The sequence below is a fragment of the Polynucleobacter kasalickyi genome, from assembly GCF_900176405.1.
Classification (GTDB): Bacteria; Pseudomonadota; Gammaproteobacteria; order Burkholderiales; family Burkholderiaceae; genus Polynucleobacter; species Polynucleobacter kasalickyi.
In genome coordinates this window covers 57,672-115,342 of the sequence record NZ_FWXJ01000001.1, presented here as the reverse complement: position 1 = coordinate 115,342, position 57,671 = coordinate 57,672, and the positions used below count along the sequence as shown (strand labels likewise).

General features: G+C 42.6%; 54 protein-coding genes (2 of these 54 cut by a window edge). 16 read left to right on the top strand and 38 right to left on the bottom strand.

Features of this window, described 5'->3' with window-relative positions; translation table 11 throughout:
- From B8983_RS00545 to B8983_RS00505, 9 genes are all read right to left on the bottom strand, one after another.
- Positions 1-594: the 5' portion of a Bug family tripartite tricarboxylate transporter substrate binding protein gene (locus tag B8983_RS00545; protein ID WP_084281909.1), read on the bottom strand. It extends 417 nt beyond the left edge of the window; only the first 594 of its 1,011 coding nucleotides appear in the window; its start codon is at positions 592-594; its stop codon lies off the left edge, out of view.
- A gap of 69 nt (positions 595-663) precedes the next feature.
- Positions 664-1,836, bottom strand: a complete 1,173-nt coding sequence (locus B8983_RS00540) for an alpha/beta hydrolase family protein (protein WP_084281908.1) — start codon at positions 1,834-1,836, stop codon at positions 664-666.
- Positions 1,837-1,861: 25 nt separating this feature from the next.
- Complete coding sequence (locus B8983_RS00535; protein WP_084281907.1) at positions 1,862-2,959, bottom strand: Bug family tripartite tricarboxylate transporter substrate binding protein; 1,098 nt, start codon at positions 2,957-2,959, stop codon at positions 1,862-1,864.
- 23 nt (positions 2,960-2,982) lie between these two features.
- Positions 2,983-3,963 (bottom strand): Bug family tripartite tricarboxylate transporter substrate binding protein, encoded by a 981-nt coding sequence (locus tag B8983_RS00530; RefSeq protein ID WP_084281906.1) that lies wholly within the window; start codon positions 3,961-3,963, stop codon positions 2,983-2,985.
- Between the two features lie 39 nt (positions 3,964-4,002).
- Positions 4,003-5,688, bottom strand: a complete 1,686-nt coding sequence (locus B8983_RS00525) for a CocE/NonD family hydrolase (protein WP_084281905.1) — start codon at positions 5,686-5,688, stop codon at positions 4,003-4,005.
- A 7-nt stretch (positions 5,689-5,695) separates the two neighbouring features.
- Entirely contained in the window at positions 5,696-7,438 is a 1,743-nt protein-coding gene (locus B8983_RS00520; protein ID WP_234986830.1) for a CocE/NonD family hydrolase, read from the bottom strand.
- A gap of 43 nt (positions 7,439-7,481) precedes the next feature.
- Positions 7,482-8,489, bottom strand: a complete 1,008-nt coding sequence (locus tag B8983_RS00515; protein ID WP_084281904.1) for a Bug family tripartite tricarboxylate transporter substrate binding protein — start codon at positions 8,487-8,489, stop codon at positions 7,482-7,484.
- Positions 8,489-9,550 (bottom strand): Bug family tripartite tricarboxylate transporter substrate binding protein, encoded by a 1,062-nt coding sequence (locus B8983_RS00510; RefSeq protein WP_084281903.1) that lies wholly within the window; start codon positions 9,548-9,550, stop codon positions 8,489-8,491. Before B8983_RS00510 ends, B8983_RS00515 begins: the two co-directional genes overlap by 1 nt.
- A 73-nt stretch (positions 9,551-9,623) precedes the next feature.
- Positions 9,624-10,853 (bottom strand): alpha/beta hydrolase family protein, encoded by a 1,230-nt coding sequence (locus B8983_RS00505; RefSeq protein WP_084281902.1) that lies wholly within the window; start codon positions 10,851-10,853, stop codon positions 9,624-9,626.
- A 97-nt stretch (positions 10,854-10,950) separates the two neighbouring features.
- Here B8983_RS00505 and B8983_RS00500 point away from each other — a divergent pair, with 97 nt between their 5' ends.
- From B8983_RS00500 to B8983_RS00485, 4 genes are all read left to right on the top strand, one after another.
- Entirely contained in the window at positions 10,951-11,976 is a 1,026-nt protein-coding gene (locus B8983_RS00500; RefSeq protein WP_084281901.1) for a Bug family tripartite tricarboxylate transporter substrate binding protein, read from the top strand.
- A gap of 8 nt (positions 11,977-11,984) precedes the next feature.
- Complete coding sequence (locus tag B8983_RS00495) at positions 11,985-12,611, top strand: nuclear transport factor 2 family protein (RefSeq protein ID WP_084281900.1); 627 nt, start codon at positions 11,985-11,987, stop codon at positions 12,609-12,611.
- Positions 12,565-13,596 (top strand): Bug family tripartite tricarboxylate transporter substrate binding protein, encoded by a 1,032-nt coding sequence (locus B8983_RS00490; protein WP_143736050.1) that lies wholly within the window; start codon positions 12,565-12,567, stop codon positions 13,594-13,596. Before B8983_RS00495 ends, B8983_RS00490 begins: the two co-directional genes overlap by 47 nt.
- Before the next feature lie 153 nt (positions 13,597-13,749).
- On the top strand, positions 13,750-14,970 hold the full coding sequence (locus tag B8983_RS00485) for a CaiB/BaiF CoA transferase family protein (RefSeq protein ID WP_084281898.1): 1,221 nt from the start codon (positions 13,750-13,752) through the stop codon (positions 14,968-14,970).
- 66 nt (positions 14,971-15,036) lie between these two features.
- Here B8983_RS00485 and B8983_RS00480 read toward each other — a convergent pair whose 3' ends face one another.
- The 11 genes from B8983_RS00480 to B8983_RS00430 all read right to left on the bottom strand — a co-directional run bounded on the left by B8983_RS00480 (position 15,037) and on the right by B8983_RS00430 (position 27,161).
- Positions 15,037-15,978, bottom strand: coding sequence for a nucleotidyl transferase AbiEii/AbiGii toxin family protein (locus B8983_RS00480; RefSeq protein WP_234986828.1), 942 nt, complete (start codon positions 15,976-15,978; stop codon positions 15,037-15,039).
- A gap of 10 nt (positions 15,979-15,988) precedes the next feature.
- Complete coding sequence (locus B8983_RS00475; RefSeq protein WP_084281896.1) at positions 15,989-16,588, bottom strand: DUF6088 family protein; 600 nt, start codon at positions 16,586-16,588, stop codon at positions 15,989-15,991.
- A gap of 170 nt (positions 16,589-16,758) precedes the next feature.
- The gene (locus B8983_RS00470; RefSeq protein WP_084281895.1) at positions 16,759-17,655 is read right to left on the bottom strand and encodes an amidohydrolase family protein; all 897 of its coding nucleotides are present in this window, start codon (positions 17,653-17,655) and stop codon (positions 16,759-16,761) included.
- 2 nt (positions 17,656-17,657) lie between these two features.
- Positions 17,658-18,677, bottom strand: coding sequence for a tripartite tricarboxylate transporter substrate binding protein (locus tag B8983_RS00465; RefSeq protein ID WP_084281894.1), 1,020 nt, complete (start codon positions 18,675-18,677; stop codon positions 17,658-17,660).
- Between the two features lie 82 nt (positions 18,678-18,759).
- Positions 18,760-19,554, bottom strand: a complete 795-nt coding sequence (locus B8983_RS00460; protein ID WP_084281893.1) for a class II aldolase/adducin family protein — start codon at positions 19,552-19,554, stop codon at positions 18,760-18,762.
- Between the two features lie 55 nt (positions 19,555-19,609).
- Positions 19,610-21,712, bottom strand: a complete 2,103-nt coding sequence (locus tag B8983_RS00455; RefSeq protein WP_369405833.1) for an acetate--CoA ligase family protein — start codon at positions 21,710-21,712, stop codon at positions 19,610-19,612.
- Between the two features lie 54 nt (positions 21,713-21,766).
- Positions 21,767-22,588, bottom strand: a complete 822-nt coding sequence (locus B8983_RS00450; protein WP_084281891.1) for an enoyl-CoA hydratase/isomerase family protein — start codon at positions 22,586-22,588, stop codon at positions 21,767-21,769.
- Between the two features lie 13 nt (positions 22,589-22,601).
- A complete protein-coding gene (locus B8983_RS00445) occupies positions 22,602-23,573 on the bottom strand; it encodes a tripartite tricarboxylate transporter substrate binding protein (RefSeq protein ID WP_084281890.1) in 972 nt (323 codons plus the stop codon).
- Positions 23,570-24,928: an MmgE/PrpD family protein gene (locus B8983_RS00440; RefSeq protein WP_084281889.1), complete on the bottom strand. Its 1,359-nt coding sequence runs from the start codon at positions 24,926-24,928 to the stop codon at positions 23,570-23,572. The genes B8983_RS00445 and B8983_RS00440 overlap by 4 nt, the downstream gene beginning before the upstream one ends.
- A gap of 31 nt (positions 24,929-24,959) precedes the next feature.
- The gene (locus B8983_RS00435; protein WP_234986826.1) at positions 24,960-25,958 is read right to left on the bottom strand and encodes a Bug family tripartite tricarboxylate transporter substrate binding protein; all 999 of its coding nucleotides are present in this window, start codon (positions 25,956-25,958) and stop codon (positions 24,960-24,962) included.
- 42 nt (positions 25,959-26,000) lie between these two features.
- A complete protein-coding gene (locus B8983_RS00430) occupies positions 26,001-27,161 on the bottom strand; it encodes an acyl-CoA dehydrogenase family protein (protein ID WP_084281888.1) in 1,161 nt (386 codons plus the stop codon).
- 149 nt (positions 27,162-27,310) lie between these two features.
- Between B8983_RS00430 and B8983_RS00425 the strand changes: the two genes are divergently transcribed.
- Both B8983_RS00425 and B8983_RS00420 read left to right on the top strand, forming a co-directional pair.
- Positions 27,311-28,279 (top strand): D-2-hydroxyacid dehydrogenase family protein, encoded by a 969-nt coding sequence (locus B8983_RS00425; RefSeq protein WP_084281887.1) that lies wholly within the window; start codon positions 27,311-27,313, stop codon positions 28,277-28,279.
- Between the two features lie 273 nt (positions 28,280-28,552).
- A complete protein-coding gene (locus B8983_RS00420) occupies positions 28,553-29,755 on the top strand; it encodes an ammonium transporter (RefSeq protein WP_084281886.1) in 1,203 nt (400 codons plus the stop codon).
- Between the two features lie 129 nt (positions 29,756-29,884).
- Here the strand turns inward: B8983_RS00420 and B8983_RS00415 are convergent, their stop codons facing one another.
- From B8983_RS00415 to B8983_RS00390, 6 genes are all read right to left on the bottom strand, one after another.
- Positions 29,885-30,811, bottom strand: coding sequence for a nucleotidyl transferase AbiEii/AbiGii toxin family protein (locus B8983_RS00415; protein WP_084281885.1), 927 nt, complete (start codon positions 30,809-30,811; stop codon positions 29,885-29,887).
- The gene (locus B8983_RS00410; RefSeq protein ID WP_084281884.1) at positions 30,808-31,548 is read right to left on the bottom strand and encodes a type IV toxin-antitoxin system AbiEi family antitoxin domain-containing protein; all 741 of its coding nucleotides are present in this window, start codon (positions 31,546-31,548) and stop codon (positions 30,808-30,810) included. The genes B8983_RS00415 and B8983_RS00410 overlap by 4 nt, the downstream gene beginning before the upstream one ends.
- A 264-nt stretch (positions 31,549-31,812) precedes the next feature.
- A complete protein-coding gene (gene tcuB, locus B8983_RS00405; RefSeq protein WP_143736049.1) occupies positions 31,813-32,991 on the bottom strand; it encodes a tricarballylate utilization 4Fe-4S protein TcuB in 1,179 nt (392 codons plus the stop codon).
- Positions 32,975-34,393: an FAD-dependent tricarballylate dehydrogenase TcuA gene (gene tcuA, locus B8983_RS00400; RefSeq protein WP_084281882.1), complete on the bottom strand. Its 1,419-nt coding sequence runs from the start codon at positions 34,391-34,393 to the stop codon at positions 32,975-32,977. Before tcuA ends, tcuB begins: the two co-directional genes overlap by 17 nt.
- A 144-nt stretch (positions 34,394-34,537) precedes the next feature.
- Entirely contained in the window at positions 34,538-35,062 is a 525-nt protein-coding gene (locus tag B8983_RS00395) for a cupin domain-containing protein (protein ID WP_084281881.1), read from the bottom strand.
- A 66-nt stretch (positions 35,063-35,128) separates the two neighbouring features.
- Entirely contained in the window at positions 35,129-37,207 is a 2,079-nt protein-coding gene (locus tag B8983_RS00390; protein ID WP_084281880.1) for an acyltransferase family protein, read from the bottom strand.
- Between the two features lie 325 nt (positions 37,208-37,532).
- Between B8983_RS00390 and B8983_RS00385 the strand changes: the two genes are divergently transcribed.
- Positions 37,533-38,519 carry a Bug family tripartite tricarboxylate transporter substrate binding protein gene (locus tag B8983_RS00385; RefSeq protein ID WP_159460770.1) on the top strand — a complete coding sequence of 329 codons (987 nt, stop codon included), beginning with the start codon at positions 37,533-37,535 and terminating at the stop codon, positions 38,517-38,519.
- 102 nt (positions 38,520-38,621) lie between these two features.
- Positions 38,622-39,908 (top strand): MFS transporter, encoded by a 1,287-nt coding sequence (locus B8983_RS00380; RefSeq protein ID WP_084281878.1) that lies wholly within the window; start codon positions 38,622-38,624, stop codon positions 39,906-39,908.
- A 9-nt stretch (positions 39,909-39,917) separates the two neighbouring features.
- On the opposite strand, the gene B8983_RS00375 is transcribed toward B8983_RS00380, so the two are convergent.
- On the bottom strand, positions 39,918-41,366 hold the full coding sequence (locus B8983_RS00375) for an amidase (protein ID WP_084281877.1): 1,449 nt from the start codon (positions 41,364-41,366) through the stop codon (positions 39,918-39,920).
- 103 nt (positions 41,367-41,469) lie between these two features.
- Here B8983_RS00375 and B8983_RS00370 point away from each other — a divergent pair, with 103 nt between their 5' ends.
- The gene (locus tag B8983_RS00370) at positions 41,470-43,086 is read left to right on the top strand and encodes an MFS transporter (protein WP_234986824.1); all 1,617 of its coding nucleotides are present in this window, start codon (positions 41,470-41,472) and stop codon (positions 43,084-43,086) included.
- Positions 43,087-43,101: 15 nt separating this feature from the next.
- On the opposite strand, the gene B8983_RS00365 is transcribed toward B8983_RS00370, so the two are convergent.
- The 7 genes from B8983_RS00365 to xerD form a co-directional block, all read right to left on the bottom strand.
- Positions 43,102-43,785, bottom strand: coding sequence for an FMN-binding negative transcriptional regulator (locus B8983_RS00365; protein WP_084281875.1), 684 nt, complete (start codon positions 43,783-43,785; stop codon positions 43,102-43,104).
- Between the two features lie 9 nt (positions 43,786-43,794).
- Positions 43,795-44,358: a carboxymuconolactone decarboxylase family protein gene (locus B8983_RS00360; protein ID WP_234986822.1), complete on the bottom strand. Its 564-nt coding sequence runs from the start codon at positions 44,356-44,358 to the stop codon at positions 43,795-43,797.
- A 107-nt stretch (positions 44,359-44,465) separates the two neighbouring features.
- Positions 44,466-45,440, bottom strand: a complete 975-nt coding sequence (locus B8983_RS00355) for a magnesium and cobalt transport protein CorA (protein ID WP_084281873.1) — start codon at positions 45,438-45,440, stop codon at positions 44,466-44,468.
- Between the two features lie 196 nt (positions 45,441-45,636).
- Positions 45,637-45,945 (bottom strand): high-potential iron-sulfur protein, encoded by a 309-nt coding sequence (locus B8983_RS00350; protein ID WP_084281872.1) that lies wholly within the window; start codon positions 45,943-45,945, stop codon positions 45,637-45,639.
- 178 nt (positions 45,946-46,123) lie between these two features.
- The gene (gene folE / locus B8983_RS00345; protein WP_084281871.1) at positions 46,124-46,894 is read right to left on the bottom strand and encodes a GTP cyclohydrolase I; all 771 of its coding nucleotides are present in this window, start codon (positions 46,892-46,894) and stop codon (positions 46,124-46,126) included.
- Between the two features lie 140 nt (positions 46,895-47,034).
- Positions 47,035-47,658, bottom strand: a complete 624-nt coding sequence (gene plsY, locus B8983_RS00340) for a glycerol-3-phosphate 1-O-acyltransferase PlsY (RefSeq protein ID WP_084282180.1) — start codon at positions 47,656-47,658, stop codon at positions 47,035-47,037.
- Between the two features lie 18 nt (positions 47,659-47,676).
- Entirely contained in the window at positions 47,677-48,630 is a 954-nt protein-coding gene (gene xerD / locus B8983_RS00335; RefSeq protein ID WP_084281870.1) for a site-specific tyrosine recombinase XerD, read from the bottom strand.
- Positions 48,631-48,755: 125 nt separating this feature from the next.
- Here xerD and B8983_RS00330 point away from each other — a divergent pair, with 125 nt between their 5' ends.
- Positions 48,756-49,655 carry an AEC family transporter gene (locus B8983_RS00330; protein ID WP_084281869.1) on the top strand — a complete coding sequence of 300 codons (900 nt, stop codon included), beginning with the start codon at positions 48,756-48,758 and terminating at the stop codon, positions 49,653-49,655.
- Positions 49,656-49,679: 24 nt separating this feature from the next.
- Here the strand turns inward: B8983_RS00330 and B8983_RS00325 are convergent, their stop codons facing one another.
- The gene (locus tag B8983_RS00325; RefSeq protein WP_084281868.1) at positions 49,680-50,165 is read right to left on the bottom strand and encodes a YajQ family cyclic di-GMP-binding protein; all 486 of its coding nucleotides are present in this window, start codon (positions 50,163-50,165) and stop codon (positions 49,680-49,682) included.
- Between the two features lie 43 nt (positions 50,166-50,208).
- On the opposite strand from B8983_RS00325, the gene murB reads away from it, so the two are divergent.
- Positions 50,209-51,288 (top strand): UDP-N-acetylmuramate dehydrogenase, encoded by a 1,080-nt coding sequence (gene murB, locus B8983_RS00320; RefSeq protein WP_084281867.1) that lies wholly within the window; start codon positions 50,209-50,211, stop codon positions 51,286-51,288.
- A 378-nt stretch (positions 51,289-51,666) separates the two neighbouring features.
- Here the strand turns inward: murB and B8983_RS00315 are convergent, their stop codons facing one another.
- The 3 genes from B8983_RS00315 to xseA all read right to left on the bottom strand — a co-directional run bounded on the left by B8983_RS00315 (position 51,667) and on the right by xseA (position 54,486).
- Positions 51,667-52,113, bottom strand: coding sequence for a hypothetical protein (locus B8983_RS00315; protein ID WP_084281866.1), 447 nt, complete (start codon positions 52,111-52,113; stop codon positions 51,667-51,669).
- Positions 52,114-52,439: 326 nt separating this feature from the next.
- On the bottom strand, positions 52,440-53,018 hold the full coding sequence (sodB, locus tag B8983_RS00310; RefSeq protein WP_084281865.1) for a superoxide dismutase [Fe]: 579 nt from the start codon (positions 53,016-53,018) through the stop codon (positions 52,440-52,442).
- Between the two features lie 121 nt (positions 53,019-53,139).
- Complete coding sequence (gene xseA, locus B8983_RS00305; protein ID WP_084281864.1) at positions 53,140-54,486, bottom strand: exodeoxyribonuclease VII large subunit; 1,347 nt, start codon at positions 54,484-54,486, stop codon at positions 53,140-53,142.
- 257 nt (positions 54,487-54,743) lie between these two features.
- Here xseA and B8983_RS00300 point away from each other — a divergent pair, with 257 nt between their 5' ends.
- The 5 genes in view from B8983_RS00300 to kdsB are tightly spaced (at most 49 nt apart) and all read left to right on the top strand, a layout consistent with a single transcriptional unit that may run on beyond the window.
- Positions 54,744-55,376, top strand: coding sequence for a MotA/TolQ/ExbB proton channel family protein (locus B8983_RS00300; protein ID WP_084281863.1), 633 nt, complete (start codon positions 54,744-54,746; stop codon positions 55,374-55,376).
- Between the two features lie 35 nt (positions 55,377-55,411).
- On the top strand, positions 55,412-55,927 hold the full coding sequence (locus B8983_RS00295) for an ExbD/TolR family protein (RefSeq protein WP_084281862.1): 516 nt from the start codon (positions 55,412-55,414) through the stop codon (positions 55,925-55,927).
- Positions 55,928-55,948: 21 nt separating this feature from the next.
- Positions 55,949-57,082 (top strand): tetraacyldisaccharide 4'-kinase, encoded by a 1,134-nt coding sequence (gene lpxK, locus B8983_RS00290; RefSeq protein WP_084281861.1) that lies wholly within the window; start codon positions 55,949-55,951, stop codon positions 57,080-57,082.
- Positions 57,083-57,086: 4 nt separating this feature from the next.
- The gene (locus tag B8983_RS00285; RefSeq protein ID WP_084281860.1) at positions 57,087-57,263 is read left to right on the top strand and encodes a Trm112 family protein; all 177 of its coding nucleotides are present in this window, start codon (positions 57,087-57,089) and stop codon (positions 57,261-57,263) included.
- 49 nt (positions 57,264-57,312) lie between these two features.
- Positions 57,313-57,671 carry the beginning of a 3-deoxy-manno-octulosonate cytidylyltransferase gene (gene kdsB / locus B8983_RS00280; RefSeq protein WP_084281859.1) on the top strand. It continues 409 nt past the right edge of the window, so 359 of the gene's 768 nt are visible here — the first part of the coding sequence; its start codon is at positions 57,313-57,315; its stop codon lies off the right edge, out of view.

Genomic DNA, 57,671 nt, shown 5'->3' with positions numbered 1-57,671 from the left:
AAATGGAATATGTTGCGTTTTAATGCCTGCACTCGTATTGAAATACTCACCGGCAAACTGCATGACATTGCCCACGCCACCTGAGCCAAAGTTATATTTATTAGGATTTGCTTTCGCATCAGCAATAAATTCTTGTAAATTTTTCGCTGGTAGGTCATTACGAACCGCAATAATGAAGCCAACACTATTAGCAATTTGCGTGATAGGTTGCAAATCTTTCACTGGGTCATAAGGTAGCGATTTACTCACAACCGGTAAACTCGCATGACTCGAGGAAGTGTTCAAAATGGTATAGCCATCCGCTGGTGATTTGGCAACAATATCTGTACCAATCGCCCCGCCAGCTCCTGGGCGGTTGTCAACAATCATCGTTTGGCCTAGAGCAGGCTGTAATTTCTGATCCAAGTATCGCCCAATAAAATCCATGGGCCCGCCAGCAACATAAGGTACTACTACTTTAATCGTTCGATTCGGAAAATCTTTAATAGCTTGGGCATTAGGCGTCGCATTAGACTGCGCATATGCCGCGTGTCCTGCCATGAGTAACATGGCTATGAGTAACTTCGATCTTGAAAAAGTGTGATTCACCATCATTTTTATGTCTCCAATTATTATATTTCTAAGGTTATCTCTTGGGTGCCTTGGTTCAATGCAAAGAGCGCTTTAATTTCTCATGAGTTTTTCTTCAAACCAGTTCCACATATCAGCCACCACGAGGGTTAAGTAATCTCTTTGGCAATGTTGCGACCCGCCTTCTTCCGCTGTATACACTCGGAAGGTTTTATCTTTCGAGCCACAAGCGTCAAATTGTTTTTGCGCATCCGCTAGTGGAATTTGTTCATCCTCCGCACCATGCACTAGTAAAAATGGACAAGTCATTTCTTGCATGACACCATCTAAAGTAAATGGCTTTAGGACTTCTAAAGATTGCTCTAAGGTGTCAACGCCTAAAATCCAATTAATGTGATGACCTGGCACCGATAAAGAGGTTTTAAACTGCGCTTCAATACGTCCTTTCCAGGTTTGATAGTAGTCCCACTGCGCTCCCCAGGCGATACAAGCTTTGTAACGTGTATCTTTCGCCGCACAGCGAGGGGCATAATAACCACCCAGACTAATCGCCACAATCCCAATTTTGTCGACATTCACATCGGCTCTAGTTTCTAAATAATCAATGCAAGCACTACCCGCTACCTCATAGTCATAACGTAAATATTTTTGTCTTAAACGAATGGCTTCACCCGTGCCAGGACCGTCCATAATCAGTACCGAGAATCCACGCTTGACTAAATCAGGCACCCCACGCATAAACTGTATTTCCTTGGTGACATCTAAGCCATCAAAATAGACAATACAAGGATTTTTCTCACGCTTACTATTTTGGGCATGAACAAAATAGCCGGGCAAACTACCATCTTCATAAGGAACTTCAACGATTTCAATTTGGTAATCTGTGTGTTTGATAAACTCTCTAAAACAATCAATACCACGTTGAAACACATCTAAAGCACGTGCGTCCTTAGGCGTTCTAAAACGCTCCGCCATATGATAATAATTAGCTGCGCGCTGATAAGCATGAGCGGCTGAAACCTGATAATTTTTACTGGCAAATTGTTCAGCATAGGCACGTACACCATCCGCCACTTCAGTTACCGCAGTAAACCAAGCTTCATCATCATCGGCAGATTTCCCTTTTAATTTGGTACCAATTTTATGTAACTCACCGATTTCAGAGCCACCATATGGTGCTGCGCTGAGCATATTAATAAAGGCGGCAGACCAGCGGTAATTGCCAGGAAAATACATAAAATATGGGGGATCTTTTTTTTCTGACATGTTCAGTTCCTAAAAAATAAATGGTTCATTCGTGAATATTGGCAACTTTTGCGAGTTCCGTATTTCTATTTAAATCTTGTTGTAAGAAATTTCTAAAACCATCTGGTGTTAAATTCCCGGGCTCATGCCCCTGACTTGTAAATAACTCTTGGTTTTCTTTGAGTGCCATCTTTTGGGATAAAACTTCATAGATTTTTTGTGTGATTGCCGTTGGTGTCCCCTTGGGGGCTAGGATACCGTTCCAGTTGTAGCTGGCATAATTTGGTAGGCCTTGCTCAGCGACTAAAGGTAAATCAGGCATTAAAGTAGAACGTTTCTCGGCAGTAGCACCAATCGCAACTAACTTACCTTGCTTTACATACGTCATGCAACCGGCCAATTGCGTAATCGCAATTTGGATATGACCGGCAATTAAATCATTCAGGTATTGTGAAGTGCCTTTATAAGGGATATGGTTCATACTAATACCCGCTTGATAGTTAAAGCGTTCCATCCCCAAATGACCAATCGTCCCAACACCAGGCGAGCCATAATTGACTTTGCCAGGATTTGCTTTAGCGTAGGCAATAAACTCTTTTACGTTCTTGGCAGGGACTGAAGGATGAACTGTCAAACAACTAGCAGTTCTAGCAATCAACATAATAGGTACAAAGTCCGTTAAGGTTTGATAAGGCATTTGTTGTTTAATGCCAGGCGCGACGGTCAATGGTCCTGGATTACCAGCGAGCAAGGTATATCCGTCAGCTGGACTCTTAGCGACTTTATCGGTTCCAGTAACCCCACCTGCTCCCGCGAGGTTTTCGACAATAAAGGCTTGACCTAGTGCATTACTGAGTTGTTCTGCAGCCCACCTAGCTTGCACATCAGTGGGCCCACCAGCTGTAAACGGTACAATAATTTTGACAGGTCGATTGGGATAATTCGAAGTTTGACTGGTGGTGCTAGTTGAGGAAACACTACTAGCAGGATTGAGGTTATTGGACTGCGCGAGAGCCGTATGCCAAATCCCCATGATGCCAAGCGCCATCACTAAACCTAGATAATTCGTCAAACGAGCATAGTGATGCTGATGATTCAGCCACTTTGAAAGCGTCTTTGGTTGGCATAATAAAGGCAGGTTCATCAAGGTATTTTTCTAAAGACGGTCTAGTCCAACTTAATGTTCGCTTGCTTCACGACTTTGACATACGTATCGACTTCACTTTTCATGAATTTGCCAAAATCTTCGGAGCTATTGCCAATTGGCGTAGCGAGTGCAAGGGCAAAGCGATCCTTGACCTCTTGGGATTGCAATGCTTTTGCGGCTGCTTGCTGCAACTTTGCCACGATCGGTTTTGGCGTTGCGGCAGGTGCTAATAAACTCCACCAAGCAACCGGTTTAAATTCTGGGTATCCAGCTTCAGTAAAGGTTGGAATTTCTGCCAGTACACCTTCTCCACGCTTCTCTAAGCCAACGGCAATCGCCTTGACTTGCTTGCTCTTAATAAATGGCATCGAGGAAGGAAGCGTATCAATGAAACAATCTACTTGACCACCAATCAAGTCAGTCATCGCTGGTGCACTCCCTTTGTAGGGAACATGAATCATCTTAATATTAGCAATGGTACTAAACCATTCTGTAACCAATTGGGCAAAACTACCGACGCCATAACTAGCAAAAGTGAGTGGTTTGTTAATTTTTTCTCTACTTTTTGCTAAAGCCACAAACTCTTCTAAGGTATTAACCCCTAATTTAGGATTAATTAAAAAAGCTAAATAGGTATCTGCAACTCGAGTGATTGGTGCAAAATCTTTCAGAGGATCGTAGGGAATTTTTGGGTTGAGTGCGTAGTTCGTCGCAATCGTACCGGTGGTGGCAAAAACAATCGTATATCCATCGGGTGCAGATTTCGCCACATGGTCCATGGCAATCATGCCTGATGCACCTGGTCGGTTATCAATAATGACTGGTTGGCCCAAAAACTCAGAGAATTTCTGCTCCAAAGGGCGGGCAATCGCATCCGATCCACCACCTGCCGCCGTGGTTACTACTAGGCGGACAGGTTTACTCGGAAAGTTCGTAATAGCATCTTGCGCAAATGAGAATGGAACCCAAAGGTACATCACCAACATCAATAATTGCTTCATGTTTTACTCACTTTCTTCGATCATGAAAAAACTGCGTTATTAAACTTTCGGAATAATTGGTAAGAACAAGAACGACTCATACTGACCACCGGTATGAATTGTGTTCGTACCCGTGTTGTAATCCGCATGGTAGTGCAAATAACCACTACTACCAATACCGTCCCTTGGCTGCACATCTAAACGTAATTGATGTCCCTTGGCAAAGACCATCGAAGTTGGCCAAATTTCTACTTGCACTTGGACAATTTCACCAGGTGTTAAACGTAAGCGTCGTTGATGGCGATGGTAGGGACGATAAGGCAATGATTTTTCAGTATCCAGCTCGCGATGCGAAACTCTCAACCAACCCTTGGCAACAGGTACGGGAGATCCTTGCTGACCTGTCTCTAAAAGCTCTTGACCATTTTCATCGAAATGACGAATGGTCAAAAAGAGATCCATATCTTCCGATGAGCTCGATACCCATAAGGTAGCGCTAAGTGGACCTGTAATTTCTACCTCTTCAGTCATCGGTGCGGTCACAAATGAAACCCCCATATCTGGCTTGATGCCGCCACCCATGACTTGGGAAGACGCGGCCGATGTTGATCCCATGGAGCCCATGCCGGTCGCGGCATAAGAACACTGCGCCTCAACGCTAGGGTTACTTGAGGCAATCGCCCCTTTGAGCGGGACCGCTGTTGGATTCACATTTTGTACATCAAGGTACCATTTGGTCCACTGGGTTCTAGCAATTGGCCATTCATTTTCATTCCGCCAGACAATCTTGTCGCCACCATGACGAATCGCTAACTTCACTGGTGGTTCGTCCATCACACCATTGTCAATCCCTTTGAGCCAATAATCTAGAAAGCGCATTTGATCGGCACGACCATCAGCGGTATAAAACGGATGGACGTGCGAGCCATTTTGCATTCTTAGTTTTTTATTTTTGTTAGGACTGAGCATATATGCTTCGGTATTGCCACGTAGATGCAGACCCATACCAGTCCAGTTACCTACCGAATAAAATGGCACTTTAATTTTTTCCCAATCCGCTTGAGCGCCACTCAGGGCACCAGTATCTAAGTTATTACCTAACCAATTCCCAAGCACATTCCGTTCCCAAGGGTTGGCCACCGTTTGCGATGCCCGTCCGAGTTGATGATGTAATAAATGCGCTGTAAACCAATTGGTCATAAACACGCTCAAAATACCGCCGTGATAGAGTCCGTCGCGATAAATATCTGCAAAGCCTTCCCAAGGGATAATCGCTTTGAGTGACGGTGGTTGTTGGTTGGCAACAAACCACTGATTAATCGCATAATAGGAGATCCCTAATAAGCCCACATTCCCATTACACCAAGGTTGCTGGGCAGCCCATTCAATCGCATCATAATAGTCAATTGATTCAGCCATTGACCAAGGATCACATTGACCCTGTGATTTTCCGGAGCCACGGCCATCGACGCGGACACTCACATAGCCTTCAGGAATCCAAATTTCAGGATTCACTGTTTCCCAATTCATAAATTCATTCCCCTTCTCTTCTAGAGTAGGCGGAGTCACCCACAATTTATCTTTTTGATAAGGGCCTAAATTTAGAATGGCTGGATATTTACCATCCCCTTTTGGGCGAAAAACATCTGCTTTTAACAAAGCGCCATCGCGCATCGTCACATCCACATTTTTTTCTAATAAAAAATGGGGGTGCTCTTGGATTTCGTATGCTGTACTTGAGTTCATAGGGTTCTTATTTCTTTGGAATAACAGGTAAAAGTAAGTAGGGTTTCATTTCATTAGAGAAATGTAGGGTATTTTTCCCACCAAACACATCAGCAGGACGATCTTTAGGGTTGCGATGTAAGAAAGGACCAACCCCTTTCATCGGGTAAGGCGCATGGGCAACACCAGCATCTGTACCGTCATATTCATAATCTTTACCACGTACATTTAAACCAAGTCGATAGCCAGCAGGAATCACGATACAAGTTGGCCAAATTTCCACATCTAATTCAACCGGTTGGTTTGGTGTCAGTGGCCAATCTTCATCATGGGTATGCCAAGGACGATAGGGCTTTGATTTATTTGGGTCAGTTTTGCGATGTGAAGCTCTTAACCAGCCCAAACCGATTGGTGTACGTGGGTCATTCGAACCAATAAATGCTACTTCAACCCCACTTGGATCATACAGACGTAAGGCTAAGAAAATATCTGCATCATTCGTCTGTGCTGATAGCCAAACCTTGGCAGCAACTGGACCCGTAATTTCGACATCTTGATCAAGTACTGGCGTTAAAAAGGTAATGCCATCACTCTGTGTATCGTAGGTCAGGGTGGTGGTTGCGGTTTGGCTGACTGGATTGATTTCCATCGAGGCCGGGTCGAGATAATAGGGCGTCCATTGCGTGCGAGCGAGTGGCCATTCATTTTCTGCACGTAACTCAAATTTTTCACCGGGTGAGCGAATATTAAGGGATACCTTCGGTTGATTTTCCCAACCAGAGTTTTCACCTTTTAAAAAGTGTGCAAAAAACTGTCTTTGTAAACCAGCCCCATAACGACTGTAAAAATGCGTGAAATGCGTATCACCATGAACTTCTAACCATTTTTGCGAACTGCCTGCTGCTAAATATCCTTCAAAGTTTCCACGCGTATGTAAACCTTGACCACCCCAGTTGGCGGCAGACAATAATGGCACATCAATTTTAGAAAAGTCGGGGGAGCGGTTCACATAAAACTCATCCATCCATTCATGATGTAGCGCTTGCATATCAGGATCAGCGCGATTTGCGGCTAGTTCTGCATCAGTGAGTGTTTCTGGTCCGCAGACTGTATCACCCGTAATAATATTTCTGGCGCCACGATCACCAACGCCATGTTGCACACTCACCACTTGCCTTGGGAACCAATCGCCCAAGAAGTCGCTCAAAATACCGCCATGGCGACATAGTTCACGGTAGAAATCTGAGGATCCTTCCCAAATACATAATGCGGCCAAGTGTTTTGGTTTAGTGGCTGCCACGGTCCACTGGTTCATCGCATAGTAAGAAATACCGTTTACGCCGACCTTACCATTGGACCAGTTCTGCGTACCAGCCCATTCAATACATTCATGAAAATCTTCAGTTTCGAGTGGCGACCAGCAATCAATCACGCCAGGAGATCTACCAGCACCCCTGGAATCAACGCGGACACAAGCATAGCCATCAGGTACCCAGACCTCAGGATCGACTAGTTCCCAGTTTTGGTAATTATTCGAAGTGTCTGTCAAGATTTCAGGTACCGCTTCTTCTAACCTGGACCACTGACTTTTATAACCAGTTCTGAAGTCAAGTCCCTTCGCATAAGGACCGTAAGTAATGATGACTGGATGCTTGCCATCACCAATCGGTCTAAAGACATCAGCTCTCAACACGGTGCCGTCTTTCATTAAAATCGGTGCGTCCCAGTCAATCTGCATCCCGTCACGTATCTCACTTTTCATCAAATTCATAAGTCTTCTTTCTTGTCAGTAATAGTTATTTGTTTTCTTGCAATTAGTTATTGATGGCGTCACCCATTTGAGCGACTAACCCTTTCCACTTGACCCGATCTTTTACTAAAAAAGTACTGAAATCAGCAGGGGGAATTTTGGCAACTTCAAAGCCATTAAAGTCAATCACCTTGGAGACATACTCCTCCGAATGGACAATTTCCCAGATGTGCTTCGCTAATAAATTGGTGACCTCTAGTGGTGTTTTCGCTGGCGCAACGATTCCAAACCAACCACGCGACTCATAATTGGGGAAACCAACCTCAGCAAAGGTAGGGACGTCCGGTAAAGATTTGTTTCTTTCTGGGCCAGCAATAGCGAGAGGCCGAATTTTGCCAGCTTTAATAAAAGACAAGGGACCCGCTACCGTGGACATCATGACCTGCACATTCCCAGCGACGATATCGGTAATGGCTGGTGGTGCCCCTGTGTAAGGAACATGTGTCATTTTGATGTTTAAGGTGCGACTTAATGATTCAATCGCCACATGCGTTTGACTTCCCATACCGATCGAAGCATAGACCACGGAGTTCGGTGTTTTTGCGGCAATAGCTTGTAATTCTTGCACCGATTTCGCTGGGAAACTACTCCCCACAAATAATAATTGACTCAACTGCGCAACCATCGTGACGCCAGCAAAATCTTTGGCAGGATCATACGGTAGACTCTTCTGTGTAGCAGGTGCCAAGGACATGCCTGCATCACTCGCAAAGAGTAAGGTATAGCCATCTGGATTCGATTTCGCCACATACTGTGAAGCAATAGCAGCATTAGCGCCTGGTTTATTTTCGACAATCACTGCAGTACCTAATTTTTTACTCAAGGACTCAGCTAATGGTCGAGCAAGCGCATCCGCTGGCCCACCCGCATTAAACGGCACAATAATCTTAATGACTCTATTTGGAAAAGCGCCAGCGCTACTTTCATTTTGCGCTTGAGCTTGCATCACAAATAGCTGACTGAATGCCAACAGGAAGACAGTCGATACACTTCTTTTGATCATACGATTCATTATTTAGCCTCTAGTCCTATTGCTTTTACAATCGCACCATATCGTTCATAGTCTTTACGATTGAGTTGATCAAAATATTCAGGGGATTCCGTGACACCAATGAGCCCATAGCTAGGTAATTTCTCTTGGACTTCGGGTGATTTCATTGCTGCATTAATTGCTTGATTTAATCGATGCACAATGGGCATGGGCGTTTTTGCAGGAGCGACAAAGCCGAACCAGCCGTTCACGGCAAAGCCAGGTACGACGTCACCCAACAAACTCACGTTAGGCCACTGCTCCACTTTTGTTGAGTTGGTGATTGCCACAATTCGGATCTTTTCTCCTTTGGCAAGTCCCGCAAAGCCAGAAATTCCATCCGCTCCTGCCATGATGGTGCCAGAGACTAAATCGCTGGCAATATTTGCGGTCCCCTTATAAGGAACATGGGTATATTCGAATTTTGCTTGCCTTCTAAAGTCCTCAAACCATAAGTGTGCAAAGCCACCTTCACCCGTGGTACCAACGGTTAACTTGCCAGGGTTGGCACGTGCCCAAGTCACCATCTCTGATAAAGTTTTAAAGGGTGCGGTTAGAGATCCTGCTAGAGCGTTATAGTTCCATGCTGAAACGGCTACAGGAATAAAATCACGTAATACATCGTAGGGTAAATTTTTAACAGTATGGGGTTGAACTACCATCGGGCCACCTTGCGAAGCGCCAAAGGTATAACCATCGGGATTAGCTCTAGCAATTGCTGCCATCCCAATCTGCGCATAGGCGCCACCGATATTTTCGATATAAACACTTTGCCCTAACTCTTGTGACATCTTGGTTTGAACAAATCTTGCCACGATATCCAGGGTATTTCCAGGAGGAAACGGCACAATCAGCTTAATGGGTTTGTTTGGCCAATTGGGTGGTAACGCAGACAGACCCTGAGCCGGAGTTTGCGTTTGACTCAATACGTCTTGGATCCCAAAACCTGATGCGACCGAAGCCACGCCAAACTTCATTGCGAAATTTAGCGCGGAGCGACGCTGTTGATCAATCTGGATCAACTCTTCAAATGTCTTGCTCATCACACATGCCTCTCTATTTTTTGGTCTGTACTACTTTGTGTGCTTGCTACTATTGACGATTTACATCTACTACTTAAAAATAAGCTTGTCCTCGGCCGACGGTTGGCTCCCATTCGTTATCACACCATGGACCATCCCCATGTTCTTTAATATAAGCAACTTTACCTTCTGTAGTGGGTTGATTCGTGCCGTTAAAGAAGCCTTGCAACCAGTCGAAAACATAATCATGGCAGTCCATGCCACCTAGGTTAGAAATGCTCCATAGTGGGTGGTATTGATTCTCAAAGACCCACATTTCTTTTGGCACCTTTAAATCTTCAAAGGCTTCCACAGCTTCCTCTAATGGACAGAGCGGATCAAACTCACCAGTTACTAACAAGGTTGGGCATTTAATTTTGTCTAAATGGCCACGCACTGTCATACCCTTCGCCACTTCTTCATCAAAGCGCTCTTCATCGTCATAGCCTGCCATGTACATGAACATTTGTTTGAAGCGTGGAGAAGATACCGTGAAGATCGTATTATTAGGGTTAAAACAAGCGACCGAAGAAACCACTACTGCAGCTCGGTGGTCATAACTCGATAAGCGAAGTGACCAGTAACTGCCCATACTAATCCCGTAAATCGCAATCTTATCGCCGTCAATTTCAGGGCGCGTTTTAAGATAGGAAATGACCGCAGCACCAGCACGTTCGTAGTTATCACCGACCGCACGAATTTTTTGAATATTTGAGTTACCTTGTCCTGGACCGTCCATTGCAAGCACATGGAAGCCTCTTTCAATACCAATGTTATGGTATGCCTTTGGAAATACTTCTTTGGTTTGGTCCATGCCTGGCACATAAATCACCACTGGCGCACGGCGACGATCTGGTAACAAGTGGAGTAAGCAAGAAATCGTTTTACCATCATCAAACTCAACCTCAACACGTTCAATTGGATAAGGTGCAGACTTAGTACGAAGGTCAACCATCTCGGTTAACTTGCCATACAAATATGTTTTAACAGGATGATCATCAAAATAAATGGGGTGCTGTGCCATACGATACGCTTCAATCGCATGATCAAAGTGGTAAGTAGCCGAAGAATGGGCCCCACGTTCTTGGGCAAGTTTAGCGAGTCGCTCATGCCGCTCACCGGCTTCGCGCCAAATTTTTGGGTACATCCGGTAATTTCTGGCACGTTTACCAGCAGGTACTTCTGCGTCGTCTCTTTCGAAGTTTTGTACGCGACCACGCATATTAAGGGCGAGATCCAGCATCCACTGCTGATTATCCCGCTCAGTTCTGAGCTTTTTAATCATTTTGTCCCCACATTTTTATTAAAATCTTTTATAGTTTGTATTACATTTTTAAATATATATAAAAGACTTGTCAAGGTCTAAATTGGAGACAACCATCATGCAGCTCGCAAAAATAGTACCTATATCAACTTTTTTTCACCGCAAAATTTCTGCAGCAAGCTTGGTAATGGTTGCGTTAACAAGCGCTTACCTGCCAAATATTTCTGCTCAAGAAGCCTTTCCAAATCGACCGATTAAATTTGTGGTGCCACTCGCACCTGGTGGGGCCACTGATACCGTGACGCGAATTGTTGCCAAACAAGTTTCGCAAATTTTGAATAACCCGGTGATTGTTGAAAATCGCATTGGTGCCGGTGGACTCATTGCGATGGAATCGATGACCAAAGCAGCACCCGATGGTTACACACTATTTGTGGGGAATTTATCAACCAATGCCTTAAATCAAACCGTGTTTGAAAAGAAAATGAAATTCAAGCCAGAGGATGAGTTAACAGGCATTTCTATTCTGGCAACCATCCCACATATCTTAGTCTCATCCGCTAAATTAGAACCAAAAACTTTTGCTGAGACCATTACTTATATTAAAAATAATCCTCAAAAAGTCAATCACGCCTCACCAGGAACTGGTTCTTATTCGATGATCGATATGGTTACCTTAGAAAAAGCAGCCGGCTTAAATATGACCCATATCCCTTATAACGGGGGAGTTGGACAATTTCTCATTCCAATGATTAGTAATGATGTACAAATTGCGTTTATTAACGCCTCCTCTGTGATCGAAATGATTCGCGCTGGTAACTTACGCGCTCTGGCAGTCACTACGGATAAGCGTTTAGCCGAATTACCCAATACTCCGACCATGAGTGAAGTAGGTTACCCCGGTATTGGCACCAATGCTTGGCAGGGTTTATTTGCGCCGAAGAAAACACCGCCTGCCGTGATTGCTAAAATACACGCTGCGGTTGTAGAAGCTTTAAAATCTGAAGAAGTAAAAGAAGCATTTAAGAAGCAATTAATTATTCCGGTGGCAAGTAATTCACCGGAGGACTTTAATCTCTTCTTGAAGTCTGAAGTAGCCCGCTGGGCAAATATTGTCAAATCTATTCAATTACAAGTCGATTAGGAAATTTAATGAGTACAAGTATCAGCACTGCAAGCGATCTAGAACAATTATTAGAAAAACAACGTATCCGCGAAGTCGTAGAGAATTGGGTAGTATTTCGTGATTCTGGCAAATGGGAAGAGTTCAAATCTGTCTGGCATAGTGACGGTGTCATGATGGCAACATGGTTCCAAGGTCACTTTGAAGAATTTATCAAGGTATCGATTGAAGGCTGGAACAAAGGCGTTAGTATTTTGCACTTTTTAGGTGGTAGCTCAGTTGAATTGTCTGCCTCTGGTACTCGTGCGATTTCACAAACAAAAATGACGATTACCCAAAGAGGTCTCGTCGATGGTTTTGAGTGTGACGTCGTTTGTACAGGTAGATTCTTTGATTTCATGGAAAAACGTGAAGGACGTTGGGGTGTGGTGTTACGCCAACCGATTTATGAGAAAGATCGGATTAATCCATTGGATCCAAGCGCCAATTTCAAACTCGATCAAGATTTACTCATGAGCTTTCCGGAAGGGTATAGACATTTAGCGTACATCCAAACCAAGCTTGGTTTTAAAGTAAAAGAGGATATGCCACAGTTAAAGGGTGCTGCTGTTGAAGCCCTCTATCAACGTGGTCGTGATTGGCTCAATCATGCGTAAGTTAAAAGCAAACCTAGCATTAGGCGTCGTTGCGTCTTTATTGACGGCATTGAGTTTATTGAGTACTCAAAGTGTATCGGCCCAAAGCATTTCGGACAAACCACTCCGCATCATCGTTCCTCAACCACCTGGTGGAGGTTTTGATTTCGTTGGTCGCGTGCTAGCCGATAAGATGGCGACCACCATTGGTCAATCAATTATGGTAGAAAACAGGACTGGTGCAGGTACTGTGGTTGGTACCGATTACGTTGCCAAATTGCCTGCTGATGGTTCTACTGCTTTGGTTGGATCGATTTCGAATATCGTCATGAATCCATGGCTCTATAAGAATTTACCGTATGATCCGATTAAAGACTTTGAGCCAGTAGGATTTGCTATTAGCTATAGCTATACCTTAATTGGTCGTAAAGGTTTGCCGTTTAATACGCTCCAAGGCTTAATCCAATATGCGAAAGAAAATCCTGGTAAATTGACCTACGCTTCTGGTGGTAATGGCACCGGTCAACACGTATTACCTGCGGCGCTTTGGAATAAAGCAGGAGTAGATTTAGTGCATGTACCTTACCGCGGTGCTCAACCGGCTTACACCGATTTATTAGGTGGTCGAGTGGACTTGTTTTTCGACTTAGCGCCAACGGCACGTCCGCATATTGAGGCCGGTAGCGTAGTGACCTTAGCGACTTCCGGTGCAAAGCGGAATCCAAACTTACCCAATGTACCAACCATTATTGAAACAGGGGTGGCAAACGTGGAATTAGAGTCTTGGTTCGGTTTATTTTTACCAGCGAAGACTTCTCCTGCAGCAATCAATGCATGGCGTACAGCAATGACCAAAGCAGCAAATCAGGCTGATGTCAAAGAACGTTTTGAAAAAGCAGGTGGCCATCCTATTTCACCTACTACCGAAGAAGTGAAAGCCACCATTGCCAAAGATTATGTACGTTGGAAAAATTTAATCGCTGATGCTAATGTAAAAGCAGATTAAATTTCTTTACCTCATTCTTTTGTAAAGTAATTAAAAGCAGAGAAAAGTTCGGTTTTCTCTGCTTTTTTATTGCCATGTGAGCATTAGAGGGAATAGCAATTGATGGCACTTTAGTTTTGCTAAAATCAATGGATACTTTACGAAGGCACCTACATGTCAAATCCAACCCTCCCCTATCACGATATTCGCGTTGTTGAATTTACCCACATGGTGATGGGGCCAACTTGTGGCATGGTGCTTGCAGATCTTGGGGCAGAGGTCATTAAAGTAGAGCCGATTGAAGGTGATAAAACCCGTGAATTACTCGGTTCTGGCGCCGGTTTTTTTCCAATGTTCAACCGGAATAAGAAAAGTATATCGGTCAATTTAAAAACACCAGAAGGTAAGAAAGTAGTTGAAGACCTGATTGCTACAGCGGATGTTGTCGTCGAAAACTTTAAGACTGGGACGATGAAAAAACTTGGCTTTGATTATGAAACCCTTGCCAAAAAATATCCCCGTTTAATTTATGTGACGAATAAAGGTTTTTTACCAGGCCCTTATGATCATCGTACAGCGCTTGATGAGGTTGTACAGATGATGGGGGGCTTAGCTTATATGACAGGGCCCAAAGGCATGCCACTGCGTGCTGGTACCTCAGTCAATGACATGATGGGTGGAATTTTTGGGGCGATTGGTGTGATGGCAGCCCTGCGAAATCGTGATCGTACAGGACTTGGTGAAGAAATCCAAACAGGCTTGTTTGAGAACAATGTCTTTTTAGTAGGACAACACATGATGCAGTATGCAGTGACCGGTAAGGCTGCTGATCCGATGCCTAATCGTATTTCTTCGTGGGGTATTTACGATATTTTTGAGGCAAAAAATCAAGAACAAATTTTCTTAGGCGTCGTCACCGATACGCAGTGGGAAATCTTTTGTCGGGTATTTGGCTGGACGGACTTACAAGCAGATGAGCGGTATGCCAAGAATAATTTAAGAGTAACTAATCGTGCTACTTTAATCCCTGAATTAAGGTCTCGTTTTTTAGAAATTTCAGTCACTGAAATTGCAAAAGTTTTTGAAGATAATGGCTTACCTTACGCACCGATTACTAAACCTCAAGAGCTGTTCAATGATCCTCATTTGTTAGCCACTGGAGGTATTGCAAAGATTGAGATTCCGAATGGTGCTAACCCTGGATCCTTCACTCACACACCATTGTTGCCATTAACGATTGGTGGTCAACGTTTGGGGATTCGATTAGATCCACCCTATCAGGGAGCGCATACAAAAGAGATTTTGTCTGAGCTTGGTTTGTCACAAGCAACGATCGATGAGTTAATCGCTAAAGGAATCATGGTTGCTAGTGATAGCCTTTCTAGTAAAAAATAATATTTACTATTAAACAAATCACTATTCAGTCGGGGTATCTTAAATATCTTTTTGGGCACTGTCTCACTATAAAACCTTCAGATGAAAGTGTATCCGATTCATCAAGTCATTGAAATTTGGTTGCCCTTTGTAATACAGGCTAGCGACTTTCAAATACTCTGACTCAAACAACTGTCTATCCTTTTGATCGCTTAAAAGAAAAGCGGGATTTTGTGAGATTATTAAATTATCCGATTTAGGAAAGCGCTCTACTTTTCTTCTTTTATATTTTTCCGTCTTAACAAACTCTAAAACTGGCGAATGTCCTAAAAGACAATACACGTCATAGTAGTGCCTCAAGAAGTTTTTTGGAAATCCCTTACCATCCTTGAAGTGCCTATACTTTGTAGAGATAGTTTGTAACTTTTCTACAAAGGTATATTCAGGTAAGTAACATAAGACCTTTTTGGCTCTATTGTCTTCAATGTTTTGTAAATACCTAATCGCATAATCATATGCCCACGATGAAATATCTACCGGTCGATTAGGTGCCGTATCGTCAAAGCCTAACTCTAATAAAATACCCTCTTTTAATCCATTCAATGATGAGGTTGTAGTTTGATAATTTAAACGAACACCTCCACTGCGTAATTTTTCCTGATCGTCAAAAGCATAATCTCTCACAACCTCTTGGACACCTAGTATTTTTATATTTTTCGCTATCCACTCGTAGAAATCAAATCTTGATTGAATATGTGTTTTTTTAACTTGATTTTTTCCAACCTGAACATGAACTCCTTCTGGCGGATGAATACGAATATCAATATCTTCCGAGAATCGATGGATCAAACCAAATCCTTTAGATAGAGAAGTACCACCTTTTAATTCATAGTTAAACCCCTGTTGTTGCAACCCCCATAGGCTATGCATTATCCAGTAATCTTTTTCAACTAATGTAGGATGAATGGCCATACTATTTGATACTGTAGCTATTAGTTCCTTAAAGTTTTTATGCTGATGTAAAAGCAATAGGCAATCCTTATCGAAGATCATGTAACAAAGATAAAACAGTTTTCTTGGTTCTCACTACACCATAAAGAAGAACATATTTTTCTAGCTTAATGAGGTCAAAATTAGTCAACATTTTTTTTATGTTGGCCAATATTACATCCTTATTTTCCGGTAAGGAATTAAGGTTATTCAAAAGGTCAACTAACAAGAACTCTTTATCAAGCTTTTTCGGAAAACGTGGTTTTATTCTAAACTCAAAACTTCGATTGCCCATTTTAAAGACACCATGACGCTTATGGTTGTATACCGATGTCTTGTTATGTAGCTGGGTTGTGCCAAGCCCAAGAGAGTTATAAGTATTCGGTGAAAGTATTAAAAACTCCTCATCTTTTAAAAACGCTCGCACTAAGTCATCTTCTTTAGGTGGTAGTCGACCAAATATGGAAGTTTTAGGAGCGTAATAGAGTCCTTGCGACAGTTTTTCTAAAACACCGGACTTTAATAACTGTTTCAAATGGCGATCAACTGCATTAGAACTAATTAATAAATCCTCTCTTCTATATACATGCCCCTTCTTTAAATTCGATTGAAGGGCTCCTAATGCACTTTCACGTTTTTCAGAAGTCATATTTAAAGAGGTGTAAGTAAGTTTTTTGCATGAATTTTTATTTAAATTTCATGCATATTAGCACAAAAAAAGGTTGGTTTCGAACCTATTTAACTTAAAACCGTATAGAAATATGTTTGCTAATGACTTGTCAATAAAATCACAAAAAAATTTAACCAATAAAATTAATTTCAAAAGTCATACAGCACAGCAGGTGTATCTACTAACACTTGTTGTAAAAGTTCGGGGGTGTTTAATACTTCACCAAGCAAGTTGAGCAGACGACCATCATTCGGTAGTTTTTGTTGTTCAAAATAGTTAATATGTGGCCAATCAGTCCCCCACACTAATTGCTTAGGGTTGGCATCAACGAGGGCTTGCATAAATGGTAATGCATCAACAAAACCTTTCGAAGCAGTGCCAATTCGGTCTACTCCAGAAATTTTGCAATATGCTTCACCCGTTTTAATTAAGTCACATAAAAATACAAAGCCTGGGTCGGTGATACCTCTAGCTGTTTCCATGCGACCCATATGGTCGACGATCAAGGGTAATTGTAAGGCGGCTAAACGGGGCATCAAGCGAGGTAAATCTGGTGCATAAATCCAAATTTGCGCATGCCAACCACGACTTCGCATACGAGGTGCTAAAGCTTCTAAGGTTTCAAGGCCAATGCCATTTCGATACATCGCATGACCACCCACTTGTAAAAGATTTACTCGCACTCCTCGAACTCCTAATGCGTGCATCTGATCTAATTCTTCATCGGTAATATTCGGATCAGGGACTACTACGCCTCGAAGGCGATCTGGGTAAGCTAGGAGTGCATCTAAGGTAGAGCCATTATTCGTGCCACAAACACTAGCGGTCACGACAACTCCCCTCGTTAAACCTAGCTGATCTAGATGTGCTATAAATTGCGCGGGTAAAAATTCGGTTGCGGGGGTATAACTGCGATCATCTGCTAAAGGATATTTAGCGAATGGTCCAAACACATGCACATGGCTATCACATGCCAGTTGTGGGATTTGTAAACTCACTGATTCATATTCATTGAGTGGGAAGGCTGGCAAACATACTTTAGTCATTATTACTCCGCTTTAATTTTTCCGGAAAGAGCTAGTTTTTTTGAGTTAGCAGATTCTTTAGCAATCATTTCTTGCCAAGCTGCTGGGGTTGAATACAGAGGGGTACTACCAATCGATTTCATTCTTTTTAAGAAATCTTCTTCTTTCGTCACCTGACCTATCGCAGCATTTAATTTTTGAATCACTTCAGGTGGAGTACCGCTTGGTGCGAGGATGCCCGTTGTGGTGCCCATTTCTAAATCGATTTGGGTTTGCTCCACTAAGGTTGGCACCTCAGGGAAATTACCATCCCGATTTCTTGCTAGTACGGCGAGTATTTTTAATTGTCCACCATCAATAAAAGGTTTGGAACTAGTGATTTGATCCACGACAAAGTCTAACTGCCCTCCAATCAAATCGGTTAAAGCAGGAGCTGAACCCTTATAAGGAATCACATTAAATTGTAATTTTGCAGCCTCTTCCATGTTCAGAATCGACATATGATTAGAGGTGCCAGGCCCAGAATGGCCAACACTTACTTTTCCAGGAGACTTCATGGCCATAGCAATCAAATCTTTTGCTGAATTAAAACGCGTATCATTTTTTCGTACAACAATCATTAAGGGTGAAAAAGCCACAGCACTAATCGGCGCAAAGTTTTCTAATTGATACGTTGTCTTGATTAAATGCGGCAACGTACCAATCGTATTCGTGGTTGCGACAATTAAGGTATAGCCATCCGCCGGCGCTTTTGCCACATAACTACTAGCAATAGCGCCGCCCGCTCCAGCACGATTTTCAACGACGACCGATTGACCTAAAATTTTGGATAAACCCGGAGCTAAAGTACGACCGATAATATCCAAATTGCCGCCAGGGGCAAAGGGAATTTCTAAGTTAATACTTTTATTCGGAAAGGTATTGTTGGTCGGTTGCGCTAAGCCAAGGATTGGAATCAGAAAAACACCTAAAAAAACCGAAGGCCAGCTCTTGGTCTTGAAATTTAAATAGAAATACTTTTGCAGCACCTGACTGATTTGCATACGATCTCCTTGATGATTTTTAGAATTGCTTTCCAACTTAAACACTCACATAGCTCATGTGAGTGTTTTTCTACTACTTGAATTATTCTCTGAAGCTAGAGTCCATCCGGTCGAGTAAACGTAACATACCAGGCCACTCCATCACGCCATAAGGACGACGTGTTTTAGGTTGGTAATTCATATAGGTTTCATCAAGGACTTGCTGTGATACTTTCTGCAAAGGCGAGTTACAAGCCATCGCAGCCAGTTGCGCTTTACAAGATAACTCGAGCCGGTGCATCCAGTTAAAGGCTTCGCCAACAGTTGCCCCACAAGTAAGCAAACCATGGTTGCGTAGGATCAAGGCTTCTGAATCCCCAAGATCTTTCACTAAGCTTTCTTGTTCATCGAGGTTGAGCACCACACCCATGTAGTCGTGATAACTAATTTTCAAAAAACGCATCGAAGTTTGATTCAAAGGTAACAAGCCAACTTCTAAAGAAGAAATCGCCATACCAGGCCAACTATGGGTATGAATCACGCAGTTTACTTCTGGACGCGCTTTATGAATCGCACTATGCAAAATATAACCTGGGATATTAATGCCGTACTGTAAATCACCAAAGTCTGGCTTAGTGAGAATTTTTCCCTCATGGTCAATCTTGTATAAAGAGGAGGCCGTCATTTCTTCGTACATCAAACCATAAGCATTGGTTAAAAAAGCATCTTCCTCACCAGGTACCCGCAAAGTAATATGGTTCGCCATCATGTCAGACATCCCGTAATGGGCCACTAATCTGTAACAGGCGGCTAGATTCACCCGTGCCTCCCATTCCTGAGGGCTTACCTCATCTTTGAGAGAGCGTACATATAATTTTCCGTTTAAGTTTGTTGTCATTTTTTGTCTCCTATTTGTTACGCAATTTGTGGTAATTGATTTAAAGAATATTATGCTATTTTTCAAAAACTGCAACCGCATCGACCGCAGTTACTCCCTGATTCTGAACGTGAACTAAGATTGGGTTAACTTCAGCTTCAATCAGGGTATGACGATATTGCTGTGCCATTCTGACAAACCCTTGTACAACCTTAATCAAGGCCGGAATATCGAGAGGTTCTTGGCCTCTAAAGCCTGTCATGAGTGGCCAAATCCTCAGTGATTGCAACATGCCCAGCACGACCTCCTCACTGACGCCTAAATGGGCCTCATGAGGTAATAAGTAGACGGTGGAATCTTTAAACACTTCTGCAGTAATTCCGCCAGAACCAATGATCAATACGAAGCCTAGGATATCTTTTTTCACGCCAATGAAAAGTTCTAAGTCTTTCGGCAGCATTTCTTGAATTAAAAATTCTTCAATGCGGATACCTGTTTTCGCCAGCACATTGGTACGCATTTTTTCTAGCTCAGCACCCACTTGAATGCCGCGCAAATTCATTACAACACCACCCACATCGGTTTTATGGGTAATTTGATCACTTAGAATTTTTAGAACTAAGGGTTTTTTCACTTCAGCTTCAAAAATGGTGGCTTGTAAACTCGTCGTAATCACCCTCTCCCGAGCCATCGGCATACCGAACTTTCCAAATAATGCTTTAGCATCATGTTCGTTGAGCGTGCCTTTAAAGCCGTCCGGATTTGGCATTGCAGTCCGCTCAATGGGACTTACTACAACGGGGGCTTGTTTTTCCCATTGCGACACTTGCCACAAGGCTTTCAAACCACGTGCACATCCTTCTGGTGCGGCAAAGGCTGGAATGCCTTGACGAATAAACGTTGCGACCAGTTGCGGAGCATACGGAGAAACATAAGCAAAAATTGGCTTTGTAGAGTCGCCCATCCCTTCTCGAATCGCACCAGCCATTAAATCAGGCATAGCTAAAGCCGAAGATCCAACGACTACCGCAATCGCATCATAATCATCCGAGGCAAGTAAAGTAGCAATGATTTTTTTAAGTAGCTCTGGCTTTAAGCCTGCTAAGGTCACATCAATCGGGTTACTGCCTAAATCAATCGGCAAATTTTCATCCAAGGAACGCAAGGTTTGTGCAGTATCGGCATTTGGTAAGGGCATTTCAAAATTCATTAACCCTAAATTATCAGCAATCAGGGTCGCAGCACCACCACTGGAAGTGAGGATCGCAATCCGATTGTTGCTGAGTCGTTTCCCATTTTGAATCGAAACAGGGAAATCAATTAAGTCCGAAAAGTAATCTGCCCGTAATACTTGGTTTTGTTTAAAGAATTGATCATAAATTCGGTCCTCGCCAGCCATTGCACCCGTATGGGAAGCTGCTGAGCGTGCACCACTCTCTGATTTACCGATCTTATAAACAATCAGCGTCTTGCCGGCAAGTTTAGCTTTTTTAGCAGCTAACTCAAATTTCTCTGGATGACGCACTCCTTCGAGATATAAGAGAATAATTTTTGTAGCCGGATCATCACTCAGATAATCGACCATATCAGCTACATCTAAGTCTGCCTCATTACTTGTTGCGACTAGTTTTGATAAACCCAAACCACTGCCTGCAGCGCGCGATAAAATCGAGCCAATAATTCCGCCACTTTGCGAAACAATCGCGACAGAACCAGCGTTTAAATTTGCAATCTCCAAAGCAGAACTAGCTGACAACGCAATATTGTCAGTCAAATTCATGAGGCCAATGGTATTCGGGCCTAAGATGCGCATATTGCCTTTAGCGGCCAGTAATTGTCTTTGTAATTCTTGCCCTTCAGCTCCCAATTCGGCAAAGCCACTCGCTAACACGATGGCAGCTTTACAGCCTTTCTCCGCTAAATCTTTCACCGCTTGAATACTATTTTTTGCACCTAATAAAATAATCGCCATATCAGGCACTTGCGGAATTGCAGCAATGTCCGGATAACAAGGTTTACCGAGCATTTCTGTATAACGTGGATTCACAAAATAAATCTCTCCACTAAAATTTCTTTTTACCAAGTAAGCACCTGGCAGACCGGAGGTTTTCGTTGGGTCAGCCGAGGCACCAATAATGGCTACGGAGTTAGGTTTAAATAAATAATCCAGAGAGTTCAATGTGTCATCCTTTGTCATAGTGCCATGCAATATATTTGCGCTGTAAAGTTCATCTTATTTTTTTTCAGCGGGACTGCGTTCTAAAAATGCTGCTACAGCGTCATGGTGGTCCTGAGTTGTATAACATAATCCTTGAGCAAGACTGCCCTGACTGAATATTTGCTCTGCTTGTGATTCATAGGTACGGTTGATAATCCCTTTAGTGAGTGCAATCGCAGCTTCTGAACCAACACTTAATTCTTTTGCCCATCCTACTGCTTGGGATAATAAATCTTGTGCCGGTACGATGCGATCGGTGATACCCAATGCTAAGGCTTCATTCGCTGGCACTTTTTTTCCCGTAAATAATAATTCTTTCGCCTTTGCCAAACTGACTCTGCGCGGTAAAAAGTACATACCACCACCATCTGGAATAATGCCACGCAAAATATAAGACCAAGCAAATAAGGCAGAATCAGCAGACATCACAAAATCACAAGAAAGTGCTAAGTCTGCCCCAAGTCCCATGGCTGGGCCGTTGACTGCAGCAATGGTTGGTTTGGGCATATTCATGAGCGCACTGACTGTCGAACCAACATATTGTTGACGGGTCCAGCCATTAAAGCCCATTTCACCAATCGGTGCATTCATTCTTTGTTTCATGCCGTTGATATCACCACCAGCGCAAAATCCTTTACCAGCCCCAGTAACAACTAATGCACGCACAGTACGGTCATACGTAATCTGATTTAATAACTCTAAATACTGGGCACGCATCGCATCAGAAAAAGCATTCATTTTTTCTGGTCGGTTCAAGGTCAAAATACCAATATTGTCTTCAATAGTGAATAAGACTTCAGGTTGCTTTGTTTCTGCTGACTGTAATTTAACTTCCATGATATTTTCCGATTTAATCTAATTTAATTTTGGCGTTTTGAATAATTTTTTGCCAACGAGCTTCTTCACTTGCAACATATTGACCAAAACTTTCTGGGCTACCAGGTTTTGCCATTAAACCCTCTTCTGAGAGTCGTGTCGAAAAGTAATTCGTTTTTGTGGCTTGTAAAACTGCTTTATTTAAACGCTCTACTACCTCTTTGGGAGTTCCTACCGGGGCAAATATGCCATACCAACTTTCCATATAGTAATCTTTCACACCTGCCTCAATCATGGTTGGTGTTTTAGGCCAACTCGTAGAACGTTCTTTGGTAGTCACCGCTAGCGCTTTTAATTTACCACCGCCTACTAAATTCGCTGCAGCCGAAGCTGTCGCAAAACTCATACTGACTTGACCGCCCAGCACATCCGTAATTGCCTGACTAGCACCCTTATAGGGGATATGAACCATCTCGACCTGCGCTAAGCTCGTAAATAATTCACCTGCCAAGTGAGCTGAAGTGCCATTGCCTTGGGAAGCATAAGTTAATTTCCCTGGATTTTTTTTAGCGTAAGCAATCACATCTGCTACCGACTTGAACTCACTGTTGGGTAAGACCACTAATACATTCGGCGAGTTACCCACCATCGCTACCGGGATTAAATCACGGCTCGCGTTATAGGGTAAATTTTTGATCAAGCTAGGATTCACGGCTTGTGCGAAAGTAGCAACAATCAAGGTATAGCCATCTGCTGGACTTTTCACTACATAATCTGTGCCGATGACTGTTCCAGCCCCTGGTTTGTTTTCTACAATCACCGATTGATTTAAATCCCTAGACATCCCTTCTGCTACCGTTCTAGCGACCAAATCGGTCCCACCACCAGGTGAGAACGGCACGATTAACTTAATTGGTTTTTCTGGATAAGTGGCATTCGCTACGGCAGCAATACTGAGGATACTCAGGAAGACAATTTGTAAACGATGACTAAAAAGTTTTATCATTCTTGAAGACTCCAATAGGCAGTAAGGCTCTCAACCAATTCCTTCTCTCCCTGCCAAATCAACTCACTCAACTTGCTGACAGCATTCACGCCAACTCTGCCAATGGATAGTTCGGTAAATTTTTCTACTAGTTCAATATCAGTTAATGGATCATCTGGATCACCGTGTCGCGTCTGTTGATGATGTTCAAAAACCTGCCCGGATGTCATCTCAATTCGAACTTTTGCACTACGTACTTTAGGGAACAAACTGGTAATTTGTGGGTCGACAGTGAAATTAATTTTGTCCTCTAATTGCTGAATGACTGCATTACCCAACTGCTCTTGGGTAAAGGCTTTTTCTCGGACAGCGCCAAGGATCATGCCACAAGCAACCGTATGGGTCAGACTAAATTTTGCTTCAAAAGGGGTTTGTGGATGGCGATAAGCGCAGACATCCGCTGACGCTTGATAAACAGCCAAATCAATTTTTTTCACCGCTGCGGAATCAATTTGATAGGTTCTTGTCAAATACTGGGCACCATCAATCGCCGGAAAAGTATGACCACAACAACCGTGATTTTTAAACGTCATTTGCGTAATATTAAAGACCTCTCCGAGGCCATTAAACACATCTTCCCAGCGAGGATTTTGTGACATTGCGGCGCCAAAGCCTGCTGCACCTTCTAATAAGTCTGGAGTGCCAGTCATGCCAGCAAATGCACCATAAGCAGCGTTTAAACCCACTTCCGCTGCATGTCCAGCATGCAGGGGCTTGGTCATCGAATCACTTCGAAATGCTTGTTGTAAACCACTGGCAAAAGTTCCTGCCGTCGCCATGGCATGCATGGATTGCTCTGCCGACAGGCCTAATAAACTACTACAGGCGGCCGCGGCACCAAACACGCCAACAGTGCCAGTGGTATGAAAATATTTGTAATGACTTGGCTGAATCACCTCAGCAATCCGGGTGGATACTTCATACCCAACCACAATCGCTTTCAGTAAAGCTTCTAGGTTTAATCCTTGTTGGGTGGCGCACACCCAAGCTGCAGAAATCGTTGGACAAGCTGGATGGTAAGCACCATTTCGATAAATGTCATCGAACTCGGCGATATGGGCAATCGAACCATTTAAGAAAGCGGCAGCTCTTGGCGTCGTTTTTAAATTCGTCCCAGCTACCGCACACTGACCAAAGCCTAATTCAGGTTGATACGAGGCGATCAATTTTTGTGCCACATCACTATTAGAACCTGCAATCAAGGCACCTTGCCAATCGAGTAAGGCTCTTCTTGCTGCATGTAACACATCGTCTGCTAAAGGTTGCGCAGTTGCTGATTCAATATACTCACCAAAGGTGGATAGTAGGGTTTTCATAGGGCTCTTTAATGGTGAATGATGGATAGGCTTATTCAGGCTTTGCTCCAGAGGAGCGCACAATCGGCGCCCAAGTTTCATATTCTGTTCTGACAAATTTAGTAAATTCTTGAACATTCATCGCAATGGGCTCAGCCCCTTCATTAATCAATTTATCTTTGGTTTTTTTGGACATTAAAATGTCGACAATCTGTTGATTTAGCATCTTTAGATTTTCAGGGGATGTGCCATGCGGAGCAAATACTCCAAACCAAGAACCGGCGGCCATATTGATGCCAGATTCCAGCATGGTTGGCACTTCAGGTAAAGTGACATAGCGTTTTTTAATCGAGATGCCAAGTGGTCGGACTTGACCGCCTTTAATGAGGGCGGCAACTGAGGGCAAGGTGGCGAACATGTAGTCGAGTCTACCAGCGATTAAATCCCTTACTGCTTCAGCACCCTTATAAGGAATATGCGTGGCATTAATCCCGCTTTGTTGACTAAACATAAAACCGGTCATGTGCGAGGCGGTACCGATGCCCGTTGAACCATAATTCACTTTGTTCGGATTGGCACGACCATAATCAATTAACTCTTTAACAGAGTTAATTTTTGAACTAGCGGGCACAATCAACACATTAGGCACTTCAGCAAGTAAAGCCACTGGGTCTAAATCTGTTAAGGGATTCACTGCCAGATTTTTAAATAAGGTAGGATTCACTGAAATCGGACCACTCGAGTTGACTAACAAGGTATAGCCATCAGGTGCTGACTTCCCAACAATTTCTGTACCCAAGTTACCTGCAGCGCCCGGTCTATTTTCGACGATAACGGGTACTTTCAAACGTTGGGTCAATTGGTTAGCAACTTCCCGAGCCAAAATATCTGTCGTGCCACCAGCGGTAAATGACACAATCATTTTGATGGGGCGTGTCGGGTAGGTTTCGGTCTGCGCAGTGGCAAGTTTCTGCACATGAGCGAACATCAGGCATCCGAAAGCAGCAACTTTCAATAAATTGATAAGATTTAGCTTAGACAATATTTTCATTCTTATTCCAGTGAGTAATCGGTTAAGTAAGTATCTGGTTTTTTAAGCTTTAGGCTTTGAAGGTCTTTGGTCAAATCGCATTTCTAAAACCTCTTCAGCAATCCGATTTTTTAGAATCTCAATCGATCCCCCTGCAATCATCCAACCACGGGTTCTTCTGACACAATATTCCACCAAGTTTTCTTGGCTATATCCAGAGGCTCCCATAATTTGTAAAGCTTCATTGGCAACCCAAAAGCCTGTTTCGTTACAAATCAGTTTCGCCATGGCAGTTTCATAAGGTGAAGGCAGGCCACTATCAGCATTTAATGCGGCTTTGTAAAGCAATAACTGTGCGGCTTCTAATTTTGTTGCCATCTCGGCAAATTTCCATTGAATTCCTTGAAATTCAGCAATTTTTCGAGAAAATTGACTACGCGTTTTAGCATACTCTTTCGCTTGTAAGAAAGCGTATCTACCGAGGGCTAATGAACGCGAGGCGTTACCAATCCGTTCCACATTAAAGCCACTAATTTGTTTTTTAAAGCCACCAGGACCGAGCAGTACATTGTTGTCAGGGACAAAGCAATCAGAGAAATAGAGTTGTGACCAACGCTCACCACTCATAAAGCTGGACGGTTGACCAATTTCAAAGCCAGGAGAGTCACGCTCAATCAACATCGAACCAATTCCGTCGAGGCCTGGGCCATAACGTAAATAAATTAAAAATACTTTAGCATCTGGACTATGGGTTGAAAACACCTTACTACCGTTCACCAAATAGCCACCTTCTACTTTTTTTGCATTGGTAGTCAGTTCAGTCACCGCAGAACCAGCATCTGGCTCCGTCATCCCTAAGGATATGACTGCCTTTCCAGCTAAGAGGTCTGGTAAGTAACGTTCTTTTTGGTCTTCTGTAGCATATTCTGCAAAACTACGAATCGGACCAAAGTTACCGGCTTGGACAATATCAGCACTCTTTGGACAATATAAAGCGATGGTTTGTATCGCTATCACCGCATCCATTAAGCTACCGCCAATACCACCATCAGCCTCTTTTAAAGTAATTCCTAACAGACCTTGCTGACTGAGTAATTCTGCAATCTCCCAAGGATAGTCAGGGCTATGATTTCTGTTTAAAGCATCGGGGGCTAACTTTTCACGACCTAGTTTGTGTAGTGCGTCAGCAAAAGCAATTTGTTCTGATGAAAGTTGGAAATCCATGTCTTTTTGCCTTTTAATATAGTTATTTATTTTATTAATCTTGTAGTATTTTAAATCATGGCAAAATAGGCTGAAAATTAATGATGTCAACTTCAATAAGCGGCAAAATTTCTTTTTTCTTTCTTTTTTTATTGGGTTAACTATTTATTATGAAAATTATTATTCCTGAAGACTACCAAGATTGCGTTCGCCATCTTCACTGTTTTTCAATGTTAAAAGATCATGAGGTAGTCATCCTGAATCAACCTCTTAAAAATTTAGAAGAAAGAGTTGCTGCTTTATCCTCTGCTGACGCATTAGTGCTCATTCGTGAACGTACTCGCATGACCAAAGAACTTATTGAACGATTACCCAATCTCAAACTGATTTCACAAGTAGGTAAAGCCAATGCTCATATTGATTTAGCCGCGTGTAAAGCTGCAGGTATTGCGATTGGCGAAGGCGAAGGTTCCGGTGCAGCGACTGCAGAACTAACCATTGCTTTAATCTTAGCGGCTAAAAGAAATATCGTATCCGAAGTCAATCGCCTGCAAAGTGGTCAATGGCAAGGTTCGATTGGTGAACAAATTCGCGGAAAAACGGTGGGTATTCTTGGACTTGGAAAAATCGGTACGCAAGTCGCCAAAATTCTTGATGCCTTTGGTGCACATATTTTAGTTTGGGGTAGAGAAGGATCATTACAACAAGCTGCGACTCTGGGTTATGAGAGCGCTAAAAGTCGTGAAGAGTTTTTTAGTCGTTCTGATATTTTGACCGTTCACATCCGATCTAATCCACAAACACGTGGCATGATCAAGGCATCTGATCTTGCCCTAATGAAACCAACTAGCCTTTTTGTTAACACTAGTAGAGCTGAACTCATCGAACCGGGTGCATTAGTTACTGCTCTTCAAAATAATCGCCCAGGTTTTGCTGCAATCGATGTGTATGAACAAGAATTAGAACCTGTTCTGGATGCGCAACATCCATTACTTCATTTGCCGAATACGCTCTGCACGCCACATTTGGGCTACGTAGAGAAAGACAATTACGAAGCCTATTTAGGTACTGCTTTTGAAAATATTATTAAATTTGTGAATGGTCAAACTAGCCACTTAAAAGATTTAAGTACTTTTTAGATGTTTAAGGCGTTTGCCATTCAGTAGATGACGCTGGCAGTAACTCCAATTTAATTTTTGTTCGTCATTGTCTGTTGAATTTACCAGGCAATGACTCATTTCAAAGCCAGCGCAGTGACTTCTTCGAGTAAACCTTCCCCATCAATGCACTTAATAAATGGTTAGCATAAAACCATTTATTCACAACCAATATTGCACTAATTATGTGCAATCTGCACCGATTTACGTTTTTTATTTCCCTATAATGATGCAATAAATCACAAGGAGGAGTAAATGGAAGACATAAAAACAGGCATTGATGCTTTATTCATATTACTTGGCGCCACCATGGTGCTTGCCATGCATGCTGGATTTGCATTCTTAGAATTAGGAACTGTTCGAAAAAAGAATCAAGTCAATGCATTAGTCAAAATTTTGGTTGATTTTTCAGTATCGACTATTGCTTATTTTTTCATTGGCTACAGCATTGCATATGGCGTGGATTTTTTCGCGAGTACTGAAGTTCTAGCTCAGAAAAATGGTTACGAACTAGTGAAGTTTTTCTTTTTACTGACTTTTGCGGCGGCTATTCCAGCAATTATTTCTGGTGGAATTGCGGAGAGAGCCAAGTTTAATCCTCAGTTAATCGCAACGTTTATTTTGGTTGGGTTTGTCTATCCTTTTTTTGAGGGAATAGCATGGAATCAACATTACGGTATTCAAGCCTGGATCAAGGCGTTTACTGGCGAAGAGTTTCATGACTTTGCAGGCTCTGTGGTAGTTCATGCAGTCGGCGGCTGGATTGCTCTCCCTGCAATCATTCTTCTCGGCGCACGTCGTGGTCGTTATAACAAAGACGGACAAATATCCGCACACCCACCATCAAGCATCCCATTTCTTGCTTTGGGAGCGTGGACGCTGGCAGTTGGTTGGTTTGGGTTTAACGTAATGAGCGCACAAACTATCGATAAGATTAGCGGCTTAGTTGCCATGAATTCATTGATGGCAATGGTGGGCGGCACTTTAGCAGCATGGGTCATTGGTAAGAATGATCCCGGCTTTACCTATAACGGCCCATTAGCTGGATTAGTGGCTGTTTGTGCAGGCTCTGATTTAATGCATCCCCTAGGTGCGTTATTTGTAGGCTTAGTGGCTGGAGGCTTATTTGTCTACATGTTCACCCTAGTACAAAATCGTTGGAAAATTGATGATGTACTAGGTGTTTGGCCACTGCATGGCTTATGCGGTCTGTGGGGCGGATTGGCGGCCGGTATATTTGGTGCCAAAGCTTTAGGCGGCATGGGTGGAGTGACATTCATGGGGCAACTCATTGGTAGCCTACTAGGTGTCGGTATCGCCCTCATTGGTGGAGTGATTGTCTATGGTGGTCTTAAGCTATTCTTAGGGATTCGTCTTTCACAAGAAGAAGAATTTGAAGGGGCTGATTTAAGCATCCATAAAATCTCTTCAACGCCAGATCGCGAACCAAACTGGTAAGCTGACCTAATCAAATCAAACAGCTAGCGCAAAATTTAGTAATTTGCGCTAGCTGTTTTTACATTGCAACATTCAGCCTTTAAATAATAGAAATGAACGCCAACTAATCCAGATTGCTATTTAAAAAAATCAACTAGTTGACTGACGAAATCGACGTTCAAGTTCTTCCCTCTGAAGTTGGAATTTCACCGGATTCTTTAACTTCAAACTCTTCAAATTTTTCAACTTCCATTTGATGGCAGGCATTTCCTGAAGATGAGCAAATGGAAGAAGCGACCAATCTGGCGTCGCCATGACTAAAGATAGTAAGAAATTTCTATGATTGTACGTTAAGGCTTGAGGAAGTTCTGTTATCAGTTTAGTCTGTATTCTCTTCAACTGTTCCACATTAATTGGCTCAGAAGTCATACCCACAAACTCATTTTTAAACGTCTCTTCTATTGGCTGAGCATTAGCGAACAAAACTTCATGAACTGGCCTATTGTGCCCAGCAAGATAGGCCACAAAGCAGTCTAAAATTCCTGATGATAGTCCATGACTTTCGTACATCTTTAGCACATCGAATAAATCACGGGGATGCTGCCTGTCCATCGCCGCTACTAATTTACTACCATAGAGTTCAGAGGTTGAAAGAACTGGAAGAAGGATATTTCTTGAAAATAACTTTTGTGTTTTTGTTGATAGGGAAAGATTTTGCAACGGCAGTACTGTGCCACGAAAAACAAAATTAACTTCTATTTTCACTTCTACTTCAGCGTTTGAGATGATAATCTTTACCTCATCTCCACTATGCATTTTTCTAATCGTTGCTTGGTAACCCATTTCTATAATAGCTAACTCAATACGGTTAAGTTCCTGAGCAATTTCATCAAGTGCGGCATCTCTATCAAGCTGATGATCAATAAAAACAACATCAATATCCACCGATAACCTAGGGATATCTTGGATGAAAAGGTTTAGGGCCGTCCCACCTTTCAGAGCGAATCGAGGAGTTTGAAATACTATAGGTGCAACATCCAACAGTAAATTAACCGTTTGTACATAAGTTAAGTTCATTTTTTTAAGTGAAGAATTTTTTTATCTCGAGTAACAGCAATCCAACGACTATTACTGCCAAGTCGATCGTTATGCTTTCGTGCAATTTCAAGCCATGGTAAGTCGAACTCCTCTGCAACTATTTTTGCTAGTCGTACCACCTTGACCCGAGTTGTATGTGCTAATAAAGTTTCTAGAACATCAGGACGCAAATGAAAAACACTTTCTACTAGATTCATTGTTTCTTCCAGCGATTGAAGTTTTCCTGTATCGCTGAAAAGTTCCAGTAATGCCCTTTCTGGAACTGAGACTAGTACTTTCTGATTCCCATCTGGCAATGGCGCAAGACCAAACCCCGCTGGCAGTGTATCGTCAAAGATTTTTGTAGATTGATAGGAAACATTAAAGATGTCAGTAAACCATTTAGGTAGTCTTCCAGTTTTTAATCCCCAAAGATGAATTTTCTCTTGATATGCAAGGTTGTGACGAATTCCACGCCTAGCTAATGCCGTTCTTCCCCCAATATGCAGTTCTGGAATATCGAGTGCCAAAAGGACTAGCGTCTTATTTAAGTCAAGCTTTGCATTAGGAATTTGGTAGACACCTCGCCCAAGCCTCTTGAGCCACCCCGACTCAGCCAGCCTAGCGGCACCTGACGAGTTCAAACCCAAAGTCTGCAAGTCGATTACACCGTAAGGTGAATCCATCTCGAGTTGACTAAGCAGTGATTTGATTGAAATATTTCTTGAAATTCGCATTTAACCTTAACTATCGCAAATATTTCAAACAATTGCAAGAGTAGGGTTATAAATGGATTGTGATATTACTGCAGAATCGATTTGAAATTTTTCCTTCACATCGATTTCAAATAGAAAGCTTAGTTGTTAGAGTGTAAGGATTACATATTAAAGTAATCCTATCGGGATTCAACATCCCCAAAAAATTAACATTAGAAGCTTCGGCTTCATCAATATAAATTACCTATCTTTAAAATCGAAGCTTGTTAACTAAAGGTTAATATATCACTCTGAACCAACACTCATCTTTTTACCCAGGCGTACTTCAACCGCATTTTTGAGTAAAGAAGCAGAACGATAAATACCATGGGCAAATTTACCGTAAGGCATCATCAAGAAAAAGCCCATCACAAAGCCCAAATGCAATGCTAACAAAATCCCCATGTATTGGGTTTCACGCAACGCTAACAAGCCAAGGCCCGTAACACTAATCATCAGAAGTAACATGATGAAACCGCGATCCATTGGCTTTTGTGCAGCATCGCCGTGCAATGGGTGACGTTTCAGGTTGAGATAGAGCAGGCCAATCGGCCCAATAATTAAACCGATACCACCTAAAGTACCAAGAATGACTGGTAAGCTCGTATAAGAATAAGGCGCTTCCCAACCTAATAAATAATGAAATAAGGTGGCAACACTCGTCGCCGCAAAGCACAACATAAATCCATAGAAGGTGACATGATGGAGGTGTTTGCGAGCTAGTGAAAAAGCATCATCAGCTTCATTACAACCGGCTTGATGACCACCGCCTAAATTTTTGAGTGTCAATGTATCGCGCAACGCATCCACGGTGGCTTTCGGTGGAATTGGATCAGTGGAGATTTCTCCCCAAAAGTTTTTGACACCCATCCCCAAACAAAATACCATCGCAACAAAGACAATACCAAAAGTCAAGGCTAAGCTGTTATGCGGGAAAATTGCATAAAAGTTGCCGTTAGGCGAGCTCGTCCACAAGCTTTGATTGACTTGCATGAGAGCGATCAAGAAAATCCCAATCGCAATCGATACAATCAAAGACAAAGAAAGGCCGGCTTTTTTATAGAGCACACCTAAGGGTCTAGGCCAAGCAAAATCTGTATAAGTTTCTAAGCGAACTTTCGCCATTGCTTGCGGAATATTAACGCCAAATTCATTCGGTGGCGCATATTGGCAAGCATGTAAACAAGCACCACAGTTATGGCATAGGTTGGCCATAAAGTGAATATCTTTCACGCTAAAGTCCAGACGTCTGGTCATCGATTGAAAGGTTGCGCAAAAACCTTCGCAGTAGCGGCAGGCATTACAAATTTGTAAAACACGATGCACTTCAGCGACGTTTTCACTCCCTTGAGCGAGTCTCGATGCCTCGGCGATCAAGCCATTTAAATTAGGGCTTGTTGAAGTTGGGTTACTCTGCACTTGCATATTCATCCTCTTTAATAGCTAGGTTTAATGCACGCGCCGCACTTTGACCTGCCATCCTACCAAAAATTGTTCCAATCGACATACCAATACCAGCGGTATATCCTTTACCTAATACATTGCCTGCCATGATTTCACCAGCAGCGAATAAATTCGAGCTAGGTTTACCATCAAAGAATACTGCTACCGTCTCATCCGTTTTTAAACCTAGGTAAGTAAAAGTAATGCCGGGACGCAGAGGATACGCATAGAAAGGACCTTGATCAATTGGCAAGGCCCAGTGCGTCTTCTCAGGAGTTGCTCCCTCGGTATGACAATCATCTAAGACATTGTGATCAAACGTACCTACCTTACAAGCCGCATTGTATTCATCAATCGTGGCTCTCAAGACCAATGGGTCGAGATTGATTTGCGCGGCAATTTCTTCAATCGTATTGCCTTTAATTGCCGGAAAGACAGGAGGCATAAAGCGGCCAATTGCTTTCGAATCGATAATTGAGTAAGCAATTTGACCTTGCTGCAAGGCGACCAAGCGTCCCCAAATAGCATAACGCTTCGGCCAAAAATCTTCACCCTCATCATAAAAACGCTTGGCAAATTGATTCACGACGACGCCTAAAGAAACACAATCTAAACGCGTACAAATTCCACCATCGTACAAAGGAGAGCGGGCATCAATCGCCACGCAGTGACCTTGCGTCGGATCACCAATCGAATCGGCTCCAGCATCGAGTAAGAACTTCAAAATCGTACCGCGGTTATATTTCGTGCCACGGATTAAGAAATTATCTGCGGGCCACTCACCATTTGGGTTCTGCCCCCAGGCTTCACGCAACCACTCACGATTGGACTCAAAACCACCACAGGCTAAAACACAGACCTTCGCTTCAATTCGTTCGCCGCTCTCTAAAATGACAGCTTTAAACTCAGTACCCTCTAAATCGATGGATTTTACAGGCGCTTCGTAGCGAATTTGAATACCCAATTTGTCAGCGCTACGATAAAAAGCATTCACCAGCGCTTTGCCGCCACCCATAAAAAATGCATTTGTTCTAGCTACATGCAAGGTGCCTGACAAAGATGCCTGAAAATGCACGCCATGCATTTTCATCCACGTACGTACACTGGCAGTTCCTCGAATGATCATCCGAGCCAACTTTTCATTGGTGAGACCACCCGTTACTTTTAACAAGTCTTGCCAGTATTCTTCTTCGGGATAAGCTTCCACGAGAACGTCCTGGGGCGCATCATGCATACAACGTAAATTACGTGTGTGCACTGAGTTACCACCACGCCATTCAGGCGGTGCAGCTTCTAGAATCATTACTGAAGCACCAGCTTCTCTTGCAGTAATCGCAGCACAAAGTGCGGCATTACCACCACCAACCACTAAAACATCAACCATAAGTCTTCCGTGTTGTATTTATCTTTATTAATCAATTGATCAATTTTATCATTTTACGAATGGACACGAAGATGCCGGATAAATCGTAATGATTTTGTTTGAGAAAGGCCTTTCTAGAGCCCTTCTCTCTGCGCAAACAGGGGGTTAGCTAAGATCTTTTTGCTCACCACCATGGTCATGCGTGTGCGGATGTTGATGGGTTGGGTCGACCCAATAGACATTTTCAGGTACTTCAACCGGTGGAATGTCTAAATTCACCACCACTGCTTCATTATCGCTCCGGACTAGCACACATTCGAGCGCTTCATCGGTACTGGCATTAATCTCTTGATGTGGCACATAAGGCGGAACGTAAATGAAATCTCCCGCACTTGCTTCTGCCGTGAACTGTAATTGATCGCCCCAACGCATTCTGGCTTTGCCTTTGACGATATAGATCACACTTTCCAAAGCCCCATGGTGATGGGCACCTGTTTTGGCATTGGGATGGATGGTTACTGTACCGGCCCATAATTTTTGCGCACCTACACGGGCTAAGTTGATCGCAGCAGCACGGTTCATGCCAGGGGTTTGCGCAGTATTCGTATCGAGTTGATTACCTGGTACGACACGCACACCATCATGCTTCCAATCGGTTACTTGCTGAGGTTCTGAGTTAATCTGGGTCATTTTAGAAAGACTTTCGATGGTTATTTATAAAAAATTGAGCATATTACGTCACAAATCTTAGTTTATCTAAAAAGATCGCTCAACACGAATCACTATGATCATATCCGGCTTTCTGGTAGCCTGCGTTAAAGCCAAGGGTAAATCCTTCAACTTGTGCCAATGTCCCAAGTATCGAACCTCTTTAAATGTGGCGTTAATAAAGGGCTTCAAAGCCTCGGTAAAAGAATCACCAACAACCCAAATATATTTGTCAGACAGAGGCTTTTTATTCGTCACTATCGTAGCAGAACCCATCGTCGATTTTTGCTCATCCGGGATTTCTTGTTCGGTCAGTGATAAGGTGTTTTTCCATACAATGTCCCAGTTATCCTCTGGATGTAAGGGGAAGTTATTTAATTTTGCAATCCCAATTAAATCTCCACTCCGGGGGGTGCTATTGATAAAATCGACCATGGGAGATGGTGTTCCCAGTAATTTTGAAAATCCTTGATAAGCTAAAAAAGCGCCCTTATTATTCCAGTGGGTATCCGTCATCCAGTACAAAATTCCCTCTGTCTTTTTAAAGGCAATCAAATCTTCAGTTGGGTCGTAAACGATGAGGTTAGGGGTTTGCCTTAACGGATCCAAAAAGAAATTGAGATATCTTTTTTTCGATGGAATGATATCGTCTGGTAAATACTCAGAATACACACTCGATTTATTAGGCCCGACTAGCAGGGCGACCTGGGTATTAAATTCAGCCGCCTTTTTTGCAACATTGATAATGTTTTGATTACTTTCGTCAATCATACTGCTGTCAGGTACGGTTACAAGCTCTAATTTATCGACCGTTCTCTCAAAGGAATTGCCAAGAAATAACCAATCGGCTTTACCTTTATACCAAGCATCAGAAAATCCAAATCGTTGTTTAAAGGCCTTTCTCTTCACCAATAATTGTTCATACGTATGGGAAGTAGATAAATCGCTGCGACTGATGGCAAAGCCAGCAAGCCCGATGACAACAATGCAACCGCAAAGAATGGTGACTTTAACGTGGTTTCGCATCGGACCAAATCTAAACGGTTTTTCGACAATTTTTAGGGTCAGCCAAGCCAGTAAAAATGAACTACAAACTGCGATGAGCCGAAACTCCACACTAGGTGTTTCGTTGTAAATAATTCGACCATATGAAAGGATGGGCCAATGCCAAAGATAGAGAGGAAAACTCACTAAGCCAACCCAAACCAATAATTTATTAGATAAGATGGTTCGGTTCACCCAAGCACTTGGACCTCCTAAGATAATAAGAGCGGCACCTAAAACAGGGATTAACGCCCACTGACCTGGAAAACTGAATGACTTCTCTATTTTCCAAAACCCATAGACCAATAAAAGTAAACCGAGGTTAGAGGATAAGTTAGATGCTTTTTTAACCAGCTCAAGCCATCTCTCCTTAGGTAGATTGTTTCTATTCAAAAAGTTTAAGTTCATTGAATAAGCTGATATCCACGCTAACAGACTGCCAACCATTAGTTCCCAAAACCTAGTTTGTGGCGAGTAAAAAGTTGCGGTGGGGTCGACTTTTACGCCTTTTACGCTGAGCACAAAAGAAAGCGTGGCGCCTATCGCAATCATAAAGATTAAACTGAACTTACTACGCCAGGTAAGCCATAACAGTAATGGCCAAACAATATAAAACTGTTCCTCAATACCTAAACTCCAAAGGTGCAGCAATGGTTTGGTTTCGGCAGAATTATCAAAATAACCAGCCTCACTCCAAAGAACTAAGTTCGAAATAAAACTTGCGCCTGCTGCGGTATGTTTACCTAATTGGTTCAATTCATCAGCTAATAGTGCAAACCAACCAAACACCAGACAACTGATCAAGACTACGGCCAAGCTTGGAAAGATTCGTTTAATCCGTCGAGAATAAAAATCAACAAAACTAAAAGTATCATTTTGTAAATTTTCTAAAACAATATTAGAAATAAGAAAACCTGAAATCACAAAAAAAATATCTACGCCAATAAATCCACTACCAATAAAGTTGGGAAAGCCATGGAAGATGACAACGGCTAAAACCGCAATGGCTCTTAAACCATCAATATCTGAACGATATTTTGTTGCGGCAGGAGCAAGTGGATTTGATGGATGAATACGGTGCATGATTAGGTCTATTTACATGGATAAAGTAGGATTCCTCAAAACCGGAATGCAATTTAGAATTTAGAACAAGGTTCATTATATTTGTATTAACCTGTTTTTTAGCTAAGCATTGTTTTTTCAGCCAAGCAGACGTCTGCATCCAGTAAATTTGAAGAGGATGAGAGGAAAGCTACCGATAACCATGAAGAAACTGATAGCATGCCAACAACAAAGTGTTCTTTTAAAAACGATTACTCAAGAAGCAGTAATATCACCTATTGCTAAAATTGAGTAATTCGCTTTAGATTAAGGTATTGTCTTCATCATCTTCATTTCCGAGGTTTCTGTGTTCAAAAATTTATTTACATCTGCCCTACTCTCTATTTCTCTTCTCGGCAGCACTACTGCATTTGGGCAAAATAATGAAGATAAAAATTGGCCAAGTAAGCCGATTCGTTGGGTCGTCCCCTACGCCCCTGGTGGACTCAGTGATACCTCCACGCGCATTATTACCAAAAAAATTGCAGAAAACACGGGTTGGACCATCGTTATTGAAAATAAACCCGGAGCAAATGCGCTCATTGGTTCAGAATTTGTAGCGAAAGCACCAGCCGATGGTTATAACTTCGTTACGGTACTTGCCGCCCACTCGGTCAATCCAACCCTTTATGCCGGCACCTTAAATTTTGACCCACTGAAAAGTCTCACCCCCGTTAGTTTGATTGGTATTACACCTCTATTAATCACAGTGAATAACAATCTACCTGTGAAGGACGTCAAAGAATTGGTCGCCTACGCCAAGGCGAATCCCGGAAAAATTACTTATGGATCCTCTGGGATTGGTGCTGCCGCCCATATGGCAACTGAGCTACTGAAATTAACAACGGATATTGATATGGTGCATGCACCTTATAAAGGTTCTGCATTAGCGTTGCAAGATTTGATTGGCAATAATATTCAGGTATTCATTGATACGGCTCCAACCCTCATGCCACAGGTACGTAACGGTCGCATTCGGGCCATTGCGGTGATGTCCAATAAACGGATTCCTGGCGCAAGTGAAGTGCCAACGATGCTAGAAGCGGGTGGCCCCGATATTGAATCTTCAACATGGTCAATGATTCTCACGACTGCAGGTACGCCTAAGGAAATTGTGCAAAGGGTTGCGCTGGAAACTCAAAAAGCCGTGAACTCCCCTGATATTAAAGCGCGCTTTGATGCTCTGGGACTTGAAGGGGTGGGAAGTAATCCGCAAGACAGCGCAAAATTTTTAAACGATGAAGTTGTAAAAATGGCGAAAATTATCAAGTCAAAAAATATCAAACCTGAATAATCCCTGATAAAAATCAGTGCATCCTCTGCCCATCTCAATGATGCACTGAATGAGATCACTCTAGTTCATTTGAGCGACAACACATTCCGTTAAACTAGATTAATGAATACAACTACTTCGCCTTCAACACCACCAAACCCTACAGCCCCACCCAAGCTGTCTTTAAATGCTCTAAAAATTGCTGGATTTAGATGGCATCTGCTGACCTTTATGCTCGTCATGATGGCGGACAATGTAGAACATGTGATCAGCTATTGGATGATCTTTCAGAAATTTCACTCCCCTGAATTAGGTGGTTTTGCGGTTTTCTCTCATTGGCTGCCTTTTTTATTGTTCTCAGTACCCGCAGGTGCTTTAGCAGATCGTTTCGATCCGAGAAGATTGATTCAAATTGGTGTCAGCTTATTTATTATTTGTTCGGCAGGTTGGGCGTATTTATTTATCACCGATACCGTTGAAGTCTGGAGTGCGATGACCCTCTTGGTCTTACACGGTTTCTCAGGGGTCTTTTGGCTGATTATTAGTCAAATTTTGTTGTACGACATTGTTGATCCTCAAACACTACCAAGCGCTATCCGTATTCTGGCAACCGGTCGCTATTTAGGCTTATTGATTGGTCCTGCAGTGGGTGGATTTTTTATGCTCACGGCGGGTCCTAAGTACGGACTACTGTGGAATATCCTCATTTATTTACCGGCCCTCATTTGGTTAATGAGCGCTCCTTATGGCCCCAAGTATCGTATTGGTGAGCCGCCCATGAAAAGAGCCGTGAAAGGTCTTTCCGATATTATTCAAACCATTAAAGATGTGAAGCCCATCAAGCCGATTGCCATCATGATCTTATTGTGTTGTTTTACCTCCCTACTCGTCGGGAATAGTTATCAAGCACAAATGCCGGCCTTTGCCGAAGGCCTAGGACATGGCAACCCCGGTGTTTTATATAGCCTCTTACTGGCTGCTGATGCAGGGGGAGCACTGTTTGCTGGGATCTTACTTGAGAGTCGCGGTTTATTAAAGCCACATCCTAGGACTGCGCTGTTATTGGCTCTGGCATGGTGTGCAACTTTATTTAGTTTTGCCGTCAACGGCCATTACTTACTAGCCATCTTATTGCTCTTCATGTGTGGTTTCTTTGAATTATCTTTTAACTCCATGGCCCAGTCGATTGTACAAACGAATGCGCCGACGGCGATTCGTGGGCGTGTGATTGGACTGTTTAATATGGCTTCGATGGGACTACGAATTGGTTCGGGAGTAACGGTCGGCGTGGTCGGTGGCTGGATTGGCATCCACTTCTCCTTAGGCATAGCAACCCTGTCACTGATGGCGGTAATCGTGTACTTACTGTATCGCCACCAGCTCTTGAATGCCATCACTAGTCAAAAATAATAGCGCTCTTTACTGCCTAAATCCTTCACTTAAAATACTAGGTCGATTCTGTAAATACGGCGTTGCTTGTTGCCAAGCATAGCCTAAATGCAGCAAGTCTAATTCAGCTTGTGGTTTACCAATGAGCTGAAAGCCAATGGGCAAACCATGCAAACTACCGGCCGGAATCGCTAGCACTGGTAACCCCGCCATGGTTGGCCCTATCACTACCTCCATCCAACGATGGTAGGTATCCATCGTTTTACCAGCGATGTTTTTTGGCCAGTCCATCGCTGTATCAAACGGCATCACTTGCGCAGCAGGTAATAACAAATAATCATACTGTCCAAATAATTGGGTAATAGCACGGTACCAATTGGATCTTTTTACCGAGGCTTGGTAAACATCTACAGCAGAATATTGGAGCGACTGTTCAATTTCCCAAATCGCTTCTGGTTTCATCAGCTCGCGATTGGCTGGTGTTTGATACAAACTACCGAGTTTGCCACCCGTAATGAAGGCGCGCAGGACTAACCAGCACTCCCACAATTGTTCCAAAGGAAAGTTCACTTGGGCTGGCTCGACTTGCACCTGCAGATCTTTAAAATAGGAGAAAGAAGCCTCTAAGGCATCGAGTAAGCCCTCTTCCATGGGTAAATAATTTTGATAATTCCCCAGCCAAGCAATTTTTTTTCCAGCAACCGAAGTTTCTAAATTCCCTGTAAATACTTTCGGATCCTCAGTGAGCGATAAGGGCACACGCGCATCATAGCCTGATTGAATGGATAACAGCATTGCTAAATCCTGCACATTTCTTGCCATCGGCCCTTCCGTAGAAAAATGATCATAAAATAATTCTGGACTGATTGCTGGCACCCGCCCACGTGAGGGACGCATCCCATAGACATTATTCCAAGCGGCGGGATTGCGTAAAGAACCACCAAAATCACTACCATCAGCTACTGGCAACATATTTAAAGCCAAACTCACCGCGGCACCGCCACTACTGCCACCCGCTGATTTTGTCAAATCATAGGCATTGAGGGTGGTCCCAAACAGCTTATTGTAGGTATGAGAACCTAAGCCAAACTCTGGCACATTAGTTTTGCCAATCAAAATAGCGCCACTTTGCCGTAATCGTTCTACCATTAAAGAGTCGGATAGATTCGTTTGATTTTTTAACAAGGGTGAACCTAAAGTAGTGGCAATTCCTTTGGTTGCCGTTAAATCTTTGGGGGCCATAGGTAAGCCATGTAAGCAACCAAAATATCTTCCCCTGGCCAACTCTTGATCTTTTTCTTGGGCCTGCTGGAGTAACGACTCACTGTCGACCGCAGATACAATCGCATTCACCTGGGGGTTGAAGCGGTCAATTTGGGCAAGGTAGGCTTGCATCACCTCAACACAAGAGAGGTTTTTATTGGCAATCTGTACGGATAAATCAACGGCACTCAGTTGAGTAATTGGGCTTTGTGGCATAAGATAATGACTATATTCAGGTTAATGAAATTTAATTCTTATCATTTTTAACATAATTATTAAGAAACATTAAAATAAGAGTTCATTTTTATAAATACTTCCATTGAACACAACCGATCAAACTTCCGCCATCACGATACAACAAGAACGTTGGTGGATGCCATTAAAAAATCATGTGTTCTTTATGCTTTGGCTCGCATGGATGACTTCCAACATTTGTATGTGGATGAACGATGTCGCAGCCTCTTGGATGATGACCACATTATCCAAGTCGGCCACATTAGTCGCACTCATCCAGACGGCATCTAATTTACCCGTCTTCTTATTAGGCATCCCGAGTGGTGCTTTTGCTGATATTCTGAACCGAAAAAATTATTTTGTTGTTACCCAAATTTGGATAGCTCTCAATGCGGCTCTTTTATGCTTTTTGACCTTTACGGATTCTTTGAATGCCTCCTTACTCCTATTTTTGACTTTTACGAACGGTATTGGGCTCGCCATGCGTTGGCCTGTTTTCGCCGCCATTGTGCCAGATTTGGTCGGACGTGAACAATTACCTGCAGCGCTTGCACTGAATGCAGTTGCCATGAATGCCTCACGGATTATTGGTCCACTAGTCGCTGGGGCCTTAATCGCTAGTGCAGGAACAGAGTATGTATTTGCACTCAATATGATTTTGTCGCTTGGTTGTACTTTTTTAATCATGCGCTGGAAATATCAATCGAATATTTCCTCCTTACCGGGTGAGCGGTTTTTTGGTGCCATGCGCGTTGGGATTCAATACGTAAAATCATCCATGCGAATGCGCGCCGTGTTGATTCGTATTTTCTTATTTTTCGTCCAGTCTTCTGCCCTACTTGCTTTACTGCCCGTGATCGCTAAAGATCACTTTAACGGGAATGCCCAAACCTTTACGATTATGTTGTCCTGCTTAGGCATAGGTGCTATCTTCTCGGCCTCACAATTACCCAAACTGCGACGTCGTTATGACCGTAACCAGTTAGTATCATTTGGGCAAATTTTGCAAGCAGCCACTTCGATTGGCGTAGTACTTGTTCCAAACGTTTGGTTCTCGGCACCGATTATGATGCTCAGTGGTGCTTCATGGATTATTACCGCTAACTCGATCTCTATTTCTGCCCAGTTAGCCTTACCAAGTTGGATTCGAGCACGTGGTATGTCTATTTTTCAGATGTCACTCATGGGTGGTAGTGCTCTGGGCGCAGCTGTTTGGGGCAAACTGGCTGAGCATACTTCGGTTACTACGGCCGTTATCACTGGCTCCGCCTTTGGCATCATTTCGGTCTTGTTTACCAATCACCTTAAACTCGAAGGGGGTAATGAAGAAGACTTAACCCCGGTTTGTCCGATTGAGCATCCGATGCCAGATCGTGATATTGAGCATACTGCTGGCCCAGTGATGATTTCCGTGGAGTATCAAATTAATCCTAAGGATATGTTTGAATTTCAGACTGTGATGAAAAAATCTCGGGATGCGCGCTTAAGACAAGGTGCTGTCTCATGGAGTTTCTTTGAAGATGCCGAGCAAGAAGGAAAGTGTTTGGAGTACTTTATTTTCGAAACATGGGCAGACTACTTAAGGCGCTTTGATCGCTTCACGACCAATGATTTAAATTTACAAGATGAGCGATTTAGCTTTCATAGGGCTAAAACCCCACCTAAAGTGACCCGCCGCGTCGCAGCTCCTCTGCATCATTAAGCGCTCTAGTTAGCCTTAATTGCCATTATCTGTTTTACGATTTACCTGCATGGTCAAGTTTGCTAATTGACGATCATGCCATTGCTCACTTTTCTGAAGATGCTCTAAGACCCCTTGCTGGTCTTGTGGTTGCCGGTTCTGACTGACTTTATATTTGCCGACGATGTGATCCACGGCAATTTCGAGTCCACACAGGACGCGCATCATGCCCTCGGTATATTCAGCCGGCGCGTCGGACATCTCCCAGGTCGAATTACGTGTTGGTTCTTGTTGATTTGTGAGTTGCGTCAAGTGTTGGGTTAACCATTCTGGATCTTGAGTGATCCGTAAGCGCCCCGTAACATGCACAACGGTATAGTTCCAGGTAGGTACCACCTTGCCATGCTCTTTTTTAGAAGGATACCAACTGGGCGTAATGTAAGCATCGGGCCCCTGAAAGGCGACTAAAACGGGTAACTCAGCGCTTACCTCAGTGGGTGTCGATGATCGCTGCAACCACTGCTGTACTTGCGCAAATAAGGGATTTACTTTAGGAATATGGGCCTGTAAACAATTGCTAGCCAAGTCATAATAAAACGGTAAGTGATTCATTTGGGGCAACCCGTCTAAAGCGGTTGCTAAAGTACCAAAGGGATACTCCTGGATATGGGCTTGCAACAACTGAATATCCTGCTGCGCAAAATGACCGGGCTGATACATCGTGAAGAATTATTTCTCTGGAAATGGCAATGGTTTTCCTGCGGGAATCGGCTCTTCACCTAGGCTAAGTAACATGGCAACCGTCACGTAGGTGCCAGTTACAGCAATTAAATCCACTAATTGTTGCTCACCGAGTATTTCTTTTGCCTGAGCAAATAACTCATCACTAATTTGATGATTTTGACACATCTGCATACAAACATCGTAAGCAATTGCCTCATCGGCTTGCATATTTCTAGGACGAATATTGGCTTTCAAATCATCTGCGACCGATTGCGCTAAGCCGGCTTTTAAAGCGAGTGGATAATGCGCATACCACTCTACTTGGGAGGTCCAGATTCTGGCCTGAATGAGAATCGCAAACTCGTTAATTCGTGTCGATATAGACGAATTAAAGCGTAAATAATCGAGCAAGCTTTTCATGCGCTGTGCAAACACCGGACTTCTCAACATAACGTTATAAGGTCCACCTAAACCTACGCTAGAAATCGCTAAGATTTCTTTACCGAGCTCCTGAGCGGCAGGATCGAGTTGTTCAAGGGAAAGCTGTGGAAATCGTTTGGTTTTGCTCATCGGGAAACCCATCTTGTATTCGTTAAGGGATGGCTCTATCTTATCAAAAGTAATTTCGTGCTTGCCGAATTATTGAGACAACCGCCTTGCAATCTCTAAAACCAAGATTAGAGCCACTTAATTTTCTTGAAGCGCCAATACAGCAATGAGCAGCCCCCAAAAATAATCAACAGCGCTGTTGGATATCCCAATTGCCAGTGTAATTCAGGCATCTTTTCAAAGTTCATTCCCCAAATACCAGCAAAACTGGTAGCTAGTCCAAAAATTCCAGCCCATGCAGCTAAGCGCTTAGTGATTTCCGTCTCATCAATGGTTACGAGTGACAAATTCACTTGTACTGTCATCGAAATCGAATCTTCAATGGACTCCAATAAATCAATAATTCTCGCTAAGTGGTCATTCAAATCTCTAAAATATTCGTTGAGATGGGCCTGAGCGAGGACGACTGGGATTCTGCCACCATTAAAGTGACTAAATTTTTCTCGCAGCGGAACACTCGCATGCTTCAAGGTGGAAACTTTGCGTTTTAAGTAATAAAGACGCTCGATATTTTGACGGCCCTTACTTTTCATGAAAATTTCAGCTTCAATTTCCTCAAGTTCAGAGCGTAAATCTTCCATGACGTCAAAATACTCATCCACCACATAATCGACTAATGCATACAACACATAGGCTGGACCTAAGGCGAGTAAATGAGGTTCTTGCTCACATCTAGCCCGAACGCCTAACAGTGGTTTGTCACTACCCGAGCGAACCGAAAGAATGAAATTGGGCCCGGTAAAAATATCCAGTTCACCAACCTTCAAGTTTTTATTGGGTAACACCGTCACGATTTGGGCTACTGAAAAAATAACCTCACCATATTCTTCCGTTTTAGGCCGTTGATGACCATGCACAACATCTTGAATAGCTAAATCATGTAATTTGAATTCTGTTTGCATCACCGATAATTCTTCAATCGATGGTTCAAATAAAGCTACCCAGACAAAGACTTCTGGCTTTGCTAAATAATCACTAATTTGATCAATGGGCATCTCAGCAATCTTGTAGCCATTTTGATATGCAACACAATTAATTAACATCGTCGCCTTTTTCAATAAAATATAAGATGAGTTTAACGAATTCAGATAGAACTTGGTGAATACAATCCCTAGGTTGTTTTTACACAATAAAAAAGGAGTTCAGTAATTGAACTCCTTTTTATTTGCGTTCGTCGAAGCACTGTTTTAATGAGACTCGACCAGAGCGCAACGAGGCAACATCAAATGAACCGATGTCTTAAGCCTTTGGTGCAAATGCGCTACACCAACCTTTACCAGCGACTTGCTTACCAGCAAAAATCTGACAGCCACCAGCAGCGGATCCAGCAGCACCTTTGTACAGTGCACAACCACTACAAAATTGAGTAGCAGCATGTTTTGGATATTTTGCTTTATCAACTTTTGAACTATCAGCCTTGTAACCAAGTCCAATAGCTTGTGGATCAGTTTCAGCAACCATTGGGTCTGCAGCAAATGTTTGACCAGCAGTAGCAGCAGCTAAACCAGTTGCAGAAAAAATCATAAATTGACGACGACTTGTTTTCATTAGGATTACCTTTCAAGGTTAAATTAGACAACATTGTAAGGATAATAGAAATATTTTGTTCTGTATTTTTTTTGCCAAGTCATTGTTTTAAAACAAATTTTAATTGATAATGATTCTCAATACAAATTAACCTAGGGATTATCCCTAGTTAATCTTGAATTTTCTAAAAAATTTGCTTTTATTTATAGCGGCTACCGAGTAAAGATAAGAATTCACGACGCAAATTGAAATCTTTTAGAAAGACGCCACGCATCACGCTATTGAGCATTTTTGAATCCGGATCTTTGACTCCGCGCCACTGCATACAGAAATGATCTGCGTCCATGACCACAGCAATCCCAATCGGTTTGATACGTTTTTCTAACAGATCTGCTAACTGGATCACCGCCTCTTCTTGAATTTGCGGTCTACTCATAATCCAATCAGCAACGCGGGCATATTTCGATAAGCCAATCAGGTTACTATCTTTATTTGGCAAGACCCCAATCCAGACCTTCCCCATAATTGGACATAAATGATGAGAACAAGCACTTCGTACAGTGATTGGTCCAATCACCATTAATTCATTTAACTGGGAAATATTAGGAAACTCTGTAATCGGAGGCATTTCTTGATAACGCCCCGCAAAAACTTCCTTCACAAACATCTTGGCCACCCGTTTGGCTGTCTCTTGGGTGTTGTGATCACTCACCGTATCAATCACCAAACTCTCTAAAACGCCTTGCATCTTTTCAGCCACTTCAGCTAACAAAAGATCTTCATCTCCCGGCTCTAAAAATTGTGCAATATTGTCATTCGCATGAAAGCGTTGTTTCGCTTTAACAATTTTTTCACGAATTTTTACGGACACTGGAATACCAATATCTTCTTTAGTAAGTGCTTTTTTGCTGGATGCTTTTGGTGTAGAGACTAATTTGGTTGCGACTTTTTTGGTCAGTTTTGTTGTCATATTTAAATTTTCAAGTTTAGTAAGGCTTCTTCAGCACCACCTCAGGTGTGGGGACATCAAAACATACTCAAATAAGACTTTATCAGTATTTACAAAAACTTTCAGAGCACCTATACAACTTCAATAGCGCCTAATTCGCATTATTTTGGTTTATTTTTTTTGCCAATCTTGGTTTCTTTACCATTCAATAAATTGATAATATTTTGACGATGACGCCAAGTCAGCAAAACACCAATCAGTAAAATCGCGGTACAAAGGGGTTGCAAACCAAAGAGTAGCGCAGCATAAAACGGTGCGAAGGCAGCGGCTGCCAATGCCGCTAATGAAGAATATCTGAAGAAAAATGCCACAATGAACCAGGTAGATAAAGTAGCAATCCCTAAAATAAAATTGACCCCAAACAGAATACCGCAGGCCGTTGCCACGCCCTTCCCACCTTTAAAACCATGAAAAATGGGAAATAAATGACCAATAAAAACGGCAGCAATTACACACGGTAAAGCCCAGTCGATTTGCGTACTCGTTTGTAACCAATATTTCGCCAGCATTACTGCAAGTAGCCCTTTAGTCGCATCACCTAACAAGGTCAACATCGCGGCTTTTTTATTGCCGGTTCTCAAGACGTTCGTCGCACCTGGATTACCGGAACCATAAGTATGAGGATCAGGGAGTTGCATGAACTTACTCACGACGACCGCAAAAGAGATAGAGCCTAACAAATAAGCACCCACAATCAATGTTACGGATAAAAATAAAGTCTGCATTTCTGTTGTCATAATGAACTACCCTCTAGGGTGGTGATGTTGATGAATATTTTTTAATCTCTCGCGCGCGACGTGGGTGTAAATTTGCGTCGTAGAAATATCGGCATGCCCCAATAATAACTGTACTACGCGTAAGTCTGCCCCGTGATTTAATAAATGCGTAGCAAAAGCATGCCTTAAGGTGTGTGGCGAGAGGTGTCCTTCAATCCCTGCAACAACGGCGTAGCGCTTAATCATATACCAAAACGCTTGTCTCGAAAGATGCTCACCCGTGTATCTACCAACAAACAAATAATCACTAGTCTGATTACCCAAAATCTTGGCACGCGCCTCCTCCACATAGCGAGTAATCCACGCCGCTGCCTGAGCGCCAAAGGGGACTAAACGCTCTTTATTGCCCTTACCGCCCATAATGTGCAGGACGCCTTCATTGAGCCTGACGTGCAAGAATTTAATCATAATAATTTCTGAGACACGCAAACCACTTGCATACATGAGCTCTAACATCGCGCGGTCACGCAGTCCGAGTGGCTCCTCTACATCAGGAGCCAATAACAACTGTTCAATCTGATTTTCTGATAGGCTCACGGGTAGGCGCATCAACTGCTTGGCTTGCCGCAGATATAAACAGGGATCTTCAGTTAACTTGTTTTGACGGATACAGTATCTAAAAAATCGTTTAAAAACCGTTAAGCGTCGATTGGCAGAGCTCGCTTTATCCGCGCGTTTAGCCGCCATAAACGCCGTAATTTCTACCTGGGTCGTTGCTAAGATCGACTTCTGATGGTGTACAGATAAGTAGTTGGCAAAGATTTCTAAATCACTCCGATAGGCATCGAGGGTATTTTTCGACAAACCATTCTCCAACCACAAAGAATCGATAAAATGCGCTATCTCATCTAGGCTATGCCTTAAAATAATTGAATTATTATTTTGTGTTGAAATGGATGAGTTAATTGTTTCGTTTGCCATCACCGCTGTTTGTCGAATCCAACTTAAAAATAAACACCACTAAATACAAAATAATGCTGTAGGGCATCCATAGAACAAAATATTACGAGACACTCACTGGACACGAAGTCCAATCGATTAAAACTTTGAATACTGCACTTATTTTACTTCCTGATTTTATTCTCATGATCTTTGCATGGGGGTTAAACCGTTATACCTTTCTGAATCGCGAAATTTGGGTTGCTTTAGAAAAGATTGTTTATTGGATTTTATTTCCTGCGTTACTCATTTCTTCTGCCAGCCGCGCTAAATTAGTCTGGACCGATAATATCCCTATGTTGCTACTATTAGGCGGTGGGATGACGCTCATGGCACTGTTAGCTTATAGCGCCAAATGGCTCTTGCGTCCTGATCCAGTCAATCATCATTCGGGTATCCAAACAACTTTTAGATTTAATACCTTTATTGCTTTTGCAGTTGCTTTGCGCCTTGGGGGTGAAGACGGACTTGCCTTGATGGCCATTGCAGTAGCTAGCCTCGTCCCATTATCAAATGCCCTTTCGATCATTTCCTTATCTAGAAATTCGAAACATAGTGTGGTGCTAGAACTCATCAAAAACCCTTTTGTGATCTCAACGGTCTTAGGGCTTTTACTCAATTTGAGTCACATCACCTTGCCCGATTTTATTCATTCCAATCTACAACGGATGGGCAATGCTTCCATCACGATTGGACTGATGACCGTAGGAGCAAGTTTGGCTTGGGTTGGAGCAAAAAAAGATATGGCTCTGGTGTTTTTTTGGACCACCATCAAATTGGTGATATTCCCCTTATTCACCTTTACGGTTGGGCATTTACTTGATTTACCAAAAGCGCAACTGATGACTGCGGTCATCATCTCCTGTGTGCCAACGGCCACTAGTGCCTTTGTTATGGCAACCCGAATGGGTGGTAACGGTGCTATCGTCTCTTTTACGATTTCCGTAATGACCGTTTGCGCGGCCTTTACCATCCCATTTTGGATTGCCTTAGTTCAAGCCACTTGACCGGGTGCCGAGCAAAGCGGAGGCTTAATCCCGGAAATTATTGAAGTTCAAGGGAGACTCAGAGACATCCTTACGCAACAGCGCCATCACCGCTTGTAAATCATCCCGTTTACCACCCGTAACTCGTACTGCATCCCCTTGAATACTCGCCTGAACTTTAATTTTGCTATCTTTAATAATTCTTACAATTTTCTTGGCTAAATCCCCATTGATGCCTTTTTGAATATCAATGAACTGTTTGACCTTGTCCCCTGAAATCTTTTCTTTCTTACCATCTTTTAAGAAACGCACATCCACATTTCTTTTCGCCATTTTATTCAGCAGAACATCTTTTACCTGCGCAATCTTAAAGTCATCATCCGCAAACATCGTTAATTGCTGTTCTTTCATTTCGACTCTAGCATCAGAACCTTTAAAGTCAAAGCGCGTACTGATTTCTTTATTTGCTTGTTCTAAGGCATTTTTTACTTCAATCATATCTGGCTCACAAACCACATCAAAAGAGGGCATGAAATTCTCCTATTCATCATTTAATAAGTAATAATATCCTTCTGTGCAGATTGAATCCAATTTTTCTCTCCAAAAACTAAATTCTTTTGGTTTTTTGTCCTATGCTGAATATTTTGTCAGCGTAGAGGACGAGCACGCTTTATCAACAGCGATTGAATTTGCGCTCGAGAAAAAAATACCATGGCAGGTCCTTGGCAGCGGTAGTAATGTCGTTTTACAAGAGTTTTTACCAGGGCTGACCATCCACATGGCAATTTTAGGCAAGAAACTGGTCTCTGAGTCAGCAACTCATTTTTATATTGATTGTGGTGCTGGTGAAAGTTGGCATGATTTTGTGCAATGGACCCTTGAGTCAGGTTATCCTGGTCTAGAAAATTTAGCTTTGATTCCAGGGACTACTGGCGCAGCACCGATCCAAAATATTGGTGCTTACGGGGCAGAAGTTGCCGGCATGATTGATTCCGTTGAGGTCTTAGATACCAAATCCCTGCAAAGTACTGAAGCGAATTTCGCGGGTGATCTGAGTACCCAACAAAATTGGCAAGTCATTCCCAAATCTGAGTGCCAATTCGCCTATCGTGACAGTATCTTTAAGCGTGAACTACCCGCTTATGTTGTCACCCAAGTACGGTTCGCAATTCCCAAGAAGTGGCAAGCGAACTTAAGTTATGCAGAACTAGCCAATTTTTTCCTCCACAATAAGTCGCCCACGCCATTAGAAATTTTTGAAGCGGTGATTGCGATTCGGAGCAGAAAGCTGCCTCACCCCAAAGTACTTGGCAATGCTGGGAGTTTTTTTCATAATCCAGTGGTAGATCTTGCGACGCATCAGCAGCTAAAAGAGCAATTTGCTGGTCTGGTTAGTTATCCGGCACCAGATCACTTTGGTGAGAAACAATTTAAATTGGCGGCCGGCTGGTTAATTGATCAATGCGGCTTAAAAGGCTACCGAGCTGGCGATTGTGGCGTTTATGAAAAACAAGCATTGGTGCTTGTAAATTATGGCAACGCTACCGGTTCAGAAGTATTGCAATTAGCAAATCACATCAAACACTGCGTTTTAGAAAAATTTGGTGTATCTCTTCACCAAGAGCCGATTAATTTACCTAATGGCAAGGTTTAGTCAGATTTAAATTACATCATTTCTTTTAATCATTTATGTCAATCTTTTTAGGCTCACATCGTCAACCACCTATGTTGGGGGATGAAATCGACGAGGGGCATATTGCCAACCTTACCCAATTTTTGATTTTATATTGCTGCAATTTAATTTATTGAAGAGATTCAATCAACTGAGATCTCAGTTTGCATCTTTCTGGCTCTAGATGAAAATAGAGAACTGCCTCCAGTTCATCCAAATTCTCTGAGGAAGTTCTTTATTCGCTAAGATTTGATTCTGAAAAACGATTTAATTCAAGAATGTCGCGCATTAGCCGCTTAGATGGCAATGATTGCAGACCTCGGATTATATTTTTCTTCGTCCCTGACATTCCTTAAACAATTAAATTATTTCGGAGATATGCTGTTTTGCGGCATCGTTAATACCCATTGCCCCAATGATATATTTACGCAATCTCTCAAAGCGACCCAAGCGAATCATATCTCTAGGAGCAACATCTCCGAGTAAAGGATTACGTGCACGGAACCAAAGAGCAGTTTTCTCAGGATCGCCGTTAAAAACTTTTGCAACCATATTAATGGTGATACTAATTTCTTCAAGGTGATTACGAACTTGTTCAGGAATGGCATCATCATATCGCACTGATTTAACTGATACAGAAGCTAATCTGGAAACATCCTCTCGATTTAGATTGAGCATTTCAGGGACTCTTTTAGCATCAAAGTTTTTTCCAATACCAAAGTTAAGTGTGTCCTCTCTAACATTGTCAAAAAGACCAAATGGGAGTTTAACCTTATCAATTTGAGCGTTTACTTGTTTAGTTTTCATGTTTTTTAAATTATCCAATTAGATTAAACCAATTTCTCACCATTTTTAAACCATATTTAAAACACATATTTTGAGAATGGTTATTTCTCAACTTCATCTTCAAACTTTCTTAAATTTCACCTTACTGTATTGGAGATAAACTGAGAAAGTATATTTTTAATAACTCCTATTACTTATTAAACTTCTATAGACTTTTTAAACAACAAAAAAGGACTGCCGAGGTAAATCGACAATCCTTGTTTGTACAGCTATTTTGTAACTAGAGTAACTTAACTTCTCTTCAACTATTTACTTTCAATCGAAGCAATTAAGTTACCTAACTTCAATTAAGCAAAGTTTGCTGCCACAAAATCCCAGTTCACGAGATTCCAAAATGATTCAACATATTTTGGACGGGCATTACGGTAGTCAACATAGTAAGCATGTTCCCAAACGTCACAAGTTAACAATGCTTTTGCATCTGTTGTGAGAGGAGTTGCTGCATTGCTAGTAGAAACTAAGTCTAAAGAACCATCTGCTTTTTTCACTAACCAAGCCCAACCTGAACCAAATGTACCGACTGCGCACTTGGTAAATTCTTCTTTAAACTTGTCGAATGAACCCCATTTTGCATTAATCGCGTCAGCTAATGCACCTGTTGGAGCGCCACTACCTGCAGGCGTTAAACCCATCCAGTAAAAAGTGTGGTTCCACACTTGAGCAGCATTATTGAAAATTCCGCCAGAAGATTTCTTGACGATCTCTTCTAAACTCATGTTTTCAAATTCAGTACCTTTTTGGAGGTTATTGAGGTTCGTTACATAAGTTTGATGATGTTTGCCATAGTGAAACTCTAAAGTTTCTTTAGAAATGTGTGGTGCTAATGCGTCTAAAGCATAAGGTAATTGTGGTAAAGCGTGTTCCATGTGATCTCCTAGGGTTAATTCAGTCAAATTTCAAAATTCAATAAATTCGTATTGTAAGATTGTAAGACGATTTCAAGACAGTTTCACAATCAAGCCAAAATTTCATCTAACAATTTGATTTTTATTCGCTTTTATTCACCAAAGTAGTGACCTCAGCAAACTGTACCTGCGTACTTCCCTGCGCCATCTCGATGGTGTAAGAGTGTTGTACTTGCAACTGCCGAGGATTTCTGACGGGTTTACCGTTCTCTAACACTAAGGAATACCCTCGCTCTAGCGTCCGATCCGGGCTTAATGCCTCTAACTGCATTTTTAAATATTGTGATTTTGAAAACTCTGATTGATATCGACTTTGCATTGTTAATTGAATGCGCTGTTGATATTGTTCGATGACTTGTTGTTCTGTTTTTAGGCGCTTTATTGGGCTAATCGCATCAAGTCGACTCTGAAAATAGGTGACTTGCTGATGAGAGGACCTTAATTTTTCATTCACTGCACGTACCAATCGATTATTGAGAAGGGTTTGTTGCGTGCGCATTTGTGCAGGATTCGGAATCGAATGGTTAAGGCGTAACAGCAGGTGATCTAAGCGTTGGGCTTCAGTATCGAGGCGTTGACGGGTCAGGCGCGCCATTCTGTCGTTGATTCCGTCTATGTTTCTGAGGAGCTCCAAACAATCTGGTGCGGCTAATTCTGCCGCCGCAGTAGGTGTTGGTGCACGTAAGTCGGCAACAAAATCAGCAATCGTAAAGTCAGTTTCATGACCCACCCCAGAAATAATGGGAATAGGACTTTTGGCAATCAACCTAGCTAGCTTTTCATCATTAAACGCCCACAAATCTTCGATACTACCCCCACCTCTTACCAATAAAATGACATCAACTTCATTTGCGTCTTGCGCTCGTTGCAAGGCCTTGATCAAATTCGCCGGCGCTTCTGCTCCTTGTACTAAGCTCGGATACAAAATAATCGGAATAAAGCTAGCACGACGTTCTAGAGTCGTCAGTACGTCCTTGAGAGCTGCTGCCTGCGTCGAAGTAACGATACCAATTGCCCTGGGAATTTTAGGAATTGGTTTTTTATGGAAGGGGTCAAATAAGCCCTCAGCCTCTAATTTTTGCTTTAATTTTAAAAATGATTCAAATAAAGCACCTGCACCGGCCTTCCGCATGACTTGCACATTGAGGTTAATTTCTCCTCGAGGAGCATAAAAATTCACTTGTGCGGCCACTTCAAGCTGATCGCCATCCCGAGGGGTAAAGTCGACACTGGCATTTCGACCACGAAACATCACGCCATTAATTTGACCCGACTCATCTTTTAACTTGAAATACCAGTGACCACTCGGATAGCTTTTAAAATTGGAAAGCTCCCCTTTGACCCATACAGTACCGAAATTTGACGTGATAAAGTCTGATAAAAACTGATTGAATTCACCAACACTCAGGATTTTGCTACTATTTTCCATATTTTTTCGTCAACAATCTAATGTTTATAGGGGTTTGAGAGCAATAAATGTCCACAGGCTTAAGCACAGACTAGTTGTCAAGAGGAGATTCTTATTAAATTTTATAACAATCAAGTTAAGTTATTGTTTTAAAACAACTTTATAATATTATAGTGATAAACCCTAACAGGAAAATCCTTACTATTCAACCAATAAATTTTTTATTTTAAAAAGTTTTGCACAGGGTTATCCACAGGCAAATCATGTAAAGTATCGATATGTTAACAATTATCCTCGCCACTGGCTGGCCAATTTGGCCACTCCTGCTAATTTCTATTATAGGTCTTGCAATTTTGCTTGAGCGCACTTGGTTTTTACAAAAAAAACGGATTGCCCCTGCCCACACCTTAGATCACGCACTCACTTTAGCGATTCAAATTCAGGATAGCAGCACCTCATCCTTGTCACAACAGGAGCAAACTCAACAGATGACTCAATTAGCAACAGAGTCTATCCTAGGAAAAATATTAGCGGCTGGCTTAAATTCTATCTCTGTAGCTCAAGATCAATTGCAGTGTCTCGAAGCGATGCGCGAGGTAGCGGGTCCTTGTATCAAACAACTGAATCAATATCTGAATGCTTTGGCCACCATCGCCACCTTAGCCCCCCTGATGGGATTATTTGGCACTGTTTTAGGCATGATTGAAATTTTCGCGAGTCAAGGTGGCACTAGCAACCCTACGCAATTAGCCCAGGGTATTTCAATGGCTCTTTACAATACTGCTTTTGGTCTACTCATTGCTATTCCAGCGATTGCAGGTTGGCGTTTCCTGCGCGGGTTGGCCAATGATCGTCAGGATGAGTTAAATGCAGCGACACGTTTATTTATCAAAGCAAACTTTGCAGATTAACGATTTTTATCAACTATTTAGGATACTAGCCCCAAGTGTTATCGCATCGACCGCTACTTGATTCTGCACCAGGGCAATCCGAAGATGGATCACTCCATCACACGCCGCCAGAAATCAACCTGATTCCGTTTATTGATGTGTTACTTGTCATCCTAATTTTTTTGATGATTTCGACGACATTTACCCAATATCAACAACTGTCCATCAACTTACCCAGTGCCCAAGGGGTAACGAATCATACGGTAATGAAAGAAATCAAAATTGCGATTAGTAAAGAGGGACGCTATGCCGTGAATGGGGTAGTCGTCGAGATCGATCAATTAGGCGCAAAAATAGAGCAACTTTCGAAGCAATGGGATCCGCCAGTGATGAAAGATAGCGACTCCAACAGCGAGGCGGAAAGAAAAAATGGTCGAATCATTATTTCCGCTGATGCGAAGGCTTCACATCAATCGGTCATGTTTGTCTTAGAATTAGCGGGTCAGGCCAATATCACCCAAGTTGTCTTTGCCACTCAGGATGCAAATTCAGTGAAATCTAAAAAACCATAAACTTTAATTTCTGAACACTCCATGCGCCTTCACGCTCCTCGCTTTTGGGAATCCTCCAATGTCATTAGTTGGCTATGGTTGCCCCTTGCAGGGATTTATGGACTCATTACTTGGTTGCGGGTTTTAGCCTATCAAATTGGACTTTTTGCCCAAACAAAGCTGCCAGTCCCCCTCATTATTGTGGGCAATATTCGGATTGGTGGCACCGGTAAAACGCCGATTGTGATTGCCCTTGCTAAAGCATTGCACGCTGCTGGTTTAAAACCCGGCGTGATTGCGAGAGCATACCGCGCACAGAGCGATCAAGAACCTATTAGCCAAGAGGTTCTTCCGCATCACTCCGCCCAAGAAATCGGCGATGAGCCAGCCTTAATTGCTCAACAATTAGCACCATACGCTATCCCGGTTTGGGTTGGTAAAGCGCGCGGACGAACTGCACTCCATTTATTGAAAGCACATCCCGAGTGCGATGTCATCATCAGTGATGATGGCCTGCAACATTACGCACTGAGCAGAAAACCAGCCAGAGAAGGTGGTCACGATATTGAAATCGTGGTGCAAGATTCTAGGGGGGTAGGTAATGGTTTTTTATTACCGGCAGGGCCACTGCGTGAAATCAGCGCACGCCCTCGAGATTTAACCTTACAACTCACCCAACAAACGCGTCAGCAGTTCGATGGCGAACCTTACTCCGGTGGTTTTACAGCAGTTTTCGATACCAAGTCGCCACAAACCATCACCACGCAAATGGGTCTAGCCTATCCGCTGGTGCCGAACGCAGAGCATACTTCATCCCAATCGTTGATACAGTTGGCTCATTGGATGGGGAAACAGCATGCTGATCAACGTGTGGGAGCATTAGCAGGCATCGCCTTTCCTCATAAATTTTTTATGCCGTTGAAAGAGTATTTTCCTAATTTAAAAACAATTTCACTACCGGATCATGCTGATTTCAAAGTAAATCCTTTTGACCAATTTCCAACAGACATCTATCCATTGATATTAATTACGGAGAAAGATGCCGTAAAATGTAAGGCATGGTTAGATTCTAGAGTATGGGTTGTGCCATTAGAGGCAACTATTAGTGAACAACTATTGAATTGGATAAGCGCTATCCTACGCCGTGGTGATCAACATCCCCTGAAGAAAGAGTAATGTGATGGAAAAACGTTTTTTGAACATTTTAGTTTGCCCTAACTGCAAGGGCTCTTTACGTTTTGACGAGAGTAGCTCTGAATTAATTTGCGATCTTGATAAGTTGGCATATCCCGTGAAAGAAGATATTCCGGTCATGCTCATTGATCAAGCTAGACAAATTGCGCCAAGTTTATCTTGATGCTAGCAGTGAACATCTCCCCAAAAATCTCAAGCTTTTATCAATAGTTATGTCCAGCCCATTCCGTGTCATCATTCCTGCTCGTATGGCTTCTACTCGGTTACCAAATAAACCGCTAGCAGACATTGGTGGGGCACCCATGGTAATTCGAGTTGCGCAACAGGCACAAAAAAGTTTAGCGACCAGTATTGTGATTGCAACCGATTCGGTCGAAATTGAAAGTGCCTGCCGTGATTTTCCGTTTGAGGTCATCTTAACCAAAGCCACTCACCCAACTGGTACGGATCGTTTGAGTGAGGTGGTATCAATTTTAGGCCTTACTGACCAAGAGATTGTGGTCAATGTGCAAGGAGACGAACCTTTTATCCCGCCTGAACTGATCAATTTAGTCGCAAGCTCCTTACAGAA

Excerpts from the sequence above, each read along its gene's own strand:
- B8983_RS00540 (WP_084281908.1), bottom strand. The coding sequence starts at position 1,836 with ATGTCAGAAAAAAAAGATCCCCCATATTTTATGTATTTTCCTGGCAAT.
- B8983_RS00535 (WP_084281907.1), bottom strand. The coding sequence starts at position 2,959 with ATGAACCTGCCTTTATTATGCCAACCAAAGACGCTTTCAAAGTGGCTG.
- B8983_RS00530 (WP_084281906.1), bottom strand. The coding sequence starts at position 3,963 with ATGAAGCAATTATTGATGTTGGTGATGTACCTTTGGGTTCCATTCTCA.
- B8983_RS00525 (WP_084281905.1), bottom strand. The coding sequence starts at position 5,688 with ATGAACTCAAGTACAGCATACGAAATCCAAGAGCACCCCCATTTTTTA.
- B8983_RS00520 (WP_234986830.1), bottom strand. The coding sequence starts at position 7,438 with ATGAATTTGATGAAAAGTGAGATACGTGACGGGATGCAGATTGACTGG.
- B8983_RS00515 (WP_084281904.1), bottom strand. The coding sequence starts at position 8,489 with ATGAATCGTATGATCAAAAGAAGTGTATCGACTGTCTTCCTGTTGGCA.
- B8983_RS00510 (WP_084281903.1), bottom strand. The coding sequence starts at position 9,550 with ATGAGCAAGACATTTGAAGAGTTGATCCAGATTGATCAACAGCGTCGC.
- B8983_RS00505 (WP_084281902.1), bottom strand. The coding sequence starts at position 10,853 with ATGATTAAAAAGCTCAGAACTGAGCGGGATAATCAGCAGTGGATGCTG.
- B8983_RS00500 (WP_084281901.1), top strand. The coding sequence starts at position 10,951 with ATGCAGCTCGCAAAAATAGTACCTATATCAACTTTTTTTCACCGCAAA.
- B8983_RS00495 (WP_084281900.1), top strand. The coding sequence starts at position 11,985 with ATGAGTACAAGTATCAGCACTGCAAGCGATCTAGAACAATTATTAGAA.
- B8983_RS00485 (WP_084281898.1), top strand. The coding sequence starts at position 13,750 with ATGTCAAATCCAACCCTCCCCTATCACGATATTCGCGTTGTTGAATTT.
- B8983_RS00475 (WP_084281896.1), bottom strand. The coding sequence starts at position 16,588 with ATGACTTCTGAAAAACGTGAAAGTGCATTAGGAGCCCTTCAATCGAAT.
- B8983_RS00470 (WP_084281895.1), bottom strand. The coding sequence starts at position 17,655 with ATGACTAAAGTATGTTTGCCAGCCTTCCCACTCAATGAATATGAATCA.
- B8983_RS00465 (WP_084281894.1), bottom strand. The coding sequence starts at position 18,677 with ATGCAAATCAGTCAGGTGCTGCAAAAGTATTTCTATTTAAATTTCAAG.
- B8983_RS00460 (WP_084281893.1), bottom strand. The coding sequence starts at position 19,554 with ATGACAACAAACTTAAACGGAAAATTATATGTACGCTCTCTCAAAGAT.
- B8983_RS00450 (WP_084281891.1), bottom strand. The coding sequence starts at position 22,588 with ATGGAAGTTAAATTACAGTCAGCAGAAACAAAGCAACCTGAAGTCTTA.
- B8983_RS00445 (WP_084281890.1), bottom strand. The coding sequence starts at position 23,573 with ATGATAAAACTTTTTAGTCATCGTTTACAAATTGTCTTCCTGAGTATC.
- B8983_RS00440 (WP_084281889.1), bottom strand. The coding sequence starts at position 24,928 with ATGAAAACCCTACTATCCACCTTTGGTGAGTATATTGAATCAGCAACT.
- B8983_RS00435 (WP_234986826.1), bottom strand. The coding sequence starts at position 25,958 with ATGAAAATATTGTCTAAGCTAAATCTTATCAATTTATTGAAAGTTGCT.
- B8983_RS00430 (WP_084281888.1), bottom strand. The coding sequence starts at position 27,161 with ATGGATTTCCAACTTTCATCAGAACAAATTGCTTTTGCTGACGCACTA.
- B8983_RS00425 (WP_084281887.1), top strand. The coding sequence starts at position 27,311 with ATGAAAATTATTATTCCTGAAGACTACCAAGATTGCGTTCGCCATCTT.
- B8983_RS00420 (WP_084281886.1), top strand. The coding sequence starts at position 28,553 with ATGGAAGACATAAAAACAGGCATTGATGCTTTATTCATATTACTTGGC.
- B8983_RS00415 (WP_084281885.1), bottom strand. The coding sequence starts at position 30,811 with ATGAACTTAACTTATGTACAAACGGTTAATTTACTGTTGGATGTTGCA.
- B8983_RS00410 (WP_084281884.1), bottom strand. The coding sequence starts at position 31,548 with ATGCGAATTTCAAGAAATATTTCAATCAAATCACTGCTTAGTCAACTC.
- tcuB (WP_143736049.1), bottom strand. The coding sequence starts at position 32,991 with ATGCAAGTGCAGAGTAACCCAACTTCAACAAGCCCTAATTTAAATGGC.
- tcuA (WP_084281882.1), bottom strand. The coding sequence starts at position 34,393 with ATGGTTGATGTTTTAGTGGTTGGTGGTGGTAATGCCGCACTTTGTGCT.
- B8983_RS00395 (WP_084281881.1), bottom strand. The coding sequence starts at position 35,062 with ATGACCCAGATTAACTCAGAACCTCAGCAAGTAACCGATTGGAAGCAT.
- B8983_RS00390 (WP_084281880.1), bottom strand. The coding sequence starts at position 37,207 with ATGCACCGTATTCATCCATCAAATCCACTTGCTCCTGCCGCAACAAAA.
- B8983_RS00380 (WP_084281878.1), top strand. The coding sequence starts at position 38,622 with ATGAATACAACTACTTCGCCTTCAACACCACCAAACCCTACAGCCCCA.
- B8983_RS00375 (WP_084281877.1), bottom strand. The coding sequence starts at position 41,366 with ATGCCACAAAGCCCAATTACTCAACTGAGTGCCGTTGATTTATCCGTA.
- B8983_RS00365 (WP_084281875.1), bottom strand. The coding sequence starts at position 43,785 with ATGTATCAGCCCGGTCATTTTGCGCAGCAGGATATTCAGTTGTTGCAA.
- B8983_RS00360 (WP_234986822.1), bottom strand. The coding sequence starts at position 44,358 with ATGAGCAAAACCAAACGATTTCCACAGCTTTCCCTTGAACAACTCGAT.
- B8983_RS00355 (WP_084281873.1), bottom strand. The coding sequence starts at position 45,440 with ATGTTAATTAATTGTGTTGCATATCAAAATGGCTACAAGATTGCTGAG.
- B8983_RS00350 (WP_084281872.1), bottom strand. The coding sequence starts at position 45,945 with ATGAAAACAAGTCGTCGTCAATTTATGATTTTTTCTGCAACTGGTTTA.
- folE (WP_084281871.1), bottom strand. The coding sequence starts at position 46,894 with ATGACAACAAAACTGACCAAAAAAGTCGCAACCAAATTAGTCTCTACA.
- plsY (WP_084282180.1), bottom strand. The coding sequence starts at position 47,658 with ATGCAGACTTTATTTTTATCCGTAACATTGATTGTGGGTGCTTATTTG.
- xerD (WP_084281870.1), bottom strand. The coding sequence starts at position 48,630 with ATGGCAAACGAAACAATTAACTCATCCATTTCAACACAAAATAATAAT.
- B8983_RS00325 (WP_084281868.1), bottom strand. The coding sequence starts at position 50,165 with ATGCCCTCTTTTGATGTGGTTTGTGAGCCAGATATGATTGAAGTAAAA.
- B8983_RS00315 (WP_084281866.1), bottom strand. The coding sequence starts at position 52,113 with ATGAAAACTAAACAAGTAAACGCTCAAATTGATAAGGTTAAACTCCCA.
- sodB (WP_084281865.1), bottom strand. The coding sequence starts at position 53,018 with ATGGAACACGCTTTACCACAATTACCTTATGCTTTAGACGCATTAGCA.
- xseA (WP_084281864.1), bottom strand. The coding sequence starts at position 54,486 with ATGGAAAATAGTAGCAAAATCCTGAGTGTTGGTGAATTCAATCAGTTT.
- B8983_RS00300 (WP_084281863.1), top strand. The coding sequence starts at position 54,744 with ATGTTAACAATTATCCTCGCCACTGGCTGGCCAATTTGGCCACTCCTG.
- lpxK (WP_084281861.1), top strand. The coding sequence starts at position 55,949 with ATGCGCCTTCACGCTCCTCGCTTTTGGGAATCCTCCAATGTCATTAGT.
- B8983_RS00285 (WP_084281860.1), top strand. The coding sequence starts at position 57,087 with ATGGAAAAACGTTTTTTGAACATTTTAGTTTGCCCTAACTGCAAGGGC.